Origin of the sequence: Amycolatopsis circi (assembly GCF_003385235.1) — a bacterium.
GTDB lineage: Bacteria > Actinomycetota > Actinomycetes > Mycobacteriales > Pseudonocardiaceae > Amycolatopsis > Amycolatopsis circi.
In genome coordinates this window covers 1-55,623 of the sequence record NZ_PQIA01000027.1, presented here as the reverse complement: position 1 = coordinate 55,623, position 55,623 = coordinate 1, and the positions used below count along the sequence as shown (strand labels likewise).

Sequence of the window (55,623 nt, the reverse complement as noted above, 5' to 3'; positions counted from 1 at the left end):
CTCGGCGAGGTACGCGCCGAAGCCGCTGAAGATCGCCGAAGTCGAGAAGCCGAGGGGGAAACTGATCAGCAGCATCAGCCCGTTCGCGCCGTAGGGCAGCTGCACGAAGAGCACGATCAGCAGCGCGGAAATGACGGAGAACAGCAGGAACGTCTTCTTCCGGCCGAGCAGGTCGGTGAGGTAGCCGCCGCAGATGTAGCCGATGAACGCGCCCGGGATCAGCAGCGCGAAGTAGCCACCGGTGTTGACCACGGACAGGCCGCGACTGCTCTGCAGATACTTCGGCATCCAGGTGAAGAGCGTGTAGTAACCACCCTGGACGCCGGTCGCGAGGAGCGCGGCGAACACCGTGGTACGCAAGAGATTCGGGCGGAAAATCCCCGCGAGCGAGCCTTTGACTTTGGCCGAAACCCGGCGCGCGGCCGCTTCCGGTGCGTCCTCGACACTGCGTCGGACCCACAGCACGAGCAGCGCCGGAATGACGCCGACCCAGAACAGCACGCGCCACGCGATGGCTTGGTCGAGCACGCTGAACAGCACCGTGTAGACGATCACCAGCAGGCCCCAGCCGACCGCCCACGCGCTCTGCACGAACGCCACCGTGCGGCCGCGGTACTTGGCCGAGCAGTACTCGGCGACCAGCGCGGCGCCAACGGCCCACTCGCCGCCGAACCCGAGTCCCTGCAGGCCGCGGAAGATCAGCAGCGTTTCGAAGTTGGGCGCGAATCCGCAGAGCACGGTGAAGATCGTGTACATCGCGATGGTCAGCTGCAGCGTGCGGACACGGCCGATGCGGTCGGCGAGCACGCCGGCTCCGACACCGCCGATCGCGGACACGACCAGCGTGACGGTGCTGAGCAGGCCCGCCTCGCCGGACGTGATGCCGAAGTAGGCGGTGATCGCGGCCAGGCCGAAGGGGAGGGTCTGGTAGTCGAACGAATCGAGGCCGTAGCCGCCGAACGCGCCGAGGAAGGCGCGGCGGCCCTTGTGGCCGAGCGAGCGATACCAGCCGAACGGGCGGGCCGCGTTCGCGGTGCCGTCGGCGACGTTGACGTTCATAGGGCACCTCACAGGGGGACGAACTCATGGTGGCACGAGTCACATGGCCGCTACCGTACGGATCGTTCAACAATTCCACAAGTCCCCCATTTTATTGTTGACCGTCCGCTGGCTACGCTGGGCGACGTGGTCACCGACGGAGAGCCCATGGGCCTGGAAGCGGATCGCGGCCTGCTCGGCCGGACGAGCACCGCGGAGCGGGTCGCCGGCGTGCTGCGCACGCGTGTTTCCGAGGGGTACTTCCTGCCTGGGGTACGGCTTTCGGAGCAGGACATCGGCAGCGCGCTCGGGGTCTCGCGCAATACGCTCCGTGAGGCCTTCCGGTTGCTGACCCACGAACGGCTGCTGGTGCACGAGCTGAACCGCGGGGTGTTCGTGCGGGTGCCGAGCGTCGAAGACGTGCGCGACATCTACCGAGTCCGCAAGATCATCGAATGCGCTGCGGTCCGCGAGGTGACCGAGAAGCCGGCGGCGTACGCGAAGATCGCCAGCACTGTCGCGGACGGCGATCGCGCGGCGAAGCAGGCGCAGTGGCAAGACTTGGGTACTGCGAACATCCGCTTTCATGCGGAACTGGCGGCGCTCACCGGCAGCGAGCGCATCGTCGAACTGATGCAGGCGCTCGCCGCGGAGCTGCGGCTGGTGTTCCACGTGATGGCCGATCCGCGCCGCTTTCACGAGCGGTATCTGCCGCGGAACCACGAAATCCTGGACGTGCTCGTGACCGGCGACGGGATCCGTACGGCGGAGATGCTCGCGGTCTACCTCGACGACGCGGAAGCGCAGCTGGTCGAGGCCTACGCGGAGTTGTCCGGCACTCGCTGAGCGGTCCGGCCGAAACCGGCCGGTTTGCCCGGGAAGGCAGCGAGAATGGCCGTTCGGCCCATCCTGTCACCCGGAGGTCTCCACGGCGCCCGAGGCCTGGCTACCTTCGGCAGTGGGCCGCGTGAGAGCGCCGCCCCGGGCGCCGGGACCCCCAGCCGACGCGCGGAGGACGGCTCCTGGCCGGGCGGTTGACTTCGGTCCCGCCCGGCCCGCGCGGTTTCCGCGGCGGACCGTGGCCACCGGGGGGAGGTCACGGCCCGCCGTCTCTATTCGTCCACAGTGGACGGCTACTGGTTCACCGACCATTTCTGGTTGACGTTGCCGGTGCACCTCCACAGCTGCAGTTTCGTCCCGTTGGCCGAACTGACCCCCGCCGCGTCGAGGCATTTGTTCGCGTGCGGGTTGACGATGTCGTGCGCCGCGGTCACGACCCACTGCTGCGCGTTGCTGTTGTTGCAGTCGTACATCTGGACCGGGGTGCCGTCGTCGGTGCCGGAGTACTTGACGTCCATGCACTTGCCGAGCGCGCGAATGGTCCCGTCGCCGCCGATGGTCCAGTTCTGCGCGGCGTTTCCGTTGCAGTCGGTGATCTGCAGCTGGGTGAAGTTCGCCGGATTGGCCCAGGGCACATCGACGCATTTGCCGCCGATGCCGATGATCCGGCCGCTGGACCCGCCGTCGTTGCTGGTGTTCACGTGCACGTAGTCGACGACCAGCTGCTGCGGGAATTGCGTGTTGCCGTCCGGATCGCCGGGCCAGTCGCCGCCGACCGCGAGGTTCAGGATCAGGTAAAAGGGATGGTCGAAGACCCAGCGGTTGCCGTTCAGATCGGCCGGGGTGCGGGTCTGGTACGCGTTGCCGTCGACCGACCAGACGATCTTGTTCGGCGACCAATCGACCGCGTAGGTGTGGAAATCGTCGGCGAAGACGGGGCCGTTGTACGCCGCGCCGATTCCGCCCGCGCCGGAGTAGCCGGGGCCGTGGATGGTGCCGTGCACGGTGTTCGGCTCCTTGCCGATGTTCTCCATGACGTCGATTTCGCCGTCGTTTGGCCAGTTTCCGCCGCCGAGCATCCAGAACGCGGGCCACATGCCCTGGCCGCGCGGGATCTTCATCCGGGTCTCGACGTGGCCGTAGGCCTGGCTGAATTTGCCGGCGGTGTTGAGCCGGGCGGAGGTGTACTGGCAGGTGCCGTACCAGCAGGTGTGGCCGGAGTTTTCGCGTTTGGCGGTGATGACCAGGTGGCCTTGGCCGTCGAGGGCGCCGTTGGCGGCTCCGGCGGTGTACCACTGGCGTTCGTGGTTGTTGCCGTTGTTGTCGCCGGTTTCGTAGGTCCATTTCGACCCGTCGGCGGCGGCTCCGGCCGGGCCGTTGAAATCGTCGGTAAAGCTCTCGGCGGCGGATGCGGTGGGAGGGGCGAGCACCGCTGGGGCGGTCTGAAGGCCGAGCGCTAAGAGCGCCGCCGCGGCGAGGGCGGTGGGGACGCGTCTGAGGAATCTGGGCATGCTTGGTCACCTCGGTTTCGGGGAGGAACCTTGAACGAGGGAGTGCTTTGTTGTGGCGGGCAACAAAGTAGGAAGAGTATGCCTGGTCTGGACCTCTGCGGCAATGGTCCAGGTCCGTGAGGGGAACCCTGAGGGACTCAGAGTCCGTGAAGGTTCCCTTCACGGACAGTTCGGGGGGTCACCTGGGCGAGGGTAAGGCTGTCCCTACTGAGGTGACGCCAGTCGGCACCATGGTTCGCCGGAAGCGTCCGTCCTACGTTCGGAAGTGCCAGCCGAGACGACGACGGAGAGAGGCCGACATGACGGCGGGGACGGATCTTCGACCACCGCGGGCCACGCCCGCAGGGGAGCGAACGGTGCGGGTCGAGCCGAGAAAGCACTGGTGGCGGCGGCCGTGGGTCGGGCCGCTGGGATTGGTCGTAGTCGCGTTCCTGGCTTATTCGCTGCCGCCGTATCTGGCGTTCGATCCGGCGCAGTCACGGGTCCCGTCGACGTTCCCCGCGCACTACCTGTTCCTGGTGGGGCACGTGGTGTTCGGGTCGATCGCGATGGTGACCGCGTTGCTGCAGATCTGGCCGTGGATCCGGCGGAAGTACCCGGTGCTGCATCGCTACTCCGGCCGCGCGTACGTGTTCGCGGGAGTGCTGCCGTCCGGCCTGCTGGCGTTGACGATCGGCGCGGCGACTCCGTTCGGGCCGGTGACGCGGGCTAGTGACGTGCTGCTCGCGGTGCTCTGGCTCGGTACGACATGGGCGGGCTATCGCGCAGCTCGCGACCGTCGATTCGGCGATCATCGGCGCTGGATGGTCCGCAGTTTCGCGCTGACGATGTCGATCATTCTCAACCGGCTCATCGGCCCGATCGCGGCGATCTTCCTGGAACCGCAAATCGCCACCACGTTCGGCGGCAGCGAGATCGCGTTCGGGCAGTCGATCGCGGCGCTCGGGGCGTGGGTGAGCTGGACGGTCGCGCTGATCGCGGCGCAGCTGTGGCTCGACCGGAAACCGAAGCGCCGCGTCAGTGTTTAGCCCTGGCTGAATAGTTTGGCTTCCGCGCCGCCTGCTTGTTAGAACACCAACAGGCGGCGCGGATGCATTCGGTGCGAGGGGTACACCGAATGGCGGCTCATCCGCGCCGCTGCAGGGAACGCGCGATGATCGTCCGCTGGATCTCCGACGCGCCTTCGTAAATGCGCGGTGCGCGGACTTCTCGATACAGATGCTCCAGAAGGTGCCCGCGCTGCAGTGCTCGGGCACCATGCAATTGCACCGCTTGATCCACGACGTATTGTGCGGTCTCGGTCGCGAACAACTTCGCCATTGCCGCGCGACCGGCCAGGTTCTGCTCGCCCGCGTCGTAAGCCGCTGCGGCGGCGTACACCAGCAGGCGGCCAGCTTCCGTTCGCGTCGCCATCTCGGCCAGCGTGTGGGCCACCGTCTGCTGCTTCACCAACGGGCCACCGAAGGCCTCGCGCGAAGCCGTGTACTCGACGGTCGCGTCGAGGGCTGCTTGCGCCATGCCGACGGCGAAGGCGCCGACGCTCGGGCGGAACAGATCCAAAGTTCGCATGGCTACGGCGAAACCACGGTTTTCCTCGCCGAGCAGTTCGTCGCGATTGACTCGGACGCCGTCGAACACCACGGTGCCAATCGGGTGCGGGCTTACCAAATCCAGGTGTTCGCCGCTGAGTCCGGCGCGGTCGCCGGGGACGACGAAGGCGCTGACGCCGCGTGCGCCGGCGTCGGGAGTAGTGCGGGCGAAGACCGTGTAGAAGTCGGCTTCCGGGGCGTTCGAGATCCACATTTTCGTGCCGGTGAGCCGCCAGCCGTCACCATCGGGCTCGGCGGCTAGTTGCAGGGCGGCGGCGTCGGATCCGGCGTCCGGTTCGGTCAACGCGAAAGCGGCGACGGCGTCACCAGCGGCGACGGCGGGGAGCCAGCGCTGAACCTGTTCGTCCAAACCGGACTGGAGTACTGGGTAGCTGCCTAGGCCCTGCAACGCCAAGGCGGTCTCGGCTTCGGTGCTTTGCGTGGCGAGGGCTTCGCGCAGCAGGCACAGATCGGTCGCGGCGGCTTGCCGAGTCGGCTGTCCACTTTCGACACCGGGGAAGAGCCGCGCGAGTAAGCCGTGTGAGCCCATTGCCTTGAGCAGCGGGCGGTTTACCGCGCCTTCGGCACCGGCGGCGGCCAGTTCGACTAGCTGTTCGGCGGCGATCTTCCGGACGGAAGCGGCGTAGGCGGTCTGTTCCGGAGTGAAAGCGAAAGCGTTCATCGGGCGTCCTCCGGTCGCCAGCGGGCGTGGGCGGTTTGGTGGCCGCCGGTGCGTACCAGGTCGAGTCGCGGTTCTGGACCGTCGGAGCGGCCGGTCTGCGGTGGGCGTTTGCCCGCTGCCCACTGTTTCGGCCACGCCACCGGATACTCCTGCGCGGCGGCGGCGTGCAGAGTCCATTGTGGATTGAAAAGGTGGGTGCGCCCGAGTGCGCACAGATCGGCTCGACCTGCCAGGATGAGCGAGTTCACGTCGTCGTAAGAGGAAATCGCGCCGACGGCGATCACCGCGGTGCCGTATCGGCGGCCGACCTCGTTGCGGATCCGGTCGGCGTACGGCGTTTGGTAGCTGCGGCCGAACTTCGGCTTTTCCTCGCTGACCACCTGGCCGGTCGACACGTCGATCGCGGCCGCGCCGTGTTCGGCGAACGCCTGCGCGATGGCCACGGCTTCGTCGGATTCGTTGCCGCCCTCGAACCAGTCGGTGGCAGAGATCCGGACCGTCAGCGGACGGTCGGCGGGCCACGCGGCGCGGACCGCGTCGAAGACCTCCAGCGGGAAGCGCAGCCGGTTTTCCGGGGAGCCACCGTAGGAATCGGTGCGCTGATTGGTCAGCGGGGAGAGGAAGGACGACAGCAGATAGCCGTGCGCGCAGTGCAGTTCGAGCAGATCGAACCCGGCGCGCGCGGCGGCTTCCGCGGCGGCCACGAACTGATCCCGGATCTCGCCCAGCTCGGCGACACTCAGCTCACGCGGCGTCTGGTTGTTCGGCGAGTACGGCAGCGCGGACGGTGCGCAGACCTCCCAGTTGCCTTCCGGCAGCGGGTCGTCAATGCCTTCCCACATCAGTTTCGTGGAGCCCTTGCGGCCGGAATGTCCCAGCTGCAACCCGATCTTCGCCGGGGTTTCGTGGTGCACGAATTCGACAATCCGCTTCCACGCGGCTTCCTGCTCGGAGTTGTAAAGCCCGGGGCAACCCGGCGTGATCCGGCCTTCGGCGGACACGCAGATCATCTCGGTCATCACCATCCCGGCTCCGCCGAGCGCCTTGCTTCCCAGGTGCACCAGGTGGAATTCGCCGGGCACGCCGTCGACCGCGGAGTACATGTCCATCGGCGACACGATGATCCGGTTCGGCAATTCCAGCGAACCGATCCGCACGGGCTGGAACATCGGCGGCGCCACGGAAGTGCCGAGCGAATCGGCGAACCACTGATCCAGCGACGCGGCGAATTCCTTGTCCCGCAGCTTCAAGTTGTCGTAGGTGACGCGACGGCTGCGGGTAAGCAGGTTGAACGCGAACTGCTCCGGTTCCTGGTGCGTGTACTGCGCCAGATTCTCGAACCACTCCAAGCTCGCCTGCGCCGCACGCTGCGTCGACGCGACGACTGGACGGCGCTCTTCTTCATACGCGGCAAGGGCTTCCGGGACACTCGGCTGTTCGTGCAGGCAAGCGGCGAGCGCGAGCGCGTCCTCCATGGCGAGCTTCGTGCCGGAACCGATCGAGAAATGCGCAGTGTGCGCGGCGTCGCCGAGCAGTACGACATTGTCGTGGACCCAGCTGTCGCAGCGGACGGTGCCGAAGGTGGCCCACTTGGAGTTGTTGGCCAGCAACTGATGTCCGTCGAAAATGTCGCCGCACAGTTCGCGGATCAGCTCGATCGACTTCTCGTCGCTTTCGCCCGGGCCGAGTCCGGTGGCGGCGATCGGGCCGAATGCCCGCTGCCACACGTCTTCGTGCATCTCCAGGATGAATGTGCTGCCGTCGCGGCCGTACGGATAGCCGTGGACCTGCATGATGCCGTGCGGCGTTTCGAGCACGTAGAACTTGAACGCGTCGAAGACGAGGTCGGTGCCGAGCCAGATGTAGCGGCACTGCCGGGTCTCGACGCTCGGCCGGAACGAATCGGCGAACGCCGTGCGCACCGCGGAGTTCACGCCGTCCGCCGCGACCACGAGGTCGGAAGAAGCGGCCAGCTCAGCCGGATCCGGCGCGACACTGCGGAAACGGACATCAATACCCATTTCGCAGCACCGCTGCTGCAGGATCGCGAGCAGCCGTTTCCGGCTCATCGCGGCGAATCCGTGCCCGCCGGAGGTCGAGACGGTGTCGCGGTAGTGCACGTCAATGTCGTCCCAGCGCGCGAACTCCCGGCTCATCGCCTCGTGCACGGCCGAATCGGCGTGCTCGATGCCGCCGAGCGTCTCGTCGGAGAAGACGACGCCGAAGCCGAACGTGTCATCCGGCGCGTTGCGCTCCCAGACCGTGATCTCGTGGTCCGGGCCGAGTTGTTTCGCGAGCACGGCGAAATAGAGGCCCGCTGGCCCGCCGCCGACTACTGAAATCCGCACGCGACCCAGGATATGTCGTGTGTCCTACGGTCGTCAAGAATACGATAGATGGGTTACGCTCCCGGCATGGAGCGGATCAATCCCCCCGAACTGGGCAAGCCGTCGGGGTTCTCGCACGCGGTGGCGGCGCAGGGCCGGTTGGTGTTCCTCGCCGGGCAGACCGCGCTGGACGCGGACAACCGGATCGTCGGCGACGGCGTCGTGGAGCAGTTCGAGCGCGCGCTCGGCAACCTGCTCACCGCGTTGCGCGCGGCCGGCGGCGAACCCGCGGACCTGTGCAGCCTGACTGTCTACATCGTCGACATGGACGATTACAAGGCGCACGCGCGCGAGATCGGCCGCGTGTGGAAGCGGCTGGCGGGCGCGGATTACCCGGCGATGGCGGGCATCGGCGTGAACCGGCTGTGGGATGTCGAGGCGCTGGTGGAAGTGCAGGGCTACGCGGTGGTCAACCGCTGAGCACCTGCTGCAGGTGGGTACGCGCGGCTTCTTCGAGCCGGTCGTGCAGCGTGAAGAACACCTCTGCGGCGCGGATGCCGGACCAGCCCTCGGGAAGCAATTCCGCGGGCAGGCACGGGTCGAGGTACGGCATCCGCCGCCAGCCGGTGAGCACGCGCAGGTAATCGGCGAACGCTTCGTCCGCGGGTGTCGTGCGGCGGCGCTGCCACCGGCGCAGCGCCGGTTCGTGCTCTTCGAGGAACGCCGTGTACAGCTCGTCCAGCTGGTCCAGGTCCCACCATTCGCGCACCTTCTCGCGCGGATCGCCGAACGCGAGGTGCTCGGCGCGGAACACGTCGGCGTACTCGGCGAGACCGAGCCGCTCCAGCGTGCCGACGGTGGCCTCGTACAGGTGCGCCGGCGCGATCCAGACGCCGGAAGACGCGGTGCCGAAGCCCAGCCGCGACAGTTGAGTGCGCAGCACGTGCCGCTTGTGCCGTTCGGCTTCCGGCACCGAGAACACCGCGAGCAGCCAGCCGTCGGCGAGTTTCGCGCGATCGCGGCGGAAGATTCGCTCGTCGCCTTCGCGGAGCAAATCCAAGGCAGTAACGGACAATTCGTACCCGGCGGCTCCGTCGCGGCGCACCGCTTCGAGCACCCCGCGCCGTTTGAGCCTCGAAATCGATGACCGGACGGCGGGTTCGTCGACCCCGACCGCGGCGAGCAGATCGATCAGCGAGGCGACCGAAAGCCACTCGCCTCCCGCCTGGTGGTGCACGCCGTAGACCGACACAATGAGGTGCCGGGGCTGGGCCGCGCGCCCGCTGTCGGCATCGGCTGCTTCCGGTACGGCCGTCACCCGATCACCATACAGTGCTGTTTGTTGCCAATCCGACTACCGCTAGAGGCGGAGACGGGTTTCTCCGAGCACCTCGGCCGCGGACCGGATCCGCCTACTTCTGGTCGGATTGGCAACAGGCTAGGGGTAGCATTTCCGGCGCGATGGCGTTTGTGAGCAATGCACCTTTGGCGAGCCGGCTGACCCGCCGCGGACGGCTGATGGCGAAACGCACCTGCGACCGGCGGGGACACGCCTTCGCGTTCGGCCGGTTCCTTTTCCGCACCCCCACCGCGTGGGAGTACGCGTCGGCGGTCGCGGGCGGCAGCGATCCGGCGGCGCAACGCTGGCTCGGCTGGCTGGCCGACTCCGTGGTCGCCGAACCGATGCGCGGCGAGGCGCTGCGCGTCATCCCCGGCACCGGACCGGACTGGACCACGCCGGACCCGCATTCGGTGGACGTCGTCGCGATCGATCTCGTGGCGGGCCGCTGCGCCGGTCTCGTGAGCGTGCACGCGGGCGAGGACGGCGGTCCGGAAACCGGCGGCTACCTCGCGCCGGAGTATCGCGGACAGGGATTCGGCCGGGACCTGTTCGCCGCCGGTCTCGTACTGGCGCACGAGCATCTCGGGCTTTCGCGGGTGCGCGCGGGCGCAGAGGTCGGCAACGTCGCGAGCGGCCGTTCGCTGGAAGCGGCGGGATTGCGCCGGGCGCCGGGGCCGCCGCGGTACACGCTGCCGGACGGGCGCGCCTGCGAGGCGTGGTGGTTCCAGCACGACGCGGCTTGGCCTCGGACGTGCGCTGGACCGCAGGCGCAGTGGCTAGTCGCCTCGTGAGTGGCGATCACGGTTAGAACCGTGATCGCCACTCACGAGTACTCCTCGTAGACCTTCAGCGTCTTGACCACCAATGCCCGCTCGCTGGGACTCAACGGCCGCAACGCCGCCTCCCACGCCTTCGCCCCGCGAGCGAGCCACGCGTCCACGGCCGGCCGCTTGTCCGCGTGGATGCTCACGATGGTGCGCCGCCGATCGTCCGGGTCCTCGGCACGTTCCAGCACGCCTTGCCGGGACAGGTCGCCGATCATCAGACTCGCTGTGGTGGGCGCGATTTCGAGCCGTCCGGCGAGTTCGTTGACCGTCATCGGGCCGTCGAACAACAGATAGGCCAGGAGCGACAGATGCCGCGGCGCGAGCGTGACGTCGTCGAGTTCCGGAGGCGGCGGCGTCCGCTTCGCGCGTCCGACGAGGCGGGGCATGAGGAGCAGCAGTTCGCGGACCCCGTCCTCGACGGTCGGGCCGGATTCGGTGGCCATGCCGCGACAGTACCTGCGCGTGTGTTGACAGCCCGATTCGCGCGATCCTAGGTTTGTTGTTACATCAGCAACAGGGAGTTTTCCGATGTCGGACTGGAATCAGCAGATTATCGACGAGTTTCACGCGAACGGCGGCAAGGTCGGCGGCATGTTCGAGGGCAAGAACATGGTGCTGCTCACGCACACCGGCGCGAAGAGCGGCAAACAGCGGGTGACTCCGCTGGTGTACACCACCGACGGCGACCGGATCGTCGTCGCCGCGTCCAAGGCAGGCGCGGACACCAATCCGGACTGGTACCACAATCTCGTCGCCAACCCGTCCGTCACGGTCGAGGTCGGCACGGAGAAGTTCCCGGCGACGGCGAAGCTCGTGGAAGACCGCGCCGAGCGCGACCGGCTGTACGCCGGGATGGTCGCGCACTCGGAGGGCTTCGCGGACTACGAGAAGAAGACCGACCGCGTGATCCCGATCTTCGTTCTCGAACGCTGAATCAGCCCAGCGGCTGTCCGTAGACGAAGCTCCGCAGCCGTCCAGTCGACATCGGGTCAAGCGGAGCGAACAGCTTGGCGTGCGCGGCCTGCACGGTCGCCGCGTCCGGTTCGATCATCGACAGCGCACGCACGGTGTAGCGCGAATCGGCGGTGAAATCCGGTGCCGTCGAGTGCTGGTACGCGCCGCCGAGCAGGTCGATGATCAGCACAGTCGGCACGGGTGCGTCCGGGCCGGCGTGGTCGAGCACGGTGCTCAACACGTCGTCCCGGAGCGTCGGCAGCACGCGGTTGTCGCCGAGGTAGGAGTGCGGGTTCGGCGGTTCGGCGGCGATCTTGCCGGAGTCGGTGAACGGCATCGTGGTGAGCGTTTCCTGCAGCGGGTCCAGCGCGCGCAGCGGCGCGACGAGCTGGTCGCCGTCGCTGCCGAGGTAGGCCACCCGGATGTGCGCGATGTGCTTGCCCTGCAACGGTTCCGGCACCATCGGCAGATCCGGGTAAGGCACCAGTGCGACCGAGGTGCCGACGGTGTCCGGCAGGTCGGCGGTCCAGTCGCGCCAGGTGCGCAGGACGTCCGGGATCTTGGCGGTGTCGAAGTACAGTCCGCCGCCGTACAGCGTGGTCACCGGGACCAGTTCGAACTCCAGCGCGGTCACGATCCCGGCGTCGATCGGGCCGGTCGTGCGCGTGCCGTCGGGCCGGACGATCTCGGCGGAGCGGACGCGGTCCGAAGCCAGGCCGAAGTGCCGGCCGAGGAGACCGAAACCGCCGCCGAGGGTGTAGCCGACCACGCCGACGCCCGGAGCCGAGCCGCTCAACGGCGCGAGCCCGTGTTCGGCGGCGGCGGTGATGACGCTGCCCCAGGTGGTTCCGGCTTCGACGCGCGCCACGGCGCGATCCGGGTCGATGGTCACGCCGGTCATCCGGCGCGTCGAGATCAGCACGCCCTCCGCCGGCGCGCGCAGCCCGTGTCCGGTCGCCTGCACGGACACCGGCAGGTCGCGTTCGGCCGCGAGCCGGACCGCGGCGGCGACGTCGTCCGCGCTGGTGGCGGCGACGACCAGCTGCGGAGTTGAGGTGATGCCGGTCTGGAACCCGGCGATCTCTTCGCGGTAACCGGCCTGGTCAGGGGTGAACGTCTGCATGCCTTCAGCCTGCTGGCTGTTTGCCGATAAGTCCAAGAGATACTAGTTCCAGTAGCTAGAATGACTGGTTATGGAACTGCATCAGCTCGAGTACTTCGTCGCGGTCGCGGAGGAAGCCAACTTCACCCGCGCGGCGGCCCGGATGCACGTCGCGCAGCCCGGGGTCAGCGCGCAGATCCGGCGGTTGGAACGCGAGCTGGGGCAGCCGTTGTTCGACCGGTCCGGACGCACCGTACGGCTCACCGGAGTCGGCGAGGCCGCCCTGCCGCACGCTCGGGCCGCGCTGGCGGCGGTCGCGGCGGTGCGCGAGACGGTCGCGGAGCACGAGGGGCTGGTGCGCGGCCAGGTGGCGATGGGGATGGTGACTTCCCTCGGGCCGGTGGAGCTGCCGGAGTTCCTGGCCGAGTTCGCCGAGCGCTACCCCGGCGTGGAAATCACGCTCAGCGAAGCGAATTCCGACCTGATGGTCGACGCACTGCGCGAAGGACGCCTGGACGCCGCGGTGATCGGCCTGGCCGACGGCGTGCCCGCAGGGCTGACCACGCAGATCGTGCTCGACGAGGAACTTGTCGCGGTCGCCTCGCTGCGGGACGAGTTCGCCGACCGCGCCTCGGTCACCTTGGCTGAGCTGGCCGAGCGTTCGTTGATCTGCCTGCCGAAGGGCACCGGGATGCGCGGGGTGCTGGATCGCGGATTCGCGGCGGCCGGGCTGCATTCGCGGGTAACGATCGAGGCGAGCGATCCGAACGTGCTGGCCAAGCTCGCGATGCGCGGTCTCGGGGTGGCGCTGGTTCCGTCTTCGCTGGCGCGCTACTACGCCGAGGAACTGCACACCTTGCGGCTGCGGCCGGAGCTGCGCGGACAGCTGGCGTTGGCGTGGCGGTCGGACGGCCCGGCCGGACCCGCGGCCCGGGCGCTTATCGAGTTCGCCCAGTCGGTGCTTTAACTCGTCCGCGGGCGGCGAAGGATACCCACGCCGTCTCGGATTCGCCAAGGAATTCGGACCGGAATTCCCGAACCGACGACCCGGCGCTCCCGAACAGAACCGGCCGAGTGGGCCGTTCAGGTTGTCTTGCCGCGAATTCCCGGGAATTCGCCGTACTGTCGGCATCGGCCGCGAGTGCGGTCGAAGTTTCCGAGAAGACGGAGGCATTTCCGTGAAGCTTGTTCGTCTCGTGCGCAAGGCCCTCCCGAGCAAGAGCCTGAAGTCTTACGCCTGGTACGGCTGGATCTGACGGTCCATCAGGTCAGTGCTGGCCGGTTCCGGAATTCCCGGAACCGGCCGGCGCTGCCGCTCGCGAGGAGTTTCTTCGGTGACTATTCCCGCTGAACGGAACAAAGTGCGGCAGGTCGTATTCGCGCCGCGGATTCAAGAACTGTTCGACCGTTATCGGGGGAAATCCTTCTTTCGGCTGGAACCGGACACGGTCGGCGTTGCCGGAGCTGAGTTGATGGACGCGTTGCTGCGCAGCCGTCCGCCGAACGCCGAGGAACGGCCGACGTTCAAGCCCGTGCGCGGCCGGGTCGTCACGCGGCCGGAATCGTCCGCGCTGATGCGGTCGGTCGGCGCGGACGTGCGGGCCGCGCTCAAGAAACCGCTCGGCGAAGCCGACCTCGCCGGAACCTGGCCCGCCGCGCCGCACAACTACCTGCGTGACCTGGTCTTCGGCCGCGAACAGCGCCGGTTCCGGGTCCTGGTCGACCGTCGGCTGGAGCTGACGCCGAAGATCACCTGGGCCGCGGTCGCCACCGGCGCCGCGCTCTGGGGACGGCCCGCGCCCGAGGTCGCGCTGTCCGCGTTGGCGCGGATGGTGCTGGAAGCGGACACCTTCGAGGAACGCCGCTTCGCGATGTACCTCTACCGGCGCGTGGCCGGGCCGATCTGCTTCACCGTCGCCGCGCTGGTCACGAACGCCTTGTGGCTCAGCTCGCCGCTGGACGACGACGTGCCGGCCGAGTACGTGCTCAACGAGGCACTGCGCCTGCTGCCGCCGTCGTGGAACATCCTGCGCGTGCGTTCGCCGGAGTTCGCCGAGGTGGACGCCCGGATCGGCCCGGGCGACGACGTCCTGCTGCTGCCGCTGCTCAGCCACCGCGACCCCGAACTGTGGGACGCACCCGACGAGTTCCGGCCGAGCCGCTGGGCCTCGCTGGACCCGGACACACACCCCGGCTACCTCCCGTTCGGGCACAGCAACGAACGCTGCTGGGGACGGCACATGGTGCTGCCGCTGGCGGAACGCGTCCTCGACCTCGCCCGGCGCGACGGACTCGTCGTCGATCCGGCGCAGACGCGGGCGCGGGTGCACCTGGACGGGCTGATGGAGGTGTCGGACGTGCGGGTCGTACGTGCCTGACGGCTCTTGACAAGGTGTCAACGGAGGCGTTCCCCTAGACGGATGCTCCAGGACGGCATGCTAGGCGTCAGCCTGCTCGCGGGCGGCGCGAACGTGATCATGCAACTGGGCCGGCCCGAAGTCGGGTACGGCGTGCTGGAAAGCCGCGTCGATTCGGGGAATCTCTTCAATCATCCCTTGAAACGCACGCGCACGACCGTCACCTACCTCGCGGTCGCCGTGCTGGGCACGGACGCTGACCGGGCGGCGTACCGGCGAGCGGTGAATGCCGTGCACTCGCAGGTGGTTTCGACTGAGGCGAGTCCGGTGCAGTATCGGGCGTTCGACCGGGAGCTGCAGCTGTGGGTCGCTGCCTGCCTGTGCCATGGCATCGAGGACGCGCACCGCGCGTTTCTCGGTCGGCCCGCGCCGGAATCGTGGTACGCAGAGGCCGCGGTGCTGGGCACGACGCTGCAAGTGCGTCCCGAAGACTGGCCGGACGACTTCGCCGCGTATTGGGCGGACGGACTGGCCCGAGTGGACATCGACGACCGGCTCCGCGAATACCTCACCGCCATCGCGAATCTGGAATTCCTGCCGCTGCCGTTGTCGTTCCTCTTCGGACGGTTCCATCGGTTCGTCACGACCGGGTTCCTGCCGGAGGTGTTCCGCGAGCAGATGCGGCTGCCGTGGTCGGCCGCGGACCAGCGCCGGTTCGATCGGCTGATGCGCGGGATCGGCCGAACGGTCGAACGGCTTCCGTCGCGCGTCCGGCGTTTCCCCTACGACGCGTGCCTCACGGACTTCCGGCGGCGGTTGCGGAAGGGAAAACCGCTCGTCTAAGCGGTTGACCGGGCTCCGGTGGTGGGCAAGGGTTGGCGGTATGGCCACTGCCGACGTAATCCCTGCCGCGGAGGCAGCATGAGCAAAGCGGATGAGGTGCGCGAAGGGGTCTCCCTGACGAACCTTGACCAGGAGCTGTTCGTCGACGCCGGGGTGACGAAGCGCGACCTCGTCGACTACTTCGACGCCGTTTCGGACCGGTTGCTGCCGGTGCTGCGCGACCGTCCGCTGTCGGTGATGCGGGTGCTGCGCGGGCAGGACGCGTTCATGCAGAAGAACCTGCCGAAGTACACGCCGGAGTGGGTGCCGCGGGCGAAACTGTGGGCGGAGAGTTCACAACGGACAGTCACCTACGGCCTGTGCAACGACCGCCGGACGCTGCTGTGGTTCGGCAATCAGCGCGCGGTCGAACTGCATCCCGCGCTGACCCGGGTGGAGCCGGTCGGCCAGACCGATCTGATCATGGACCTCGATCCGCCGGAGGGCGCGGACTTCAGCGTCGCGGTGGCAGCGGCTCGGTTGGTGCGGCAGGCACTGGCGGACGTCGGGCTCGCCGGTGCGTTGAAGACCAGCGGGTCCAAGGGCGTGCACGTCTTCGTGCCGCTGGTTCCCGGTCTGTCCTTTGAGGACGTCGCGGCGGCGACCCGGGCGGTCGGCGCGCGGGCGGAGCGGATCGATCCGCAGCTGGCGACCACGGCGTTCATCCGGGAAGACCGGCACGGCAAGGTGTTTCTCGATTCGACCCGCGCGGGCGGGGCCACGGTTGCGGCCGTTTACAGCCCGCGGATCCGGCCGGGCGCGCCGGTGTCGTTCCCGGTGCGCTGGGCGGACGCGGACAAAGTCAAAACGGCGGATTTCACGGTGAAGACCGCGGTGGAGCTGCTGGGCAGCGCTGATCCGTGGGCGGAGGAATTGCCGGAGCCGCAGGAACTTCCGGCGGATCTGGTGGCCGAGGGGCATACGATCCCGGTCGCCCGGGTCGCGGCGATGCACGAGGGCAAACGCCGGGCCCGGGCGCGACGGGAGTCAGGGGAGAGCGAGTAAATCCTGGTGGTGCACGGTGACTTCGGTGATCTTCCGGTCCTGAGGCACTGCCAAGGACGGGTCTTGTTCTCGTGCTGCGGCAACGAATCCGCGATACCAGGTGTCGATGAGTTCGCGATGTTCTGGGCCGAGCCGCCACGGTGACGGTCTGGTGTGGACTGTCCAGCCGTGCCGCTGGAACTCTGCCGCGGTGAACGCGACGGCTTCCGGACCTAGCTTTCCGTCTCGCCGCTGGTGGTCGTTGAAGGCGGCGTTGAGGGCTTCATCTCCCGCGTCCGCAGGGCCGATCTGAGCTGATCCGGTCACGGACAAGGTGAGCAAAGCCGGACATCGGGCGTCTACACAGGACTTCACTAGTCGCTGGATCTCCTCCTGGGTAAGAAGATCCAGCAACGCCGAAGCCGTGACCAAAGAAGTGCCGTTGATATCCAGCCGGGTCACATCGGCTTGTTCCGTCTCGACGCTGATCCCCGGCGGAAGGCTGCGCGCGGCGATCTCCAGCAATCGCGGGTCCTGGTCGTGCAGGATCCACCGCTGCGGCTTCGGGAGGCGACCGCCCAGCCAGCGTCCCATCGCGCCGGTGCCGCAGCCGAGATCCCGGATGACCGCCGGACTGGGCGGCAGCAAGGCAACCAGATCGGCCGCCCGGGCCGCGGTATCGGCTGGCTCTCTGAGTTGCAGCCATTCCGGCGCGTAACCGGAAGAGTCCACTGTGGTCACAAGGAACGCTCGTATCCGGCCGAAGCGGCGTGGGATTCGTGCAGGGTAACCGAAATCTGCGCCAGCCCTCGAGCGTTCTCGCCGAGTTCCCCGGCGTGAATGCGGCCCGCGAGCCGGTCGGCGATCACCTTGGCGAGGTACTCCGTCGACGTGTTGATCCCGGCGAAATCGGCTTCGTCGTCGAGGTTCCGGTAGTTCAGGTCGGCGAGCACCGCGCCGAGCTGCTGGGTGGCGAGCCCGATGTCGACGACGATGTTGTCCGAGTCCAATTCGGACCGCCGGAACGTCGCGTCGACCACGAAGGTCGCGCCGTGCAAGCGTTGCGCCGGGCCGAAAACCTCGCCGCGGAAACTGTGGGCGACCATGATGTGATCGCGCACGGTGACACTGAACAACGCGTTCTCCTTACGGGTAGGTGATCCGGTGAGCCAGTCCGCGCAAAGTTCCGTCCGCCAGTCGCGCCGCGACGTCCGGCAGCTCGGCGAAGGCGGATTCGCTGGTGACCAGGACGTCGAACGCCGGGTCCGCGAGCAGCCGCAACGCCAGCGCCATCCGGTCGCCGTAACCGCGCCGCGCCGCGCGAGCCGGTGACACGGTACCGACCTGGCTGCCGCGCACGGTGAGCCGCCGCGAATGGAAGTTCTCGCCGAGCGGCACCGACACCTGACGGTCGCCGTACCAGCTCAGCTCGACGACCGTGCCCTCGTGGCCGAGCAGTTCCAGCGAGCGCGCGAGCCCGGCGTCGGTCGCGCTGGCGTGCACCACGAGGTCGAGGTCGCCGGTCGCGGTTTCCGGGGTGGCGTAACGGATGCTGAACGCGTCCGCGACCTCCGCGCGGTCCGGGTCGGGGTCGACGAGCTGGACGTCCACGCCGGGAAACCGGGACAGCAGCCGCGCGACACTGCAGCCGACCATGCCCGCTCCGACCACCGCGATCCGGTCGCCGACCAGCGGTGCCGCGTCCCAGAGCGCGTTCACCGCGGTCTCGACGGTCCCGGCGAGGACTGCCCGCGCCGCAGGAACGTCGTCCGGCACCACCGTGACCGCCGACGCGGGCACGACGTACTCAGTCTGATGCGGATACAGGCAGAACACCTGGCGACCGGTCAGCTCCGGCGGTCCAGATAGGACTTCGCCGACGTTCAGGTAGCCGTACTTGACCGGCCACGGAAAGTCGCCCTCCTGATACGGCGCGCGCATGATGTCCTGCTGGCTCTCGGGCACGCCGCCGCGCAGCACGAGACTTTCCGTGCCGCGGCTCAACGCCGAAAATCGCGTTCGGACCAGCACTTCGTCGGCTCGCGGAGCAGCCAGTTCGGCCGATCGGATCTCCCCGCCCGCGGCCGAAGTGAACCAGAAGGCCTGCGCCGCCCGTGTCAAGGTTGTCCTCCGTTGCTGCCGGATCGAGGAGAAATGGCTGTCTCCACCTGTACACGAACCCCGGCCGAGCTGGGTTCAACCGTCGTCCAGCAGGCCCCCGCGCTGCTGGCGCAGCTCGCGTTGCTGACCCTGCTGACGGTGACGACCGGCCTCGGCCTGGCCGGATGGGCAGTCGGCGTGGCCTACCTGCTCGGCCTGCTGGTGCTGCTCACCCAGGGCGCCTGGCGGATCCGGGTCTACCGGCTGGGCCCCGCCGACCAGGTGACCCTCGCCCGAGCGGCCCTGATCGGCACCGTGACCGCCTTGGTGGCCGACCGCCTGGACGGGCACCCGCCGCTGGCCTTGATCGTCCCGATCGCAGCGGTCGCCCTGGCCCTGGACGCACTCGACGGCTACGTCGCGCGCCGCACCGGCACCGTGTCGGCGCTGGGGGCCCGTTTCGACATGGAAGCGGACGCGTTCCTGATCCTGGTGCTGAGCGTCCTGGTCGCCACGACGGCCGGCCCGTGGGTGCTGGCAATCGGCCTGATGCGCTACGCCTTCGTGGGCGCGGCCCGGCTGTGGCTGTGGCTCCGGGCACCGCTGCGCCCCAGCCGGGCCCGGAAGGCGGTGGCGGCTTTGCAGGGAATCGCCCTGACCGCCGCAGCGGCAGGACTCGCCCCGGTGGTTCTGGCCGGGGTTGCGGTGGCGGCGCTGAGCTGGTCTTTCGGTCGGGATGTGTGGTGGCTGTACCGGAACCGCGCCGCCTAAGGCGCGAATTCCGCTACCGCGATTCTCCACAGCCGGGGTTTTCGTATCGGAAACCGTGCTTCCCGGACCGGAGCGGCTCTTGATTCCGCACTGCGGCAAAGGGCCAGCCGTTCGCCCTGAACAGCGCCGCCTCGGCGGACTACTGCAGGTAGAACGGGCTGGCCCCGGGATGCGGTATCGGCCCCCCTCAGGCTGATTGCCAACCTCCCAATGCCCACCATAGCGGTGCCCGAATAGCCGCGCTTAACCCGTCCGTGGCTAACCGGTCGGTATTCCTTTTCGCGGTATCTGTCGGTGAGTCAATAGTGCCGGGAATTGCTCTCGAGCTGCGGATCCGCGGTGATTAGCGATCGCAAAAAGAAACCGTACGGGGATCTTGCTGGCTCGCTCCGCGCCTAGCTTGCCGTCGGGACCGCCGCCGACGACCACGACCCGCGCGTCCGCGAACAAGCGACGAACGAGTTCACTGGCGACGGTGCCTGGCTCACTTCTCCATCGCGCAGTCCCCTTCCGGCGACGTGAATATGCCCGCATACCCGCGAAAGGCGGATACGCGAGCCCTCCATCAGCGCCTCAGCCCTTGGCGCTCAACTGCCACGACACGCCCCACCGGTCATTCACCCACGCGAACGGGCCGAAGCCGTAGTCGTCGAGCGGCATCAGCGTTCCGCCGCCCTCGCCGAGGGCTTCGTAGATCCGCTTGAGTTCGCCGGCCGAGTCGACGGTGACGAACAGCGAGGTCGACGGCGTGAAGTCGAAGGCGTGCTGGACGAAGCTGTCGCTGCACCGCACCCGCTGCCCGGCGACGGTGAACTCGGCCATCACGATCGTTCCCTCCGGGCCGGGGCCGTCGGCGCCGTAGCGCTCTTCGGACAGCACGGAGTCGCCGGGGAACAGCGAGGTGTAGAAGGCCATCGCCTCGGCGGCGTCGCGCTTCTGGAACATCAGGAACGGCACGAGGTCGGTCATCGGGCTGCCTTTCGCGGGTTGGGGTCAGGTCCGAACGTCGCATTGACAAGAAGTTTTGTCAAGCGCGCAGCACGACGCAGGCGAAGCCGAACGAATGCCGGTAATCCCGGAGCCACTCGTCACGGTGGGTGGCCGCGGCGGCGAGGGCTTCGGTCTGGTCGGGGTCTTCCGGGTGGTCCAGGGCCCATTCGGTGACGCTGCCGGTCCACGACCATTCGTAGGCGTCCAGTTCGCCGCGGGTGCTGGTGTGGCCGTGAGTCGGCGTCCAGCCGGCGGAAGCCACCTGGTCGAGGAGTTCGGGCAGGTCTGGCAGGTCGCCGAAGATCTCGACGGCGGCGGGGGTCGGCTCGGATTCCCAGTAGGCGTCGCCGATCAGGGCGCGGCCGCCGGGGCGGACGTGGGCTCGGGCGGTGTCGAGGGTCGCGGGGAGGCCGCCGAAGGCGTGGGTCGAGCCGATGCACAGGACGGTGTCGAATTCGGCTGCGGCGGGGAATTCGGCGGCGGGCTGCTGGTGCAGCGTCAGGCGGTCGGCGACGCCTCGCTCGGTTGCGGCGGCGCGGGCGCGGGAGAGGGCGAATTCCGAGGTGTCGACGCCGACGGCGCGGAGTTTCGGGTACGCGGCGAGGGCTCGGATGAGCCATTCGGCGCCGCCGCAGCCGAGGTCCAGCACAACGGCGTCCTCGCGCGGGATGCTGCGGTCTAGCAGGCGCTGGACCTCGTCGTCGCTGATCGGGGACGCGATGGGGTGCCGGGCGTGGGCGAGTGCGGAAAGTCGTTCACGGTTCACGCGCGGCAGGCTGACACGCGCGCCCCGGAACGCGCACCTCGATTACGAGCGGGTGCGCATCGACGCCGACGGGGCGGTGCCGAGCACGCGGGTGGCGACCCAGGCCAGGCCGTCGGCGGTTTCGGCGGGTGTGCCGGACGGCTGCATCACGTGGCTCAGCACGGTGCGGACGACGAGGTCCATGACGACGGTGAGCTGACCGTCGTCGAGCGGCGGCGCGTAGCTGCGGACCCGGTCGAGCAGGACTGCTTTCGCTTCGGTGAGCAGGGTGCCGGCGCGGGTGGTCAGCAGCGGCAGGAATTCGTTGTCGGTGCCGTGCGTCGCGGAGGCGATGGCGCGCAAGAGGATGTTGTCGTCGGCCAGTTCGAGCACCGCGCGGACGGCGTCGTAGATCGCCTCGACCAGGTCGTCCGGATGTCGGTCGAACGCGGTGCTCACGACGGCGAGAAACCGGCGCAACTCGTGCGAGATCATCGCCTCGGCGAGCGCGGTTTTCGAGCCGATCTCGTTGTAGACGGTCTGCCGGCTTACCCCGACCAGGTCGGCCAACCGCGCCATGGTGACCGCTGACCAGCCGGATTTCGCGGTGAGTTCGATGGCGGCGGTGATGATGGGCTGCCGGTACTGGCCGCCCGCGGGCACCGGAAGCACGCTCATGGCCGTCATTCTAGGCGGCCATTTCGTTGGCGAAGGAGACTGCCTCGGACCACGGGGCGCGGGCGGCGATCCGCTTGCGGTACTTCATGATGTCGCGCGGCCGGTCGACGGTGAACGCGCCGACGAGCCGGTCGCCGCGCCGGTACAGCGCGGTGCAGCCGTGTTCGGCCGGGACCATGCTGACCTGGTCCGCCCGCGGCGTCCCGACGAACTGGATGCGGTGCGAGTACCAATCGGACCAGAAATACGGCACGGCGCTGAACACCCGCGCGCTCGCGGGGTCCAGCGCGTGCCGAGCCGCGGCCGCACCCTGCTCGGCCGCGTTCGTCCAGTGCTCCAGGCGCATCAGCTCGTCGTCGAACAGTGCGTTCGCCACGTGCGCGACGTCGCCAGCTGCGTAGACGCCGTGTGCGGCGGCGAGGGTGCCGTCGCAGACGATGCCGCCGTCGCGTTCGTGCAGCAGGAGTCCGCTGTCGCGCAGCCAGCCGGTGGCCGGGACCGCGCCGATTCCAGCGACGACGAGGTCGGCTGGCAGGACTTCGCCGCTGGACAGCTGGACTCCGGTCACCGCGCCGTCTGTCGTGGTAAAGCCGGTGACCCGGGTACCCAGGCGAAGGTCGGTGCCTGCCGCTCGATGCAGCTCCGCGCAAGCCTCGCCGACTTCGGGGCCGACCGCGCGTACCAAAGGCGTGTCGAGAGCTTCCACAATGGACACTGGCAAGCCGCGTTTACGCGCGGCGGAAGCGACTTCCGAGCCGATGAAGCCAGCGCCGATCACGACTGTCCTAGAGCCACTGTCCAATGCGGACCGAATAGCAACGGCGTCGTCCGCAGTGCGCAGGGAGTGGATGCCGGAGATCTCCTCGGTGCCGGGGAGAACTCGGGCGGTGGCTCCGGTGGCGATGACTGCGGCGTCGTAGCGGACCGTCGTTTCGCCGGTGTGGATCTCCCGGGCGATCGGGTCGAGTCCAGTCGCGGGAGTGCCCAGCTGGAGTTCGACGCCAAGGTCGTGCAGGTCGTCCGCGCTGAGAAACGGTTCCACCGCAACGGGTCCGTCCGCCGCGAGGAAAGCCTTCGACAGCGGCGGCCGGTCATAGGGCAGGCGATCCTCCGCGCCGATCAGCACGATCCGGCCGTCGTATCCAGTTCGTCGCGCCGATTCGACCGCTCGCAGTCCCGCCAGCGACGCACCGACCACCGCGAGCGTCATGACACCAGCTTCAACGCGAGCACCGGGCAGGCGTCGACCGCCGCGGCGAGGTCGGTCCGGTGCTCCTCGCCGGGGTTCCCGTCGAGCACGACGACCGTGCCCTCGTCGCCCACCTCGAAGAAGTCCGGAGCCATCGCCTCGCACATGCCCAGGCCGTCACACTTGTTCAAATCCGCTTCGATCCGCATCACACACTCATCCTTCCGGGAGCGACGAAGTCGACCTTTTCCCTTACCCCGCAGTCAGGACAGCACCAACTGTCCGGAATGGACGACCACGGCGTACCGGCAGGGAAGCCTTCGCGCGGGTCGCCGCGCTGCTCGTCGTACACATATCCGCAGCCGGGGCACATCCCGCCTTCGCTGGCGTCGCCGCGCACGTCGTCCGGCACGGCAGCCGTCTCGGGAGCGGAAGACCCATACCGGGCAAGGACTTTCTCCCGCTTCGACGGCTGGATGTTCGCCCGGCTGAGGTCGCCTTCGAAGTGGTTGAGCACCCGCTGGTCCATCACACGCCGCCACAGCGGCGGAAACAGCGCGAGCACGATCATCCCGGCGTACCCGGTCGGCAGCACCGGCGATTCGGCGAAGTCGCGCAGGGTCTGGTAGCGACGCGTCGGGTTGGCGTGGTGATCGCTGTGCCGCTGCAGGTGGTACAGCAGGACGTTGGTCGCGATGTTGTTGGAATTCCAGCTGTGGCTCGGATCCACGCGCTCGTACCGGCGCCGCTCCGGCGGCCCGACCTTCTGCCGCAGCATCCCGTAGTGCTCCATGTAGTTCACGACTTCCAGCAGTGAGAACCCGATCACCGCCTGGATCACCAGGTACGGCAGGATCCCGACGCTGAGCCACGCCACCATCGCGACCCACAGCACCGCGGACATCAGCCACGCGTTGAGCACGTCGTTGCCGATCCGGAACGGATGCTTGTCGCGGCGCGCGTAACGCTTGCGCTCCAGCCCCCACGCGGATTTCAGCGAACCGAACACCGTGCGCGGCCAGAACCGGTAGAAGCTTTCGCCGACGCGGCTCGACGCCGGGTCCTCCGGGGTCGCGACGCGTACGTGGTGGCCGCGGTTGTGCTCGATGTAGAAATGCCCGTAAAAGCTTTGCGCCAGCGCGATTTTCGACAGCCAGCGCTCGTGGCTTTCCTTCTTGTGGCCCAGCTCGTGCGCGGTGTTGATGCCGATCCCGCCGATGCAGCCGATCGAGATCGAGAGGCCGATCCTGTCCACAACGGACAGTTCGCCGCGGGCGATCAGCCAGAAAGCGAAGACGAACCCGACGTACTGGATCGGCAGGAACAGGTAGGTGATCCACCGGTAGTACCGGTCCTGTTCGAGCCGCTCGATCACGTCGTCCGGCGGATTGCTCCGGTCGAGGCCGGCGACCAGGTCGATCGCGGGCACGATCGCCAGGATCACGATCGGCCCGATCCAGAGCCAGACGCCCCAGCCGGTCGCGGCGTGCAGGCCGATCGCGAGAAACGCGAGCGACGGCACGACCAGCCCGATCAGCCACAGGTACCGCTTCTTGTCGGTCCAGCGTTCGGTCGACCCCAGCGGCACCGTGCCGGTCATCTCGCTCATCGCGCCCTCCTCCATTGGCTGGCTTTACATGACGGTAAGACATGTACACCCCGATTGACAAGAGCCGAAGAAATGTAAACCAGCCACGACCGGGTGAGTCCGCAGGTGGAGCTGTCCGTGAGGGGAACCCTGAGGGACTCTGAGTCCCTCAGGGTTCCCCTCACGGACGTCGGCCGAGCGGTGAGCGAGCGGCGGTTACTCCGCGTCTACTGAGAGAAGCTGGTGTCCGTCCCAGGTGAAGCGGGCGGTGGTGACCGCGTCGTCACCGTCGGCGCCGGTGATGAGCTGGTGGATCCCGATCCCGCTGAGTTCGGCGTAGACGCACCATTCGTGGTCGGACGTGAGCATGAGATCCAGGTCCAAGGCGGACAGGAGGGCGAACACCTGGCCGCGGTTCGTCGTGTCGACGCCGACGAAGACCTCGTCGAGCAGGATGATCCGGGGCGCCTCCGGCACGGCCTGGTAATGCGCGGCGACGGCGGCGAAGAGCGGCAGGTGCAGCGCGATGGCCTTCTCCCCGCCGGACAGCGCGCCGTGCAGTTTCCGGGTCAGCGGCTGCCAGCCCTCGCCGTTGGCCCGGTCGACCTTCACCACGAACCGGTGCCACGCGGTGTAGTCGAAGACCTTGGCCAGCTGCTGTTCCCAGCCGGTGGCGGTGTCGTCGGCCTTGGCCTCTTCGATCCGGTCGCGGAAGAACTGGTGCAGGGATTCCCGATCGGCGGCGGTCAGCCGGACCGGGTCCTTCAGCAGGAGGTCGCGGGCCGCCTTCGTGCCGGGCGGGAGGTCGGCGGCGACCTGCCAGACCAGCCGGACCGCGACCTTCGACGCGGTGCGCACCTGCTCCAGCCGGTTGTTCATGTTCTCGACCAGCTCGTTGGCCTGGCGGATCCGCGCGGCGAGGTGCCGTCGCGTGTCGCCGGTGAGGGTCTGGTCGAAGAGTTCTCGCTCCCGCTCGGTGATCTCGCGGCGGCTTTCCTCGGCCTCGGTGTGCAGGATCTTCAGCAGTTCGGCCGCTCCGACCCGGATCCCGTCCACCACGGCGGTGAAGATCTGCACGTCCTCGTCTGTTTCGAGGTCGAGGTCGGCGCGAGTGTGGAGAACGTCCCGGCACGTGTGCATGGACTCGGACAGCCGGTGCAGCGCGTCGCCGATGTTGCTCGGGGAGTGCGGGACACTCGGCCAGGCCGCGGCTACCAGCCGTGCGGCATCCAAAGCGGCGCGCACGCCGTCGCTTGAGCCGAGGACGGTTTCGAAGCGCTCAAGGTCGCTCAGGCCGCTGTCGGCGGGGAACACCCCGGACGCCAGCCTGCGGAAGCGGAGCGCTGCCGCATCGCGGTCGGCCACCGCTTTCTCGTGTTCGGCCGCGTCCGTTTCCCGGCGGTTGCGCCATTCCCCGACCTCGATCGCCAACTCGGTATGCCGGCTTTGCGTGGACTTCCGCGCGGCTTCGAGTTCGTCAAGGTGCACGCGAATCTTTTCGATCTTGGCCGCGACCTCGCGATACTCGGCCCCGGCAGTGCTGTCTACGGCTTCGAGAGTCGCCGCTAGCTCCAGGTACTGTTCCTCGTCTTCCGCCGCTTCTTCTGCCCGCTGACGGGCATCGTCAGCAGACCGGTCCGCCTGCGTGGCCAAGGAGTCGAGCACTTGCCGCGCCGAGCGCAGCCCCTCGTGGCTTTCCAGCCAGTTCTCGCACGCGGTGCGGAACGCGCGGGTGGCCGAGGCCAGATTCGCCAGCGCGGCCCGTTCGCCGGGCATCCCGTATTCGGCGGCGCAGGCGGTCAGCGTCCGCAGGGCATCCGCGACCTCGTGTTCTCGCCTGCCTACCCGATCGATGCGCTCGCGCACTAGCCGATCGGCCGCGGCGAGTCCGATTTCCGCTCGGTCGAGGTGCCTGGCGGCGGTGTTGAGGACTGTGTGCGGAGGCAGGCTCGCTCGCTCGTCGCGCACTGTTCCCCGGCGTAGGGACAGTGCGGACAGCTCCGTCTCGACCTCGGCTATTTCCGTGCTCAGTAAGAGGGTTTCGTTTTGCAGTTCCTCGATTCGCAGCTCGCGAGCACGTCGGCGGGCGGCCGCGCCGATGTAGGCCGGGCGCTCCTTGCGCCAGCTGCCGGTGAGGTTTCCGAGCCGCCACGATCCGTCCGCTCCGATCGCGGCGGGGCCTTCTGCGGGCAGCACGTCGCCGAAACTCACCGAAGCGAGCAGCTTGCGCATCACGGGTGCCGGGACCTCGCCGTCGGGCTCCGGGGAAAGGACGTCCGCGAGCGAACGTCCGGCCGCCGCGGGCAAAGCGTCCGGGTCGGCGAAGACGTCGTGCCCCTGAACCTCTCCGCGCGAACCGACCCAAGCGTCCAGCAGTCCCGCGCCTTCGAGCGCGGCTTCGATTCCGGCACGGTCGTTCTCCGGACTGGCGGCGGAGAAGTCGACAAGCCGCCACAACGGCGCACCGGTCATCCGCGTCCGGTCAGCGGTGCGGGTCGGCGGCGCGGGCGGGGGAAGGTCTTTCTCGGACTGGAGCCGGGCGATCTCCGCGCCGCAGTCGTCCCGTCGCCGCCGCAGTTCGGCCACCTGCGCTTCGCGGGAAGCTTCCTGCCGGGTGATGTCCTCCAACGCCGTGTTGACCGCGTTCTCCGCCTCGGCGTTCAACGCCCGCTCTGATTCGAGGAGGTCCAGCAGCAGGTCAGGATCGGGAAACGACAGTTCTCGACAGGCACCTGCCCACGCGAGCACATCGGTTCGCAGCTGTTCCAACGCGGCTGTCTGCTGCTCCGCCGCAAGATCCAGTTCGTCCTTCGCCGCGGAGAACGCCGACCGCGCTTGCTCCAGTTCCTCCTCTGCCTGGCCTCGTCGCTCGACTGCGCGCTCGTGGCCGTCCAGCGCTTCGTCGACTACCCGCAGCTGCTCCTCCCGGCTTTGCGCGGCGGCGCGCAGCAACGGCCGGGCTGCGGCCGGGTTGTCACCGTCCAGCTGCGCCGCGATTTCGCCGTGCACGCTGGGCATCCCGGCGCGTGCAGCGGCCTGCCGGGTTTCGTCGGCCAGGTTCCGTACGTGCTCCGTCCGGCGGCGGACGTCTTGCTCCGCATTGCTCCTGGCGCGCTCGTCGTCCTCCGCTGCTTCCTTCTTTCGGCCGGACTCGGCCCGCGACCGCTCCGCCCGGGACTTGGCGTCGCTGGTCCGCCTGCGGAGAAGGTCCAGTTCGGAACCGCGCTGGTATGCCTCGCTCTCGAGCAACCCGGTCTTGCGAGCCGACGAGGTGCGGATCTGCTTGGCCAGTTCTTCGATCTGCTGCTCGGCGGCTTCCTTTTCCCGCGTCGCGGTTTCGTATCGGGCCGCTGACTCGTGCGCTGTCGAGGCTCGCTTCTCCATCTCGGTGGTGGCTGAGATGAGCGTGCCCGCGCCGGCGCGCAGCACTCGCTGGGCGTACGTCCGTTGCCTGGCAGCCAGCGCGCGGGTCGATTCGACCAGCTCCTCCAGCTCTTTCAGCCGCTCGTGATGCTTGTCCAGCCTTTCGAAGCCCTCGGCGAGGTCGGCGATTTCCTGCTGGCCCAGCGGCGGGAGTGCTTTGGAAAGCAGATCGGACAGCATGCCCGGGTCCAGCCGCTGCGACAGCTTCGGCATGCGCAACTGGAGCAGCGCGAGGATCAACGCGTCGAACCGCTGTTCGCTCAGCCCGGGGAAAAGCGTGGTGCGGACTTCGGCCCGGTAGTCGGTCGCGTTCCCGTAGAGCGTGCCGTCGGCGCCGAGCCGTTGTTCGAGCACCTGCCGGGTCAGCGGCTGACCGGAGTCGTTGACCAGGCTGAGGCCGCCGGGAACCCCGATCCGCTGGGACGTCGTGAAATAGTCCGGGTGCACGGCCGAGGTGCGGGAACTGGCCTGAAGCCGTGCGCCGCAGGTGAACCACCTCTCGGGGGCGCCCGGGAAACGGAACTCCAGCCAGACGTATCCGACCCGGGTCACGCCGGTCGCGCCTTCGCCCATGAGGTTCCAGTGCATCGTGCGCTCACCGGTGCCGAACGTGGACAACCTGTTCGCGCGGAGGCTCGCGTCGAAGAGGAACGGCAGCAGCAACTCGAGCGCTTTCGACTTGCCGCTGCCGTTCGGGCCGCGGAGCAGGAGCCGGCCGTGGTGGAATTCGAAGACCTCGTCGTAATACCGCCAGATGTTCAGTATTCCGGCGCGAGCCGGTTGCCAGCGGTCCGCCTGGCGGGAGAACGTGTCCTCGGCATGCCGGGGGAGTTCGGTGACCGTCATCCTGACGCTCCTTCGGAATCGGCGGTCCGGGCCTCGCGGACGGTGTAGCGCGCCGCCGCGGGAAGCGGCCGGACGATTCCGGAAGACAGCTGGGCCAAACCGAATGCCATCAGCACCTCGATCGCGTCGGCGGCCAGCCGCGCGGCACCGTCCGGACCGCGATATCCCTCGGCCCAGCGAGGGAAACGGCTGAGAAGTCCGGCCGCTTGGACGCGCAGTTGCTCGACCGTGACCGGGCCGGCGAGCGTTTCGAGCAAGAGGAGCGCAGCCACTTTCGCGTTGCCCGCGTCGTCGGGGAACCGAGAATCCGTCGCGACACTCTCGACGTCCACCAGCAGCACGCCCTCCGCGCGCTCTTCCAGGACGAAGCCGCCTTGTTCGGCGGCCCGGCGGAGCAGCTGCCGTCCGGTGGGCGAGGCGAGGTACGCGCGTTCGGCATCGCTGAGGTCGTCGAAGTAGAGCACGGGGTCGTCGACCAGCCGACGGAAAACCGAGTGCCGGAGCCACAGATTGCGCTGCACCTCGGATTGCCCGGGGCGATCGCTGTGCGCGCTGGAGACGCCGTAACGACGTTCGCGGGAAACCGCGGCGAGGAGTTCCTCGAAACGAAGCGCGACTTCGTCAAGCGGCACCTCGAGACGAGAAGGCCCGATCGGCGCGGACAACAATCGCAGCACTAGCGTGCCGTCGATCTGGTACAGCACCTTGGCTTCGGCCGATTCGACGAACGCTTCGGTCGAGCCGTCGACTGCGTCGAGAACGCCGTAGTGCTCCAGCAGCCGGAGGACGTCGACCAATGCCCTCCGTTCTTCGCGGCTGGCGGTGTCCAGCGTCGTGATCGCTTCGTCGGCGGCGGTGGCTTGAACCACTCGCTTCGCGAGCAGCCCGATGGTGGTCACCGGCGTCGCGAGCAGCTCCGCCGCGGTCACGCACAGCAGCACGTAACGCCGCCGGTCGAACGGAGCTTTGCCGGAGCGGAGCCGGCGCAGCGGCCGGCGTGGGTCGTCGGCTATCCGCACTTTGGCCAGTCGCGCGTAACCGAGTCGCGACTCGATCGTCAAGGCCCAGCCGCAGTAGTAGTCGAACCATTGCCGGATCGGCTCGCCGCGTCGCCGGATCAGGTCGAACGCGTCCGGCTTGCCGCGTTCGGTGATCAGCGGGGCGGCGAGGAGCTGGCGGATTCCCAGCGCGACCTCCTCGCGCTCGGCCGCGGCCAGTTGATTCGCCAGCTGGCTCATGCCGTCGCCTCCTTGAGGAGTTCCACCGGGGTTGCCCGGGAGCCGACGGCATGAATAGCGATGATTCGCTGGCAAGCTGCGCTCATGAGCCGCCTCCGCTCGCCCGCCGGGCCTGGCTGCTGCCCGCAGTGCGGATCTCGATCTCGTAGTCGGGGCCGTGGAAGAGCCCGCGTGGAGTGGTGAGCCTTGCGACGGCTCCGTCGGCTGGCGGACGGAGCAGAATCTCGATCCGGCCGTCGGAAGTCGTGCTCTGCCGGACACCGCCTCGGCCCGGGGCGGTTCCGAGGGCGCGGCCGAGCAAGTCGAGCAGCCTTTCGAACACGGCGTGGTCGAGCCTGCCGAAGGCGGAGAGCCGGATCGGCCCGCCGGTGTCGAGCAAGTCCCACGCGGCTTCCAGCTCGGCTCGCTCCGCACGGGCCTGTTCCGCCCGCGCTGCCTTGATCGCGGCGACGTCGCGGACCTTGCCGGTGCGACTGAACCGTTCGGTTTTCCCCGACGTGCGCAGCAATGGGGAGACCTCGACCGGCGGAGCTTCTTCCCAGGACGTGCTCGAGCTGATCAGCTCGGGATCGGGATGGGCGAGATGCGCGTGCCGAGCCGGGCTGAGCCCGAAGACCGTCGACCACAACCGGTGCAGGTCGCCCTGTGCGGGGACGACGGCGAACCACCTGGCCAGCTCGCGGAAATCGGCCGCCGCGCTGCTGGCCCGCCGTCGCGACTCGGTGATCCGGTCGAGGACTTGCAGCAGCGTGATGATCGCGCGCCGGGCGACGGCATGCAGCTGCTCGGCCCGGGGCGTCGACCCGTCCGACGGCAGGAACCAGGCGCGGAGTCCGTCCCATCGAGCCCGGCGATGCGCCAGCCATTCGGGACCGGGATCGGCACCCGACAACCGCGGGAGATCCGCCCCGACCAGTGCGCGCTGGTGCATCAGCCCGACCCCGCGGTCTTCGACCCGCTGGATCCGGACGCCGATCGTGTGCCTCCGCTGCTCCAGATCGGTCAGGAATTCCTCGAGGTAGGCCACGGTGGACGCCTTGACCTCGTGGAAGGTGGCGAGGGTGGCTCCTTCCGAACGCAGCAACCGCTGCAGTTCGCCGTTGAACTGCTTGGTGTTCGCGCGCAATGCTTCGAGATGGCTTTCCAGTTCGGTCAGCGCGGTGAACACCCGGCGATCCGACCCCGCGTCCAGTTCGCGCGCCAGGTCGGCGAGCCGGTCGGCGATCGCGTCGAGAACCGCTGTCTGCAGCGCTCCGGCCGACGCGAGCATGCTCATCGCGTGCACGACGCCGGCGAACGCGGCTTCGCCTTGCCGCGTCAGGGAATACTGCAGGTTGCGCCGTTCGTACTCGGCGGCCGACCGGTAGTTCTCCGAGTGGTTTTGGACGATGTCGACGAGATGCCACGCGTGGAGCTGTTCCAGGGCGCGCCGGAGTTCCTCGTCTTCGAGCGCGTCGAGCCAGCCGACCGAACGCAGGCGGGCCCGGACGTCGTCCAGTCCGAGGGAAGTCTCCAGCCGCTCGTTCGCCTCGCCGAAAGCGTGCAGCACCGACACGTACAGCCCGGCCAGGTCTCCGCTGGTGAAGCGGAACATCTCAGGCGGGACACGGATCGGGTCCATGCGTCCTCCTGCCATCGTCACCGGCAACGGTACGGGAGGGCGCCGACAGTTCAGCCGGGCTGCTCCCGACCGCTAGCTCGGTTGGCTGACGATCTCGTCGAAAAGACTGTCGGCGACGCGTTCCTCCGGCACCGTTTTTCCTTGCTCAGCCAGGTGGATCGCCAGTTCCGGGTCCCAGGGGACCGGGGTCACCCTTCCGGCCGCGGGACCGTCGGCGACCGCGGCGAGGTAATCGGCGCTCGTCATCCGCCAGGGCTTCGCACCGGTACGGGCTACGACATTCGCGGCGATTCGCAGTCCGTCGCCATCGAAATCGCCGTGGTAGTACAGAGTTGTTCCGATCTGCGCTAATTGCTTCAGCAAGGCGACCCCGGCGCTGCTCGGCCAGCCAGAGGTGCAGACCAGCGGCGGACAGGAGCTGCCGAAGCGCGCCAGTGCGAGGGTCAGCACGCTGGGGTTCTCGAACACCCAGACCGCGCTCGGCGCGGCTGTCAGCCTGCTGCCGCGGAGGTGCTGCAACGTCACGACCGCTGCGGTTCCCGCGTCGTGGCACGCATCGAGGATCCGGCCGACGACGTGGTCTCCGGGGACCTGGAGCCCGGCCACGAGCACGGTTGACGACAGCTCGTCGTCCGCGACGCCTGCTCGCTCCCACAGCGCTCGGCGTTCCGGCGCGTCCGCTGGAGGCGGCACGTCGTAGATCGCGGTCAGCGCTTTGAGGACGAGATTCGCGGTGCGGGTGCCGTCGTCCAGCGCATGGGTCGCGTCGAGCACGGAATCGGCGAATACCGGCAGCGGCATCCCGGCGGCCGGCAGTTCGGAAAGCACGCGCAGCGCCCGTTCGAGTTCGAGCCGGGTGCGTTCGATCGAACCCTCGATCAAGCCGGCCCGGCGAATACCTGACGTCCAGGACCGCAAGGCTGGTTGTGCGGTGATCACGGGATGGCCGTCCAGCCAGGCCCACAGACTTTCGCGGGCTTCAGCGGCCGTCCGGCGATCCTCGGCGCGGTTGCCGATCGGGCCGACCAGCCTCGCGACGACTTCGCGCGCCCCGGCTCCGATGGCTTCGTGAAGGGTCTCGTCCAGCCGGGTCAGGGAGATGTTCGTGTACTCGCCGGGAAACTGTGCCAAGCCGAGCAGGTCGGCGACGGCCGTTTGCTGCTCGGAATCGAGCGGGCCGACCCGGACGCGGCTGACCGGAAGCCCGGACGAGAGCCGGGCGTGCACCGCTTGCCACACCGGAGCCAGCGCCGCGGGAAGCTCGCCGACGGAATCCACTGTGGCGAGTGTAGGGGTCGTGAGTGGCAATCCCGGTTAGAACCGGGATTGCCACTCACGAGACACGAGCGTGCCGCAGCACCTCGACCACCGGGTCCAGCCGCGTGTCGGCAGTCCGCCGGATCAGGAACGTGGTGAGCGTGGCGACCAGATCGTCGATCGGCAGGACCGCGCATTCGTTCGGGTCCAAGGCCAGTGCCGTCGCGGATTCGACCGGCGCGAGGGTGAAGCTTTTGGTGCTGCGCAAGAAGATCAACAGCCCGCTGACGTCGGAGAACTGCGCTTCCGGATCGACCAGCACGCCCCGGGCGGAGAGCTGTTCGGCGCGCCGGGAGCCGAGATCCCAGTGTCGCGGGCCCTGCAGGTACTGGAATCCGCGCAGGTCGGCGAGGGTAAGCGAGGTCCGGCCGGGGAACCGCGACGCGTCCACCACGGCACCGAGCGGCTCACGGTAAAGGACGATGGTGGACAGCCGGTCGTCGGAAGTGCCCAGATGGGACACGGCGAGGTCGAGCGAGTTGCTGAGCAGGGCCGATTCCATCCCGAGCGACGGCATCTGCCGCAGCGTGAACCGGTACGAGCCGTCCAGCGCGCGGATCGATTCGCTGAGCTGGCGGCGGTGCGCGGGGTTGAGCACGTCGGGGATGGCGAGGCGGACGTCAGCGCGCTGGTCGCGGGCGCGCATCCGGGCCGGGATGGCGTCGAAGCCCGAAACGACCGATTCGGCGAGCGGCAGCAGCGCTTCGCCCGCCTCGGACAGTCGCGTGTGGTGGGTGGAGCGGTCGAACAACGGTTCCCCCAGCTCGCGTTCGAGGTCGCGAATGCGCTGGCTGAGCGGCGGCACGGACATGTTCAACGCCCGCGCCGCACGGGTGAAGTTCAGCTCGCGCGCGACCGCGAGGAAGTACCGCAGGTGGTGGATCTCCACGCTGAGCAGCGTACCCACGGTGTTATCACCGTGGTCATACCGATCTGATGCACTCGGTCATTCCCTTCCGGTGAGCAAGCGCTTAGCGTCAGTGGTGAACCAAAGATCGTCAACGGGAGGACCGCGAAGATGGATGCCACCGGACCGCTTTCCGGGGTTAAGGTGCTCGACCTGTCGTCCGCGGTGATGGGCCCGTACGCCACGCAGATCCTCGGCGACTTCGGCGCCGACGTGATCCGGGTCGAACCGCTGCGCGACGTCGCCCGGCACTCGCCGGCCAACACCGGCCGCACGCCCGGGATGGCCCCGCTGTACATGCAGGTCAACCAGAACAAACGCAGCATCGAACTCGACCTCAAGGACCCCGCCGGCCGCGAAGACCTCTTCGCCCTGCTCGCCGACGCCGACGTCCTCGTCACCAACATGCGCGCCGCCGCGCTCGACCGGCTCGGCCTCGGCTACGAGCAGCTGCGCGAACGCTTCCCCCGCCTCGTCTACGCCCACGCGCAGGGTTTCGCGCCCGGCTCGTCGCGCGCCAACCGGCCCGCCTACGACGAGGTCATCCAGGCCACGTCCGGCCTGGTCAGCCTGCAGGACCGGGCGGGCGGCACGCTGCAGTTCGTCCCGACCTTCATCGCCGACAAGACCGCCGCGCTGTACCTGCTGAACGGCGTGCTCGCCGCGCTCTTCGACCAGCAGCGCACCGGCAAGGGCCAGCAGGTCGAACTGGCGATGGCCGACGCGATGATCGCGGTCAACCTGGTCGAACACCTGGCAGGCGACGTCTTCGTCCCGGCCGCCGGCGACGTCGGCAACCCGCTTTCGCTCAGCGACACGCACGCGGCGATGCGCACGGCCGACGGCGGCGCGATCGCCGCGGTGCCCTACACCAACGACGCGGTGCGGACGCTGCTGATCGGCGCCGGTCTCGACGACGTCGCGGCCGATCCGGCCTGGGACTCCCCGGTGATCGACCGGGAGATTTTCACCGCGGGAGTGGAGAAGGTCCTGGCCAACTCCGCCAGCCGCACCACCGCGGAGTGGGAGGAGTACCTGACCGCCCACGACGTTCCGTACGCGGTCGTCGTCGACATCGCCGACCTGCCGACCGACCCGTACGTTCGGGAAGTCGGGCTGATCACCGAGCGGGAACACCCGACCGAGGGCACGATCCGCGTCGTGGAGAGCCCGCTGCATTTCTCGCGGACCCCGGCCGGGTTCCGCAGGCACGCCGAACGCGCCGGAGCGAGCACCGCCGAAGTCGTCGGAGCCGTACGCACCACTGAAGGGGTTTGATCGATGGATCTCGAACTGTCTAAAGAGGACCTCGCGTTCCGGGACGGCCTGCGGGAGGTGTTCCTGGGTGCGATTCCCGAGGAAATCCGCAAGCGCAGCGCACTCGGCCTGATCACGCGCGACGACATCGTTACCAGCCAGCGGATCCTGAACGAGCACGGTCTGGCGGTGCCGCACTGGCCGACCCAATGGGGCGGCCAGGACTGGACCCCGACGCAATCCCACATCTACGCCTCTGAACTGCAGCGCAACGCGGTACCGCAGCCGCTCGCCTTCAACGCGAGCATGGTCGGCCCGATCATCGCCGAGTTCGGCAGCGAGGAGCAGAAGCAGAAGTTCCTCCCGGCCACCGCGAATCTCGACATCTGGTGGTCGCAGGGCTTCTCCGAGCCGGAGGCCGGTTCGGACCTCGCCGGGCTGCGCACCACGGCGAAGCTCGAAGGCGACCACTACGTCCTCAATGGACAGAAGACCTGGACCACGCTCGGCCAGTACGGCGACTGGATGTTCGTGCTCGCGCGGACCAACCCGGACGCGCCGCGCAAGCAGCAGGGCCTGTCCTTCCTGCTGCTGGACCTGAACACGCCGGGCATCGAGCGGCGTCCGATCAAGCTGGTCGACGGGTCCGCCGAGGTCAACGAGTTCTTCTTCGACAATGTGGTGATCCCGGCGGAGAACCTGGTCGGCGAGGAGAACAAGGGCTGGACGTACGCGAAGTTCCTGCTCGGCAACGAGCGCAACGGCATCGCCCAGGTCGGCACCGGACAGCGGATCTTCGCCGACCTCGCCGCCGCGGCCGCCGAACTGCCCACTGAGGACGGTCCGCTCGCCGGCGACGCGGAGTTCCGCGCGGCCATGCACACCGCGAAGACCACGCTGCTCGCGCTCGAGGCGACCCAGATGCGGGTCACCGCCGCTTCGGAGAACGGCCAGCCGAGCCCGGTGTCGTCGCTGCTCAAGATGGAGGGCACGCAGGCCCTGCAGGCGCTCACGAAGCTGCGCATGCGCGCGGCCGGTTCCGACGGCATGCTGCTGGACACCGAATCGCCGGTGAAGGCCGACGAGGCCGCCGTGGTGGCCGCGGCGCAGTACCTGAACCAGCGGAAGCTGTCGATTTTTGGCGGCTCCAACGAAATCCAGCGCGGCGTCATCGCGAAGACGATCCTCGGTCTGTAAGGGACGGCGACTCATGAACCTCGAATTCAACGAAGACCAGAAGCTGCTGTTCGAGACCGTCGACACGGCAGTCGGCCGCGGCTACCCGGCGGGCGGCCGCGCGGCCGCGACGAGCAGCGAACTCGGCTGGAACGACCAGGTCTGGAACACCCTCGGCGAGCTGGGTCTCGCCGGTCTCCCGATCTCCGGCGACCACGACGGCGCCGACGCCGGTCCGGTCGAGGTCTACGCGACGCTGGAGGCGATGGGCAAGCACGCGGCGGCCGAACCGCTGCTCGACGGCGTGTTCCTGCCGTCGTGGATCATCGCCGAGCTGGGCACCGACGACCAGGTCAAGGCGCTGCTGCCGGTGCTCGCCGCCGGTGGCACCACGATCGCGGTCGCGCACGCCGAGCCGGGACGTCCGTGGGGCGTCGCGCCGTCCGTGTCGGCGGCCGGTTCCGCGCTGACTGGCGTGAAGTCGCCGGTGCGCAACGCGGACCAGGCCGACAAGTTCCTGGTCACCGCGGTGGACGAGAACGGCCGCACCGGGGTGTACCTGGTCGAGGCGACCGCGGAGGGCATCACTCGCGTTGACGGCCGGGCCGCGGACTGGGGCCACACGTCGCAGGTCGAATTCGCTGGTACGCCAGCGGTTCTGCTCGGCACCTCGGACTCCGACGCGCCGGCCGCGCTGCGTCGCGCGTTCTCGCGGGCGCGGGTCGCGGTGACCGGCGAGGCGATCGGCCTGATGGAGACCGGACTCGCCATGACCGTCGAATACCTCAAGACCCGCAAGCAGTTCGGTGTTCCGCTGGCGGCGTTCCAGGCGCTTGTGCACCGCGCCGCCGACCTGTACGCGAAGGTCGAGTTGGCTCGTTCGCTGGCGCTGTGGGCCACCGCGACGGTCGAGGCTTACGACAACGGTGCGTCCACAGTGGACCTCGAGACGACGGCGGACGACGCGTTCGTGTTCGTGTCCGACGCGGCGACCGCGGCGGCCGAGGAGATCGTCCAGCTGCACGGCGGCATCGGAATGACTTACGAATCAGAGGTCGCGCACCACGCGGCGCGCCTCATCGCCATTACGGAGAGTTACGGCGGAGTGAGCGCGGCCCGGCGCCGCGCGCTAGCGTCGGACGCGTTGCTGACGCCGCCGAGCGCGCTGCTCAACAACGCGGACGCGGTCACCGCCTGAGAAAGGAGTGCGCCATGCCGGTCGTCGCGATCGTCGGCGCTGGGGTCATCGGAGTGTCGTGGGCTCGGCTGTTCGCCGAGGCGGGCTGGACGGTGCGGGTCACCGATCCGCGTCCGGACCTGCGGGAAATCGTCTCCCGGGACCTCGCCGGGCTGCCCGCCACGGCAGTCGCGGACCTCGCGGAAGCCGCTGACGGGGCCGACTTCGTCCAGGAGTCGGGCCCGGAGCGGATCGAGCTGAAGCGGGAAATGTTCGCGACGCTCGCCGCCGCCACGCGCGACGACGCAGTACTGGCTTCCTCCTCGTCGTCGCTGTTGCCCTCGGTGATCGCCGAGGGCAACGCGGCGGCCTCGCGGATCGTCATCGGGCACCCGTTCAACCCGCCTGAGCTGATGCCGCTGGTCGAGGTGGTGCCCGGAGTTTCGACCTCCGAGGAGACCGTGGAGAAGGCCGTCGAGGTCTACCGCGGGCTGGGCAAGAAGCCGATCACGCTGAAGAAGGAAGTGCCCGGCTTCGTCGGGAACCGGCTGCAGAAGGTCTTCAACGACCAGGCGATGTACCTCGTGCAGCAGGGCGTGATTTCCGCGGCGGACCTGGACGAGCTGGTCAAGGCGTCGCTCGGGCCGCGGTGGGCGACCATCGGGCCGTTCGAGAGCATGCATCTCGGCGGCGGCCCGGACGGGATCCGGCACCTGGTGGGGCACGTCGGCTCGCAGATGAAGTTCGAGATCGGCCGCCCGGACCGGGAGCACCTCGACGCGGTGATCGAGGAGGTCGAGCAGACCTACGGCGCCGCGGACACTTACTCCGCGCGCGTCGAAGCGCGAGACAACCGGACTCGCGCGCTGCTGGACGCGCTGGAGAAGGAATGACTCTCACCGAGCAGCTCGAAGCCGCGCTCGCCAAGCCAGCCACCACCGACGAGTACGACCTGCATCAGCCGCTGGCCGATCTCCTTGGCTCAGTGGGCCTGCAGGAATCCGACGCCGGCGGCCGGATCGAGTTCACCGGAGCCGACCCGGTCCTGCCGGGCGCACTGCGGCTGGCCGGGGCGACGTCCATCGCGCTGGCGGCGAAATCCGTTGCGGTGGCGAAGATCTGGCAGCTGCGCGGCGGACGCGGGCAGGACATTTCGATGGACCTGCGGACCGCGCCGCACCGGCTGTGCCCGTTCTACGACAAGAAGTGGGAACTGCTCGACGGCTACCCGCAAGGCGACCCGGCGCGCGTCGATCCCGCCTTCGGCACGGATCGGTTCTACTCCACTTCGGACGGACGCTGGGTGCACCCGATCAGCCCGTACCCGAAGCTGCGCAACGACGCGGCCGCACTGCTGGGCGTTCCCGAGCGGGATGCCGTGGTGCAGCAAGCGATCTCGCAGTGGAACTCGTTCGAGCTGGAGGAAGCCGCCGAGGCCGCGGGCGTCATCATGCCGGTGGTGCGCACGACCGAAGAGCTGATGGCGACCGAGCAGTACCAGTCGGTGCTGTCGGCGATGCCGCCGGTGATCGTCGAGCGGATCGGCGACAGCCCGCCGGAACCATTGCACCCCAACCCTTCGACGCCGCTCGAAGGAGTCCGCGCACTCGGCCGGGCACACATCATCGCGGGCGCTGGCTGTGGTCGGGCGTTGGCGCTGCACGGCGCGGACGTGCTGAATGTGTGGGATCCCGGCGAATACGAACTGCCGGTGCTGTATGCGACGTCCAATGTGGGCGTTCGCTCCACCCGGCTCGCCTTCCGCCGCGCCGCGGACCAGGAACGAATGCACTGGCTGCTGACCGGTGCCGACATCTTCTACGCCAACCGTCGCCCGGGATACCTTGCGCGCCATGGGCTTGACGCGGAGACCGCCGCCGAGATCCGCCCCGGCATCATCCACGCCGAGGTGACGCTCAACGGCGCCACCGGCCCGTGGTCCGGCCGCGTCGGCTTCGACCAGACGGCTGGGTGCCTGTCCGGCGTCATGCTGCTGGAAGGCGAGGGAGGCGTCCCCTCGCTGCCCGCGGTGCCGGTGGTCAACGACTACATCACGTCTTGGTTCCTGCAGTTGGGAATCCTGCGCGCACTCATGCTCCGCGCGGAATGGGGCGGTTCTTACCGAGTGCAGGTTTCGCTGACTCGAGTCGCCTTGTGGTTGCTGAGCCTGGGAATCTTCGACAAGGGCTACGCCGCCGAGGTCGCCGGTGCCGCGCCCGGACACGAGTACTTCGATCCCGAGACGTTCACCGCGGACACCCCGCTCGGCCGCTATCGCGGGGTCACCGAGCAGATCCGGATGTCGGAAACGCCGGGCTATTACACGAATCCTTTGATCCCCAGGGGATCGCACCGTCCAGAGTGGAGGTGACATGTTCAGCGAACTTGTGGTGCTGGGCATTCGCACCGGGACGATTTACCGCGTCGGGCTTCCCGACGGGCAGGTTACCCCGCTGTACAAAGACGCCGGTGTCTCGCCGGATGGCGTAGTTGTCGCCGACGGCACCGTTTATTGGACCACCATGGGCATGCCGACGCGTGATCCGTCGGTGCCGGGTGAAGCCGGTCTCGACTACTCCGCGCGCAACGGTGGCCTGCACGCGGTTTCCTTCGACGGCACCGGTGCGCGCGACGTTGTCCCGAATGGAACTCTGACTACCGGGAAACAGTTGGCGTACAACGGTTCCCTGTACTGGGGAGACCGGGAGGGGTGCCGGATCACTCGGGTGCGTCCGGATGGCACGGGACTCACGGACCTGATCGTGAACGAGCCGGACGACAGCGGGATGCAGGAATGCGTCGGCGTTACCGTGGACGCTACGCATCTGTACTGGACGCAGAAAGGCCCGGCTAAGGGCGGCGTCGGGCGGATTTTCCGTGCCGGGCTGGAGATTCCGCCGGGCGAGACTGCTGGTGATCGGTCTGACGTCGAGACTCTGTGGGATCACCTGCCGGAACCGATCGACCTGGAAATCCATGGTGGGTACCTGTATTGGACCGACCGCGGTGCGGCTCCGAAGGGCAACACGCTGAACCGTGCGCCTCTTCCCGGACCGGGGAGGAAGGGCGTCGAACCGGAGATCCTGGCGAGCGGGTTCACCGAGGCGATCGGCCTGGCGGTGGACGACGAAGTCGCTTACGTCTCCGATCTTGGCGGGCGGATTACCGCGGTGCCATTGAGCGGCGGCGAGTCGCGGGTGGTGGTGGACATGGGCGAGTTGCTGTCCGGGATCGCGGGCATCCGGGCCTCGTGAGTGTTTATCCCGGTTAGAACCGCGATAAACGCTCACGACACCTACTCCACCGCGATCCCGCGCAAAATCATCTCCACCAGGTTCAGCAAATGCTCCTGCAGATCGAACGGCGCGGCCTCGCTCTCGATCCACGAACTAAGCGTCCCGAAGTATGATGTAGCAAGCAGTAACCCAGCCTGCGCCGGATCGATGTCCGCGCGGATCTCCCCGGTCTCCTGCGCCCGCGCGACGAACGCGGCGAACTGGCGGGCCAGTTCCGGGTTGCCGAACACGTTGGTGGAGTGGATCGCCGCGCCCATGCAGGCGATGGTTTCCGTCCGGGAGTCGAGGCTGTTGCGCGCCAGTTCGATCAGGTAGCGGCTGAGCACCTCGCGCAGCGGCCGGTCCTCCAGGTTTTCGGCGCGCACCGCGGTCATCGCGCGTTCCCGCCGGCGCAGGCTCCACTCGTCCAGGAACGCCGTCTTGCGCTGGAAGTGGTTGAACACGGTGGCGCGCGCGGTGTCGGCGCGCTCGGCGATGTCCTCCATCGTGGTGTTGTCGTAGCCGCGTTCCACGAACAGCTCCACGGCCGCCTGGAACAGCCGGTCCCGGCGTTCGTGCCGCTGCCTCGTCCGCCGATCGCTCGTCGCCTGTGCCGTCATGTCTCGCAGTCAACCATCATTTCCTCGCGGCGCCTGCTGAACGGGCGCCCCTTGACGCTGCTTCCGCCGCGGCCTAGCTTGATTGGACGCAAGTCCAAATTTGAACTCCAGTTCAAGGAGGCGGCGATGCGGCTGGTCACCTACGAATCCGCGGGCACGGCCCGGCTCGGTGTGCTGCACGGCGACTCCGTCGTGGATCCCGCGCGGGTCTTGCGGGCGGCGAAAACCGGAACCGAAGTCCCGACCGAGATGGTCGCCTTTTTCGAGGGCGGCGCGGAGGCGCGTGGCCGGGCTGAGCAGGCGCTTTTGCTGGCAGATACCGCAGCTGACCGGGGCAATCCCCTGCTCGACGAGGGGCATCCGGCAGTGCTCCCGCAAGAAGAAGTCCGGCTGCTCGCCCCGGTGCCGAGGCCGCGCCGGATCCGCGACTACCTGACCTACACGCAGCACGCCTCGGGTTCCGGACTCGCTGTTCCGCCCGCCTTCGAGGCAATGCCGATCTGCTACCAGGGCAACGTCGAGACGGTGATCGGGCCGGAGGAGCCGTTGCTGTGGCCGTCCTACACCGAGCAGCTCGACTTCGAACTCGAACTTGGCTTCTTCACCTCTGGCGGCGGCAAGAACTTGACCCCGGCCGAGGCTGCCGGACGCATCGCCGGTGTCACGATTTTCAACGACGTCAGCGCCCGCGACATTCAGATGTTCGAGATGAGCCTGACTATCGGTCCGTCCAAGGGGAAAGCCTTCTGCACCGCGATGGGCCCGTGTGTGCTCACCATGGACGAGGTCGACGAATGGGCAGTGCAGATGTCGGCGACCGTCAACGGCGAGGTGTGGGCAGCCGGGTCCACAAAGGACCGGCAGTTCTCGTTCGCTGAGGTGCTCGCGTGGGCATCGCTGGACGAAGACGTTTACCCAGGCGAGTTTTTCGGGCTCGGCACCGTCGGCGGCGGATGCGGGCTGGAATTGGACCGCTGGATCCAGCCGGGCGACGTGGTGGAACTCGCCGCGTCTGGGGTCGGTGTGCTGCGAAACCCGGTGGGGCAACGGCAGGTCGCGCCGGAAGGTGCGGGATTGGCTTCGTATCAAGGTGCACCCGAGGTGCACATTCCTAGGAGGTAGGCATGCCCGAGGCTATTCCCTACGCCAAAGGACATCACCGGCTCACCGAACACTGCTCGGCCTGGCTGGTCCCGGACGGAACCTGGGGCTGGAGCAACGCCGGACTGATCGCCGGGGCAGGAGAATCCCTTCTCGTCGACACCCTCTTCGACGTGCCGATGACCCGGGAAATGCTGACCGGGCTGCAAGACACCACAATGGACAGTCCAATCAAGACAGTCGTGAACACGCACGCGAACGGAGACCATTGGTTCGGCAACGAACTGGTCGCCGACGCCTCGATCATCGCTTCCGAAGCCACGGCAGAAGAAATGCGCACCAACGGCCCCGACCTCATGCGCGGCTTGGTGGGACTGGACGGCCCGACAGGGCGCTTCGCCCAGCACATCCTCCACCCGTTCGACTTCGACTCCATCACCGCCACTCCCGCCACCCGGACGTTCGCCGAACAGTTGAAGCTCGACATCGGTGGCGTGGCAGTGGAAATCCGCTGTCTCGGTCCCGCGCACACCGAGGGCGACAGCGTCGTGCTGGTCCCCGACGAGGGCGTGCTGTACGCCGGGGACCTGCTGTTCATCGGCGGCACCCCGATCACCTGGGCGGGGCCGGTGTCGAACTGGATCGCCGCCTGCGACGCGATGTTGGCGATGGACGCCGAATTCATCGTCCCCGGCCACGGCCCGGTCACCGACGCCGACGGCATCCGCTCGGTCCGCGACTACCTGCAGTGGGTGCAAGCCGAGGCCGCCGACCGCCACCGCCGGGGGATGACCTCGGAGGAGGCGATGCGGGACATCTCGCTCGGCCGGTTCGCGGACCTGGACGAGCGGGGCCGCCTCGCGCAGAACGTGCTCGCCGTGTACTACGAACTCGACCCGGAGATGGAGCGCGTGGACACCCGGGAAGTGTTCCGCCGCATCGCCGAACTGGAAGGGTTCGCGTGAGCCGCTAACCCGCCACGGTCAGTATCCCGAGCGCCAGCAACACCAGCACCTTCACGGCTTCCGTTGCGAGGTAAACGAAATGCGCCGGGGATCGCGGCAACTCCGTACCTTCCGGAGCAGCGAGGACGCGGTCCGTCCGCCGGTTCAACGCCGGACGGACCGCCCCCAACTGCACGATCAGCACCACTGCCGCCACCGCCGCCAGCACCGTCACCGCGGTGCTCGGCTGCCCGGCTACCACGGTGATCGCCATCCCCGCCGCGAGCACAATCTCGGCGATGTTCAAGGCCCGGAACACGATCCGGCCGATGCCGAGACCGATCGGGATCGTCACCCCGGGCGCCCGGAACTTGAGCGGGGCCTCCAGGAACGAGATGGCGAGCACCATCCCGAACCAGACGAACGTGAAGGCGCCAATCAGCGCAACAGCATGCACAGCGCGGAAAACCTCGATTCCCGTGTTCGATCCGCCGCTGTCAGGCTACCTCCGTTGCCAGGTGACCGGCAGCCGCACCGGGCCGTAGATCGACGCGTCGTGCGGCAGTTCCACCTCGGCGAACGGCACCGCGAGCCGCAGGTCCGGGAACCGCGCGAACAGCCGGAACAGCGCGGTCCGCATCTCGACCCTGGCCAGCTGCTGCCCGAGGCACTGGTGCACTCCGTGCCCGAAGGCGAGCTGCCCGGCCGCCCGGCGCGTGACGTCCAGCTCGTCCGGGTCCGGGAACTTCTCCGGGTTCCGGTTGGCGACCGGCAGCGACATGACGACAGGGTCGCCCGCCTTGATCGTCACGCCGCCGAGTTCGACGTCCTCCAGCGCGGTGCGGATCGGGCCGATGTGGATCACGCTGAGGTAGCGCAGCAGCTCCTCGACCGTGCCCGCGGTGAGGTCCGGATCGGCCGTGAACTTCGCCAGCTGCTCCGGATTCTCCAGCAGCGCCAGCGTGCCGAGCGCGATCATGTTGCGGGTCGTCTCGAATCCGGCGACCAGCAGCATCATGCCGATGTTGGCGAGTTCCTCGTCGGTCAGCTCGCCGCCGAGGACGAGGTCGGACAGCAGATCGTCGCCCGGTTCCGCCCGCTTCTCCGCGATCTGTCCGGTGATGAACGCGACGACGCCCTGGGTCGCGTCGATCCGCTCGGCGATCGGAACGTCCTTGGAGAACATGATGGCGGTGTAGCGGCCGAACTCGTCGCGCCGTTCGTACGGAGCGCCGAGCAGCTCGCAGATCACCAGCGACGGCACCGGCCGCGCAAACGCTTCCACCAGGTCGACCGGACCGTCCGCGGCGGCCATCGCGTCGAGGTGGTCGTCCACGATCTCGGCGACGCGGTCCTCCAGCTTCCGCATCCGGTGCACGGTGAACGCCCCGGTCAGCAGCTTGCGGTAGCGGTGGTGGTCCGGGTCGTCCATCCCGCTGAAGACCCCCGGATCCGCCGGTTTCGGTTCCGGCAACGGGCCGAAGTCGAGCGGGATCTTCAACAGCTCCACCCGCGCGGACATCCGCCTGTCCGAGAGGACTGCCCGCACCTCCTGGTATCCGGTGACCAGCCAGCCCTCAGTGCCGTCCGGATACGTCAGCGGCTCGACCGGAGCCTGCGTGCGCTGGGCCGGCGCCGGATCGAACGGACACGCGCCCCTTTCGAGCGGGAGTCCTGCCTGACGGGTCATCGTCGCTCCTTCCCCTCTGAATAGTTCAGAAGGTACACAGCTTTCACAAACTTGTGAAGAGAATGGCGAGGCTGAAAGTGCGGCGAGTGGGGGATTCACTGACCTAGCCCAGCTTGCGCGAGGTGGCGGAGCCCAGGTCGGTCGTGCACTCCGGCTGGAGCCAGGAAGCACTAGCGTCGCCTATGCCGGATAGCAACGCTAGATCTCAAAGGGGTGCGGAAAATGCTCAACCTGCAGAGTCTCGACCCGGCCACGTCGATGTTCGCCCAGTTCGAAGAGAAGGCCGGACCGATCGTCCTGGCCAACACCTTCTTCGTCCCGGAGGGGCGGCTGGAATCGTTCCTGGACCTCTTCCGGAGGCAGGTCGCGTTCATGAAGGCCCAGCCGGGATTCGTCTCCGTGCGGATGCACCGGGGCATCGCGGGCAGTCAGCTTCTGATGAACGTCGCGGTATGGGAATCGACCGAGGCGCTCGCCACGGCGTTCGGCAGCCCGGAGTTCCAGCGCCTGGTGGCTGAGGCTTCCGACGACATCGTGTCGTACCCGCACATCTTCGAGCAGATTGACCTCTGAGCCCTAGTCCGCCTCCGCGGCGTCGAAAGCGGGAACGAGCGGTTCGAGCATCCGCCGCAACAGATCCGGCAGCGAGCCGGACACCACGACCAGACCGTTGCCCGCGGGTCGTGTCCACTGCTCCAGCGCGACCCGCACCGCCGCCGCGACTGAAGCGGCCAGTACGCGCGCGGTCTGCGGGTCGCCGATCCGGGCCGCGATCGCTTCCTGCAGCGGGTTTTCCAGCGCGGCCGGAGCGTCGAGGAAAGCCGTGCGCAGGCCGGGGTTCGTGGTGATCAGCAGCAATGCGTCGCGGCTCTGCTCGCTGGGATCGGTGTACTGCTCCGTGATCGCGTCGACGATCGCCTTGGCCAGTGGGGTGTCCGGCAAGCGTTCGGCGACGGCGGCGGCGATCCGGCTTTCGCGGTCCGCGGTGACCGCGGCGACGATCGCCTCTTCGCGGCTGGAGAAGTAGTTGTTGTAGGTCCGCGGGGAAACCCCGGCGGCCTCGGCGATGTCGTCGACGCGCACGTTCGCCGCCCCGTGTTCGAGCGCCAGCCGCAGCGCGGCCTCGCGCAGTGCGACGCGGGTGGCCTGCTTCTTCCGTTCGCGCAATCCGGTCACGTGCTCAGTCTCGCAGGGTTCGTGCGCCTACGCAAACTTGCGTGCACGCAAGTTTGATGCGTATGGTGGGCGGCGTCCCCGAACGAGAGGAAACCGCCATGCGCGGCAAGGGAATGACGTACGACACCGGGTTCGTCCGCAATGGACGGTCGTCGCGGGAGAGCTTCGAACCGGAGGTGGTGAAGCGCGAGCTGGCGATCATCCGCGACGACCTGCACTGCACCGCGGTACAGGTCGTCGGCGGCGATCCGGACCGGCTCGAGCAGGCCGCGCGGTGGGCGGCCGACCTGGGGCTGGAGGTCTGGTTCTCGCCGTATCCGCTGGAGCAGTCCCACGACGAGATGCTCGCCCTCTTCGCCGACTGCGCGACCCGAGCGGAACGCCTGCGCGCCACCGGGGCGAACGTCGTGTTCGTGACCGGCGTCGAGCTGAGCATCATGAATCACGGCTTCCTGCCCGGTGAAGACCTCGCCGAGCGGCTCGGGCTGCTGTTCGCCGAACCGGACGGCCGCGCTGAGCGGCTCGCCGAGGTGAGCAAACGGCTCGACGCGTTTCTCGACACCGCCGTCAAGGTCGTGCGGCACCGGTTCCGCGGCGCGGTCACCTATGCGTGCATCCAGTACGAGCGGCTGGACTGGAGCCGGTTCGACTTCGTCACGATGGAACTCATTCGCTCCGCCGAGGTCGCCGACATCTTCCAGGACGGCGTGCGAACCCTGGTGGCGCAAGGGAAACCGGTCGCGATCACCGGATTCGGCACGGCGACCTGGCGCGGAGCGGGCGACGTCGCGCCGCAGAGCATGGAGATCACCGAGTACGACAAGGAAACCGGCGATCCGCTCCGCATCGACGGCGAGTACGAACGCGACGAAGCCGGACAGGCCACGTATCTGCGCGAGCTGCTGGAGATCTTCGACGAGGAGGGAGTGGACAGTGCGTTCGTGTTCCTGTTCGCGCTTTACAACTATCCGCACCGGCCGGGCGGCAACGATCTTGATCTAGCCAGCTTCGGCCTGGTGAAGGTCCTGGAGGACCGCTCGGGCACGACATACCCGGGGCTGAACTGGGAACCGAAGGAAGCGTTCACGGCGGTCGCGAAGCATTACGCAAAGCCTTGACTCGGCAGGGTCCGGACAGGTGAGATCCGGACATGCCGACGAAGACGAGCGCACTGGGCAACCGGGTCATGGCCAAGGCGGCGGTGCGGGTCATGCCGCTGCTGATGCTGCTGTACTTCGTCAACTACCTGGACCGGGTCAACATCGGGTTCGCCGGTCCGAACGGGATGAACAAGGAACTCGGCCTGACCGCGACGGCGTTCGGGCTCGCGTCGGGGATCTTCTTCATCGGCTATCTGATTCTTGAGGTGCCGAGCAATCTCGCACTGCACCGGTTCGGCGCGCGCCGCTGGATCGCGCGGATCATGATCACCTGGGGCGCGGTGGCTGTCGCGATGGCGTTCGTGCCGAACACCACGACGCTGGTGGTGCTGCGGTTCGTGCTCGGTGTCGCCGAGGCGGGGTTCTTCCCCGGCATCATTTTGTATCTGACGTACTGGTTCCCGGCGGCGCAGCGGGCGAAGGCAGTCGCGCTGTTCATGTGCGCGGTGCCGGTGTCGAGCGCGATCGGCTCGACTGTCTCCAGTCTCCTGATCAGCGGCGGGCACGGCATCTTCGGCCTGTCCGGCTGGCGGTTCATGTTCCTGGTGGAAGGCGTTCCGGCGATCCTGCTGGCCGTCGTCACGTGGTTCTGCCTGAGCGACCGGCCGGAAACCGCGAAGTGGCTGTCCGCCGAGGAACGCGACTGGCTCACCAGCGAACTCGACGCCGAACGCCGCGCCACCGAAGCCGAACACCACTGGCCGCTGCGGAAAGCGCTTACGCACCCGCGGATCCTCGGGCTGGCGTTCGTGTACTTCGCGGTCGTCTACGGCCTGTACGCGCTGGGTTTCTTCCTGCCGACGATCATCGCCGGGTTCGGGGAGGAGTTCGGCACCAAACTGACCGTGCTGCAGGCGGGTTTGGTGAACGCGATCCCGTACGTCGCGGGTGCGCTGGTGATGGTCCCGTGGGCGCGCCACGGCGACCGGACCGGGGAACGGACGTGGCACGTCGCGCTGCCGATGCTCGTCGGCGGCGCGGCGATCCCGGTGGCGCTGTATCTCGGAAACCCTTACGCCACCATGACCGCGGTGACCATCTGCGCGATGGGCGTGTGCGCGGCACTGCCGACGTTCTGGGCGCTGCCGTCGAACTTCCTGTCCGGCGCGGCGGCCGCCGGCGGGATCGCGTTGATCAACGCATTGGGCAACTTGAGCGGGTTCGTCGCGCCGTATATGACGGGCTGGCTGCGCGATCTGACGGGTACGCAGCGGACCGGGTTGTGGGTGGTCGGCGCGTGCATGGTGGCTGGAGCCGTACTGGCGGTGGCGTTGGGGGCGAAGCCGCGCGCGTCTCGCCGGTGATCAGGAGGCGCGGCAGACCCGGTCCGTCAGCACTTGTACTTCGGTCTCGAACAACGCGTCGGCGTCGAGGCCCATCGCGGTGAAGCCGCCGCCGATTTCGAGGCTGACAAAGCCATGCAGCCGCGACCACAACGCGACTGCCAGCTGATGGTTCTCGGTGTTCGCGCGCCGGGCGTCGAGCACTTCCTCGTTCTCATACGCAGTCGGCTTCTCCGCGGCGGTGGAATCGAGGTGGTGCAACGCCCCGAGCACCACGCCCATCAGCGACCGAGCCGCTTCGGCGAGCGGCTTGGCGTGCGCGTCGTATCCGGGAAACGGTGCCTTGAACAGCAACTCGTACCGATGCGGCTCTTCCCGCGCCCAAGCCCGGTAGGCGGCGGCCAGCAGCCGGATCCGCGCTTCCGCGTCGGGCGCGTCGGTGTCGAGCGCGTTCGCCATCGCCTCGCGGAGGTCGTGGTACGCGTCGATGACCAGGACGGTCAGCAGCTCGTCGCGGCTGGAGAAATAGCGGTACAGCGCGGGTCCGGAAACGCCGAGCTGCTTGGCGATGGCGTTGATGGAGATCGCCTGGGCGCCCCCGGCCGCGAGCTGGTTGAGCGCGACGAATTTGACCTCCTCGCGCACCTGCTCGCGGAACCGTTCGCGCATCGGCTTGCGGGTGCCTGCTGCGGGCATCCCCACCTCCTTGACGACGCCCGACGGTAACATGGCCGATCGTTCGGAAGACCTTCTAACTGTTCAACCGAGCCTCGAAAGCCTGCTCGACGTCGTCGCGCCCGAGGGCGGGACCGGGTACTTCGATCGGTCCTTCGGTCGCGATGCCGTTGAGGAAGTGCGCGATCTGCCGTCTCGCCAGGTGGGTCCAGTCGAGGACCGAGGCTTTCGGCTGCGTGAGCAGGGTGCTGAACGCGACGAGGTCGGTGGCGTTGATCGCGCCGCGGATGCTGCCGTCCTCGCGGCCGGTGGCGAGGAAGAAGTCGAGCCGTCGGTAAATCGACTTTCGGGCGGCTACCGCTTCTGGGGTGACGAGCGGGGGCCCGCCGTGCAGTGGAAGGACGAGCTGGTCGGCGAGGTCCACGGTGCCTTCGAGATAGCAACGGACCTGGTCGAGGCCGGTGCTGTCCTCGTCGATCTGGTCGAGCAGGCTGTTGAGCAGGCCGTAGGCGCGGTGCTCCAAGGCGTGCAGGAGCGCGTCGCGGTCGGAGTAGCTGCGGTAGAGCGTGCCGATCCCGAGACCGGCCTCGGCGGCGATGGCGGCCAGCGGGACATGGCGGCCTTCGCGAAGCATCGCCGCGGCGGCCGCGACGAGCAGCCGTTCGCGGTTGGCCTCCGCGTCCTTGCGGACCTTGCGCGGGCGGGACATTGAGACTCCTTGCGGTGCCTGGACACTGCCCGCCAGCTTAGGGCAATCGGTATAAGCGGACGGAATGTTCCGGATTTTGTGTCGTGTTGTCCGGCTGCGGATTCCGTTGTCTCGCAGGGAAAAGTCGGTTGACCAGGCTGGCAAGGTGGAGTCACGTGAGTGATGACGCGAACCACCTTCTCCGTGCCGCCAGTCTGGCGACTCCGATGGCGTTGCGAGTCGCGGTAACGCTGGGCCTGCCCGACCGGCTGCGCGCTCCCGGCACTGTCGACGACGTCGCCGCGGAACTGGACCTCTCGCCGATCGCGCTCGACGTCCTGCTCGGCCACCTGGTCACGCTCGGCGTGGTCGAACGCACCGACGACGGCTACCTGACCACTGCGTACGGCGCGAATCTCTGTCAGGACAAGGAAAACGGCGTGGCCAACCTCCTGCACCTGGACCGCGCCGCCGGTCGAGCCGAACTCGCTTTTGTCGAGCTGGCGCACAGCATCCGTACCGGCGAAGCGGCTTACTCCCGCCGGTACGGCAAGGATTTCTGGTCTGATCTCTCCGAGCAACCGCACCTGCGGCAATCCTTCGACCAGCAGATGACCAACCGATTCCGCACTGAAATCCCGCAAGTGGTCAGCGGAATCGACTGGTCTTCCTTCGAGTCGATAGTCGACGTCGGCGGCGGCCGAGGAGATTTGCTCGCCGCGATCCTCGAAGACAATCCAAAACTGCGCGCCCACCTGATCGACCTCGAACCCACCGCAAGCGAGGCCCGTGCCGCCTTCGCCGCCCGCGGGCTCGCCGACCGGGTCGAGGTGCGCGGCGGCAGCTTCTTCGATCCACTCCCGTCCGGAGCGGATGTCTATGTGCTGGTGGACATCCTGCACAACTGGGACGACGAGAACGCTCGCCGCATCCTCCAAAGGTGCGCGGAAGCGGCGGGCCCGTCCGGCCGGATTCTCGCCATCGAAGCGGTCAGCGGAATTCACGCGCGTACCGAAATGGACCTGGTCATGCTGGTCCATTTCGGCGGCCGCGAACGACGCATTGAGGAATTCCGCGCACTCGCCGCTTCCGCTGGCTTAGTAGTGGAATCAGCCGCGCCGTTGACTGACCAGCGAGGTCTGCTGGAATTCCGCGTCGGCTAATTCGGCGATCGCCCGAGCAGCGCGGCCAGCCGATCCAGCGGCGACGCGTCCTCAGCGACCGGAACCGGCGGCGCGAACGGGCTCCGCTCCGGCGGAAGCTTGGCCAGTTGAGCCGCGCTGCACGCGATTTCCCGCTCCACTAAGGCGTCCTCGAACTTCGGCTCCTGACCGGTGGCGCGAGCGAGGTCCCAGCCGTGCACGAGTTCCTCGACGATCCGCAGATGTGCCGCGGCGATCCCCGGAACCGTCCCGGCGGGGACCTCGAAGACCTGCTCCAGCACCCCCGGCTGCCGGAACGCGGCGAGCAGGCCGGCGGTCGCGTCCCGATAGGCAGCGACCGGATCGTCCCCGAGCGCGTCCGAAGAACGAGGATCCAGCGAGCCGCTGGCCTCGCCGCGCAGGACGGCGGTGAAGAGCCGGTGCCCGAGGACCAGATGGTTCACCAGTTCGCGGACAGTCCACTCCGGGCACGGCGTCGGCGCGTCCCAGCGAGACACGCCAGCGACCAGCTCGCCGGCAGAATCGAGGACGGCGGCCAGATCGTCGACAGGGTTCATCGTTTCACCTTTCACAGGGGTCGCCAGTAAAGACACCGCCCGCCCCGGAAACGGAACGGTGGCAGGATGCGAAGGGTGGGCCAGGACATCCTCGATCGCGCACGCGCCGGAGACGCGCACGCCTTCCGCGAGCTGGTCGAGCCCTACCGGCACGAGCTGCAAGTGCACTGTTACCGCCTCCTCGGGTCCCTCACCGACGCCGAAGACCTGCTGCAGGAGACGCTCCTCGCCGCCTGGCGCGGGCTGGACGGCTACGCCGGTCGAGCCTCGGTGCGCGCCTGGCTGTACCGCATCGCGACCAACCGATGCCTCAACGCCCTCCGCGACGCCGGCCGTCGCGTCCCGGCCGAACCGTCGCCGCCGTTCACCCCGACCGAGCCCACCCGCCGCACCGAGGTGACGTGGCTGCAGCCCGCGCCGGACGATCCCGCCGCGCACTACAGCGCCAAGGAAACCTTCGAGCTGGCGTTCGTCGCGGCCCTGCAGAAACTCCCGCCGCGCCAGGCCGCCGTCCTCGTGCTGCGCGACGTGCTCGACTACTCCACCGCCGAGGTCGCGGAGATGCTGGACACCAGCTCCACCGCGGTCAAAGGCGCTCTGCAACGCGCGCGGGCCCAGCTGCGCCAAACTGTCGAACCTGCTCCACCAGCACCACGCGAGCGGGAGATCGCACAACGATTCGCGGACGCGTTCAGCGAGGGAGACGTCGAAGGCGTTGTCGCGCTCCTGACCGACGACGGCTGGCTCGCCATGCCGCCCGCGCCGCACGAATACGTCGGCCGGGAAGCCGTCACCGCGTTCCTCGCCAGGTTCGGCGAATGGCGTGGCACCCGGCAGTTCCGCCTGCTCCCGACGCGCGCCAACACCCATCCAGCCTTCGCCTGCTACCTCACGGAACCCGACGGAACTGTGGCGCATCCCGCGGGAATCCTCGTCCTCGAGCCGTGGGGCGACCGAATCCGCACTGCCACCTGGTTTCTCGAAACCGCGTTGTTCCCCCGCTTCGGCCTGCCCGCGGAGGTGCCGGCGTGCTGACCACCCTGGCGATCCAGAACTACCGCTCGCTGCGCGATCTGGTGCTGCCGCTGTCGCAGCTCACCGTGATCGTCGGAGCGAACGGCACCGGCAAGTCCAGCCTGTACCGCGCGCTGCGCCTGCTCGCCGACGCCGGACGCAACGGCGCGGTCGCCGCTCTCGCCGGGGAAGGCGGCCTGCCGTCGACGCTCTGGGCCGGTCCGGAGACGATCAGCCGAGCCGTCCGCGAGGGCCGGTCGCCGGTGCAACCCTTGCAGCGGACCAAAGCGGTCGGTCTGCGCCTCGGCTACTCCGGCGACGAATTCGGCTACGCCCTCGACTTCGGCCTGCCCGTGCCCACCGATACGGCCTTCAACCTGGACCCCGAATACAAACGCGAATGCGTCTGGCACGGCCCAGTATTACGCCCGTCCGCGCTGCTGGCCGACCGCTCCGGCACGAGAGTCCGCATCCGCGACGAGTCCGGATCGTGGGTCGAAAGCGGCCACTCGATCGCGCTCACCGACAGCATGCTGAGCGAATTCGCCGACCCGCGGCAGTGCCCGGAACTGCTGATCGTCCGCGACCGAGTCCGCGCGTGGCGCTTCTACGACCACTTCCGCACTGATGCCGGCGCCCCCGCTCGGCAAAGCCGAATCGGCACCCGCACTTGGGCCTTGGACCACGACGGCGGCGACCTGGCCGCAGCCCTGCGCACCATCCAAGAATCCACTGACGCTGACGCCCTCTCCACCGCGATCGACGACGCCTTCCCCGGCTCATCCGTCGAAGTGGTCACCGCCGACGGCAGATTCGACCTCCGCTTCCACCAACACGGCTTGCTGCGCCCGCTGAGCGCCGCCGAACTCTCCGACGGGACCCTGCGCTACCTGCTGTGGGCGGCGGCACTGCTCAGCCCACGCCCGCCGGAGCTGCTGGTGCTGAACGAACCGGAAACCAGCCTGCATCCGGACCTGCTGCCAGCGTTGGCCGCATTGATCACTGCCGCGGCGAAGAAGACGCAGCTGCTGGTGGTGTCGCATTCCCAGCTGCTGGTGCGGTTTCTGGAGGATGCCACAGTACTGGAACTGGAAAAGGACTTCGGCGCGACGGTGGTGGCTGGGCAGGGGCGGCTCGATCAGCCGCCTTGGCATTGGCCGAAACGGTGAACCCCGGCGATACGGCCGATCCGTAAGCATGCGCGTTCTGACCGTTGTTTAACGTCCGTGAGGGGAACCCTGAGGGAATCAGAGTCCCTCAGGGTTCCCCTCACGGACCGTAAACCGCCCGCGCGACGTCCTAGGCGGTGCTCTCCACTGCCGCAGGGTAAGAGTCAGCGAGGCCGCACCGGTCGTCGTGCGCGAGTCGTCTTCCCCGAAGCCCGGACCGGCCGATACGGCTCCGGCACCGGCAACCGCAGAACCCGCCCGATCTTGCCCGGCCCGAGATGATTCAGGTCCGCCACCGCGGCGGGCTCATGCCGGGCGCAGCTGGCGAGCACGCCGAACAGGAACATCGTCACGATCAGCGACGTCCCGCCGTACGACACCAACGGAAGCGTCACCCCGGTAACCGGCAGTGCGTTCACGACGTACCCGATGTTGACCGCCGCCTGCGCGACCAGCAGCACGGTGATCGTCGCGGCGACGATGCGGATCCACGGGTCCAGGTTGCGCGTCGCGATCCGCAGGCCGACCAGTGCGAGCCCGCCGAACAGCAGCAGCACCACCGCACAGCCGAGGAAGCCGAGTTCTTCGCCGATCAGCGCGAAAATGAAGTCGTTCTGCACGTTCGGCAGGTACTTCCACTTCGACGCGCCCTGTCCGAGCCCGACGCCGAACAGCCCGCCCTCGGCGAGTGCGTACTGCGCCTGCACCGCCTGGTATCCGGCGCCGGAGGTGTCCGCGTCGGGGGAGAGGAACGACAGCACGCGCGCGAGCCGGTAGTCCGCGACCAGCGCGAGCACCACGAACCCGCCGACGCCGCCGGCCAGCAGCGCGGCGAACAACCGTCCCGGCGCGCCGGAGAACCACAGCAGCGACAGCAGCACGATGCCGAGCGAGATCGTCCCGCTGAGGTTCGGCTGCGCCATCACCAGGGCGAACATCAGCAGCGCGACCGGCACCAGCGGCACCAGCAAGTGCCGCCAGTGGTGCAGCAGCCGGGCTTTCACCACGAGAATGTGCGCGCCCCACAAGGTCAACGCGACCTTCGCGACCTCGACCGGTTGCAGCGTCAGCGGACCGAGCGCGAACCACCGCTGCGCGCCGTTCACCTTCGCACCGAACGGGGTGAGCACCAGAGCGAGCAGCACCAGCGTGACGAGCATCAGCATCGGCGAGAGGGACCTGATCCGCCGCAACGGAATCCGCAGCCCGGCCCACAGCGCGACCAGGCCGATGAGCACGAAGATGACGTGCTTCTGGAACGTGCTGTACACGCCGCCCGGCTGCGCCGAGGACGCCGACAGCACCATGATGACGCCGAGCAGCGTGAGCAGGCCGCACAGCGCGAGCACGAGGTGGAACGACGCCAGCGGCCGGGACAGCCAGCCGACGATCGCGACCGGAACCCGGCTTCGTCTGTTCCGTGTCGTAGCCACCCGAGCACCGCCGTCCGCCGATTTTCGGCGCGGGAAAGAACGCGCCGGACCGATTATGCCTGCGTTGTCCTGATAGGACATTGAGGCGCGCGGAGTGTCCGTGCTCTCATTCGCGGTGCTGAAGTTATTTCACGCAAGGGATTCCGCCTCTGCTCAACGCCGGCGGGGGAGCCGGGGCGGGGGCTGTCCCTTAAACACATCTTACGCGGCCGGCGAA

54 protein-coding genes (1 of these 54 only partly in view) are annotated in these 55,623 nt (G+C 68.2%); 25 read left to right on the top strand and 29 right to left on the bottom strand.

Annotated features, from left to right (window positions below; genetic code table 11):
* Window positions 1-1,059, bottom strand: the 5' portion of a protein-coding gene (locus tag D0D37_RS14845) for an MFS transporter (protein ID WP_116201111.1). 201 nt of this gene lie to the left of the window's left edge; only the first 1,059 of its 1,260 coding nucleotides appear in the window; it begins with the start codon at window positions 1,057-1,059; the stop codon falls past the left edge of the window.
* A gap of 147 nt (window positions 1,060-1,206) precedes the next feature.
* Here D0D37_RS14845 and D0D37_RS14840 point away from each other — a divergent pair, with 147 nt between their 5' ends.
* Window positions 1,207-1,884 (top strand): GntR family transcriptional regulator, encoded by a 678-nt coding sequence (locus tag D0D37_RS14840; RefSeq protein WP_116201110.1) that lies wholly within the window; start codon window positions 1,207-1,209, stop codon window positions 1,882-1,884.
* 287 nt (window positions 1,885-2,171) lie between these two features.
* On the opposite strand, the gene D0D37_RS14835 is transcribed toward D0D37_RS14840, so the two are convergent.
* Window positions 2,172-3,389, bottom strand: a complete 1,218-nt coding sequence (locus D0D37_RS14835; RefSeq protein WP_116201109.1) for a glycoside hydrolase family 16 protein — start codon at window positions 3,387-3,389, stop codon at window positions 2,172-2,174.
* A 356-nt stretch (window positions 3,390-3,745) separates the two neighbouring features.
* On the opposite strand from D0D37_RS14835, the gene D0D37_RS14830 reads away from it, so the two are divergent.
* Window positions 3,746-4,417, top strand: a complete 672-nt coding sequence (locus D0D37_RS14830; RefSeq protein WP_244223517.1) for a DUF2306 domain-containing protein — start codon at window positions 3,746-3,748, stop codon at window positions 4,415-4,417.
* A gap of 97 nt (window positions 4,418-4,514) precedes the next feature.
* Here D0D37_RS14830 and D0D37_RS14825 read toward each other — a convergent pair whose 3' ends face one another.
* Both D0D37_RS14825 and D0D37_RS14820 read right to left on the bottom strand, forming a co-directional pair.
* Entirely contained in the window at window positions 4,515-5,660 is a 1,146-nt protein-coding gene (locus tag D0D37_RS14825) for an acyl-CoA dehydrogenase family protein (RefSeq protein WP_116201107.1), read from the bottom strand.
* Window positions 5,657-8,008 (bottom strand): bifunctional salicylyl-CoA 5-hydroxylase/oxidoreductase, encoded by a 2,352-nt coding sequence (locus tag D0D37_RS14820; protein WP_116201106.1) that lies wholly within the window; start codon window positions 8,006-8,008, stop codon window positions 5,657-5,659. The genes D0D37_RS14825 and D0D37_RS14820 overlap by 4 nt, the downstream gene beginning before the upstream one ends.
* A 66-nt stretch (window positions 8,009-8,074) precedes the next feature.
* On the opposite strand from D0D37_RS14820, the gene D0D37_RS14815 reads away from it, so the two are divergent.
* Window positions 8,075-8,467, top strand: coding sequence for a RidA family protein (locus D0D37_RS14815; protein WP_116201139.1), 393 nt, complete (start codon window positions 8,075-8,077; stop codon window positions 8,465-8,467).
* Here D0D37_RS14815 and D0D37_RS14810 read toward each other — a convergent pair.
* Window positions 8,457-9,305, bottom strand: coding sequence for a PaaX family transcriptional regulator (locus D0D37_RS14810; protein ID WP_116201105.1), 849 nt, complete (start codon window positions 9,303-9,305; stop codon window positions 8,457-8,459). The genes D0D37_RS14815 and D0D37_RS14810 overlap by 11 nt on opposite strands.
* Window positions 9,306-9,448: 143 nt before the next feature.
* Between D0D37_RS14810 and D0D37_RS14805 the strand changes: the two genes are divergently transcribed.
* A complete protein-coding gene (locus D0D37_RS14805) occupies window positions 9,449-10,120 on the top strand; it encodes a GNAT family N-acetyltransferase (RefSeq protein WP_116201104.1) in 672 nt (223 codons plus the stop codon).
* Window positions 10,121-10,152: 32 nt separating this feature from the next.
* Here D0D37_RS14805 and D0D37_RS14800 read toward each other — a convergent pair whose 3' ends face one another.
* Window positions 10,153-10,599: a MarR family winged helix-turn-helix transcriptional regulator gene (locus tag D0D37_RS14800; protein ID WP_116201103.1), complete on the bottom strand. Its 447-nt coding sequence runs from the start codon at window positions 10,597-10,599 to the stop codon at window positions 10,153-10,155.
* 85 nt (window positions 10,600-10,684) lie between these two features.
* Here D0D37_RS14800 and D0D37_RS14795 point away from each other — a divergent pair, with 85 nt between their 5' ends.
* Window positions 10,685-11,089, top strand: coding sequence for a nitroreductase family deazaflavin-dependent oxidoreductase (locus D0D37_RS14795; RefSeq protein WP_116201102.1), 405 nt, complete (start codon window positions 10,685-10,687; stop codon window positions 11,087-11,089).
* Window position 11,090: 1 nt separating this feature from the next.
* Here D0D37_RS14795 and D0D37_RS14790 read toward each other — a convergent pair whose 3' ends face one another.
* Entirely contained in the window at window positions 11,091-12,233 is a 1,143-nt protein-coding gene (locus D0D37_RS14790) for an FAD-binding oxidoreductase (protein ID WP_116201101.1), read from the bottom strand.
* Window positions 12,234-12,303: 70 nt separating this feature from the next.
* On the opposite strand from D0D37_RS14790, the gene D0D37_RS14785 reads away from it, so the two are divergent.
* The 5 genes from D0D37_RS14785 to D0D37_RS14770 all read left to right on the top strand — a co-directional run bounded on the left by D0D37_RS14785 (window position 12,304) and on the right by D0D37_RS14770 (window position 16,456).
* Entirely contained in the window at window positions 12,304-13,179 is an 876-nt protein-coding gene (locus D0D37_RS14785) for a LysR family transcriptional regulator (RefSeq protein ID WP_116201100.1), read from the top strand.
* Between the two features lie 211 nt (window positions 13,180-13,390).
* Window positions 13,391-13,468 carry a tryptorubin family RiPP precursor gene (locus D0D37_RS48810; RefSeq protein ID WP_350539724.1) on the top strand — a complete coding sequence of 26 codons (78 nt, stop codon included), beginning with the start codon at window positions 13,391-13,393 and terminating at the stop codon, window positions 13,466-13,468.
* 78 nt (window positions 13,469-13,546) lie between these two features.
* Complete coding sequence (locus D0D37_RS14780) at window positions 13,547-14,590, top strand: cytochrome P450 (protein ID WP_244223516.1); 1,044 nt, start codon at window positions 13,547-13,549, stop codon at window positions 14,588-14,590.
* 42 nt (window positions 14,591-14,632) lie between these two features.
* Entirely contained in the window at window positions 14,633-15,412 is a 780-nt protein-coding gene (locus D0D37_RS14775) for an oxygenase MpaB family protein (RefSeq protein WP_116201099.1), read from the top strand.
* Between the two features lie 78 nt (window positions 15,413-15,490).
* Entirely contained in the window at window positions 15,491-16,456 is a 966-nt protein-coding gene (locus D0D37_RS14770) for a DNA polymerase domain-containing protein (RefSeq protein ID WP_116201098.1), read from the top strand.
* Here D0D37_RS14770 and D0D37_RS14765 read toward each other — a convergent pair.
* Genes D0D37_RS14765 through D0D37_RS14755 form a run of 3 tightly spaced genes read right to left on the bottom strand, consistent with a single transcriptional unit; the run spans window position 16,439 to window position 18,556 of the window.
* On the bottom strand, window positions 16,439-17,176 hold the full coding sequence (locus D0D37_RS14765; protein ID WP_116201097.1) for a class I SAM-dependent methyltransferase: 738 nt from the start codon (window positions 17,174-17,176) through the stop codon (window positions 16,439-16,441). The genes D0D37_RS14770 and D0D37_RS14765 overlap by 18 nt on opposite strands.
* A complete protein-coding gene (locus D0D37_RS14760) occupies window positions 17,173-17,571 on the bottom strand; it encodes a 6-pyruvoyl trahydropterin synthase family protein (RefSeq protein WP_116201096.1) in 399 nt (132 codons plus the stop codon). Before D0D37_RS14760 ends, D0D37_RS14765 begins: the two co-directional genes overlap by 4 nt.
* A 10-nt stretch (window positions 17,572-17,581) precedes the next feature.
* Window positions 17,582-18,556 carry a zinc-dependent alcohol dehydrogenase gene (locus tag D0D37_RS14755; protein ID WP_116201095.1) on the bottom strand — a complete coding sequence of 325 codons (975 nt, stop codon included), beginning with the start codon at window positions 18,554-18,556 and terminating at the stop codon, window positions 17,582-17,584.
* Between the two features lie 33 nt (window positions 18,557-18,589).
* Between D0D37_RS14755 and D0D37_RS14750 the strand changes: the two genes are divergently transcribed.
* Window positions 18,590-19,306, top strand: coding sequence for a CDP-alcohol phosphatidyltransferase family protein (locus tag D0D37_RS14750; RefSeq protein ID WP_116201094.1), 717 nt, complete (start codon window positions 18,590-18,592; stop codon window positions 19,304-19,306).
* Window positions 19,307-19,879: 573 nt separating this feature from the next.
* Here the strand turns inward: D0D37_RS14750 and D0D37_RS14745 are convergent.
* The 11 genes from D0D37_RS14745 to D0D37_RS14695 all read right to left on the bottom strand — a co-directional run bounded on the left by D0D37_RS14745 (window position 19,880) and on the right by D0D37_RS14695 (window position 33,830).
* Entirely contained in the window at window positions 19,880-20,275 is a 396-nt protein-coding gene (locus D0D37_RS14745) for a VOC family protein (protein WP_116201093.1), read from the bottom strand.
* A 58-nt stretch (window positions 20,276-20,333) separates the two neighbouring features.
* Window positions 20,334-21,062 carry an SAM-dependent methyltransferase gene (locus D0D37_RS14740; protein ID WP_162834248.1) on the bottom strand — a complete coding sequence of 243 codons (729 nt, stop codon included), beginning with the start codon at window positions 21,060-21,062 and terminating at the stop codon, window positions 20,334-20,336.
* A gap of 42 nt (window positions 21,063-21,104) precedes the next feature.
* Window positions 21,105-21,728 carry a TetR/AcrR family transcriptional regulator gene (locus D0D37_RS14735; protein WP_116201091.1) on the bottom strand — a complete coding sequence of 208 codons (624 nt, stop codon included), beginning with the start codon at window positions 21,726-21,728 and terminating at the stop codon, window positions 21,105-21,107.
* A gap of 1 nt (window position 21,729) precedes the next feature.
* Complete coding sequence (locus tag D0D37_RS14730) at window positions 21,730-22,929, bottom strand: NAD(P)/FAD-dependent oxidoreductase (protein ID WP_116201090.1); 1,200 nt, start codon at window positions 22,927-22,929, stop codon at window positions 21,730-21,732.
* Window positions 22,926-23,117, bottom strand: a complete 192-nt coding sequence (locus D0D37_RS14725) for a ferredoxin (RefSeq protein WP_067576490.1) — start codon at window positions 23,115-23,117, stop codon at window positions 22,926-22,928. The genes D0D37_RS14730 and D0D37_RS14725 overlap by 4 nt, the downstream gene beginning before the upstream one ends.
* Window positions 23,117-24,517 (bottom strand): fatty acid desaturase, encoded by a 1,401-nt coding sequence (locus tag D0D37_RS14720; protein WP_116201089.1) that lies wholly within the window; start codon window positions 24,515-24,517, stop codon window positions 23,117-23,119. Before D0D37_RS14720 ends, D0D37_RS14725 begins: the two co-directional genes overlap by 1 nt.
* A gap of 195 nt (window positions 24,518-24,712) precedes the next feature.
* Entirely contained in the window at window positions 24,713-28,765 is a 4,053-nt protein-coding gene (locus tag D0D37_RS14715) for a TIGR02680 family protein (protein WP_116201088.1), read from the bottom strand.
* On the bottom strand, window positions 28,762-30,003 hold the full coding sequence (locus D0D37_RS14710; protein WP_116201087.1) for a TIGR02678 family protein: 1,242 nt from the start codon (window positions 30,001-30,003) through the stop codon (window positions 28,762-28,764). Before D0D37_RS14710 ends, D0D37_RS14715 begins: the two co-directional genes overlap by 4 nt.
* 82 nt (window positions 30,004-30,085) lie before the next feature.
* Window positions 30,086-31,624, bottom strand: a complete 1,539-nt coding sequence (locus D0D37_RS14705; RefSeq protein WP_116201086.1) for a TIGR02677 family protein — start codon at window positions 31,622-31,624, stop codon at window positions 30,086-30,088.
* Between the two features lie 72 nt (window positions 31,625-31,696).
* Window positions 31,697-32,902, bottom strand: coding sequence for a TIGR02679 family protein (locus tag D0D37_RS14700; protein WP_208719955.1), 1,206 nt, complete (start codon window positions 32,900-32,902; stop codon window positions 31,697-31,699).
* Window positions 32,903-32,957: 55 nt separating this feature from the next.
* Window positions 32,958-33,830, bottom strand: coding sequence for a LysR family transcriptional regulator (locus tag D0D37_RS14695; RefSeq protein ID WP_116201136.1), 873 nt, complete (start codon window positions 33,828-33,830; stop codon window positions 32,958-32,960).
* A gap of 129 nt (window positions 33,831-33,959) precedes the next feature.
* On the opposite strand from D0D37_RS14695, the gene D0D37_RS14690 reads away from it, so the two are divergent.
* From D0D37_RS14690 to D0D37_RS14665, 6 genes are read left to right on the top strand one after another with little or no spacing between them, the layout of a single operon-like run.
* Window positions 33,960-35,126, top strand: coding sequence for a CaiB/BaiF CoA transferase family protein (locus tag D0D37_RS14690; RefSeq protein ID WP_116201085.1), 1,167 nt, complete (start codon window positions 33,960-33,962; stop codon window positions 35,124-35,126).
* Window positions 35,127-35,129: 3 nt separating this feature from the next.
* Window positions 35,130-36,302 carry an acyl-CoA dehydrogenase family protein gene (locus tag D0D37_RS14685; protein ID WP_116201084.1) on the top strand — a complete coding sequence of 391 codons (1,173 nt, stop codon included), beginning with the start codon at window positions 35,130-35,132 and terminating at the stop codon, window positions 36,300-36,302.
* Between the two features lie 13 nt (window positions 36,303-36,315).
* The gene (locus D0D37_RS14680; protein WP_116201083.1) at window positions 36,316-37,479 is read left to right on the top strand and encodes an acyl-CoA dehydrogenase family protein; all 1,164 of its coding nucleotides are present in this window, start codon (window positions 36,316-36,318) and stop codon (window positions 37,477-37,479) included.
* Between the two features lie 14 nt (window positions 37,480-37,493).
* A complete protein-coding gene (locus D0D37_RS14675) occupies window positions 37,494-38,351 on the top strand; it encodes a 3-hydroxyacyl-CoA dehydrogenase NAD-binding domain-containing protein (RefSeq protein WP_116201082.1) in 858 nt (285 codons plus the stop codon).
* Window positions 38,348-39,829 carry a CoA transferase gene (locus D0D37_RS14670; protein WP_116201081.1) on the top strand — a complete coding sequence of 494 codons (1,482 nt, stop codon included), beginning with the start codon at window positions 38,348-38,350 and terminating at the stop codon, window positions 39,827-39,829. The genes D0D37_RS14675 and D0D37_RS14670 overlap by 4 nt, the downstream gene beginning before the upstream one ends.
* A 1-nt stretch (window position 39,830) precedes the next feature.
* Window positions 39,831-40,712 carry an SMP-30/gluconolactonase/LRE family protein gene (locus D0D37_RS14665; protein WP_116201080.1) on the top strand — a complete coding sequence of 294 codons (882 nt, stop codon included), beginning with the start codon at window positions 39,831-39,833 and terminating at the stop codon, window positions 40,710-40,712.
* A 41-nt stretch (window positions 40,713-40,753) separates the two neighbouring features.
* Here the strand turns inward: D0D37_RS14665 and D0D37_RS14660 are convergent, their stop codons facing one another.
* Window positions 40,754-41,353 (bottom strand): TetR/AcrR family transcriptional regulator, encoded by a 600-nt coding sequence (locus D0D37_RS14660; protein WP_116201079.1) that lies wholly within the window; start codon window positions 41,351-41,353, stop codon window positions 40,754-40,756.
* A 126-nt stretch (window positions 41,354-41,479) separates the two neighbouring features.
* Here D0D37_RS14660 and D0D37_RS14655 point away from each other — a divergent pair, with 126 nt between their 5' ends.
* Both D0D37_RS14655 and D0D37_RS14650 read left to right on the top strand, forming a co-directional pair.
* Window positions 41,480-42,475 (top strand): fumarylacetoacetate hydrolase family protein, encoded by a 996-nt coding sequence (locus tag D0D37_RS14655; RefSeq protein WP_116201078.1) that lies wholly within the window; start codon window positions 41,480-41,482, stop codon window positions 42,473-42,475.
* A 2-nt stretch (window positions 42,476-42,477) separates the two neighbouring features.
* Window positions 42,478-43,419 carry an MBL fold metallo-hydrolase gene (locus D0D37_RS14650; RefSeq protein ID WP_116201077.1) on the top strand — a complete coding sequence of 314 codons (942 nt, stop codon included), beginning with the start codon at window positions 42,478-42,480 and terminating at the stop codon, window positions 43,417-43,419.
* A 4-nt stretch (window positions 43,420-43,423) separates the two neighbouring features.
* On the opposite strand, the gene D0D37_RS14645 is transcribed toward D0D37_RS14650, so the two are convergent.
* Both D0D37_RS14645 and D0D37_RS14640 read right to left on the bottom strand, forming a co-directional pair.
* Complete coding sequence (locus D0D37_RS14645) at window positions 43,424-43,807, bottom strand: hypothetical protein (protein ID WP_167493530.1); 384 nt, start codon at window positions 43,805-43,807, stop codon at window positions 43,424-43,426.
* A 93-nt stretch (window positions 43,808-43,900) separates the two neighbouring features.
* Window positions 43,901-45,088, bottom strand: a complete 1,188-nt coding sequence (locus D0D37_RS14640) for a cytochrome P450 (RefSeq protein WP_116201075.1) — start codon at window positions 45,086-45,088, stop codon at window positions 43,901-43,903.
* Between the two features lie 222 nt (window positions 45,089-45,310).
* On the opposite strand from D0D37_RS14640, the gene D0D37_RS14635 reads away from it, so the two are divergent.
* A complete protein-coding gene (locus D0D37_RS14635) occupies window positions 45,311-45,661 on the top strand; it encodes an antibiotic biosynthesis monooxygenase family protein (RefSeq protein WP_116201074.1) in 351 nt (116 codons plus the stop codon).
* 3 nt (window positions 45,662-45,664) lie between these two features.
* Here D0D37_RS14635 and D0D37_RS14630 read toward each other — a convergent pair whose 3' ends face one another.
* Complete coding sequence (locus tag D0D37_RS14630; RefSeq protein ID WP_116201073.1) at window positions 45,665-46,264, bottom strand: TetR/AcrR family transcriptional regulator; 600 nt, start codon at window positions 46,262-46,264, stop codon at window positions 45,665-45,667.
* A gap of 98 nt (window positions 46,265-46,362) precedes the next feature.
* On the opposite strand from D0D37_RS14630, the gene D0D37_RS14625 reads away from it, so the two are divergent.
* Complete coding sequence (locus tag D0D37_RS14625; RefSeq protein WP_116201072.1) at window positions 46,363-47,382, top strand: hypothetical protein; 1,020 nt, start codon at window positions 46,363-46,365, stop codon at window positions 47,380-47,382.
* 32 nt (window positions 47,383-47,414) lie between these two features.
* On the top strand, window positions 47,415-48,728 hold the full coding sequence (locus D0D37_RS14620; protein ID WP_116201071.1) for an MFS transporter: 1,314 nt from the start codon (window positions 47,415-47,417) through the stop codon (window positions 48,726-48,728).
* Here D0D37_RS14620 and D0D37_RS14615 read toward each other — a convergent pair whose 3' ends face one another.
* A complete protein-coding gene (locus tag D0D37_RS14615; protein ID WP_162834247.1) occupies window positions 48,729-49,403 on the bottom strand; it encodes a TetR/AcrR family transcriptional regulator in 675 nt (224 codons plus the stop codon).
* Window positions 49,404-49,458: 55 nt separating this feature from the next.
* On the bottom strand, window positions 49,459-50,091 hold the full coding sequence (locus tag D0D37_RS14610; protein WP_116201069.1) for a TetR/AcrR family transcriptional regulator: 633 nt from the start codon (window positions 50,089-50,091) through the stop codon (window positions 49,459-49,461).
* Window positions 50,092-50,246: 155 nt separating this feature from the next.
* Between D0D37_RS14610 and D0D37_RS14605 the strand changes: the two genes are divergently transcribed.
* On the top strand, window positions 50,247-51,233 hold the full coding sequence (locus tag D0D37_RS14605; RefSeq protein WP_341867983.1) for a methyltransferase: 987 nt from the start codon (window positions 50,247-50,249) through the stop codon (window positions 51,231-51,233).
* On the opposite strand, the gene D0D37_RS14600 is transcribed toward D0D37_RS14605, so the two are convergent.
* The gene (locus D0D37_RS14600; protein ID WP_208719954.1) at window positions 51,230-51,790 is read right to left on the bottom strand and encodes a TIGR03086 family metal-binding protein; all 561 of its coding nucleotides are present in this window, start codon (window positions 51,788-51,790) and stop codon (window positions 51,230-51,232) included. The genes D0D37_RS14605 and D0D37_RS14600 overlap by 4 nt on opposite strands.
* 66 nt (window positions 51,791-51,856) lie before the next feature.
* Here D0D37_RS14600 and D0D37_RS14595 point away from each other — a divergent pair, with 66 nt between their 5' ends.
* Both D0D37_RS14595 and D0D37_RS14590 read left to right on the top strand, forming a co-directional pair.
* Window positions 51,857-52,825, top strand: a complete 969-nt coding sequence (locus tag D0D37_RS14595; protein WP_244223515.1) for an RNA polymerase subunit sigma-70 — start codon at window positions 51,857-51,859, stop codon at window positions 52,823-52,825.
* A complete protein-coding gene (locus tag D0D37_RS14590) occupies window positions 52,819-53,973 on the top strand; it encodes an AAA family ATPase (protein ID WP_116201067.1) in 1,155 nt (384 codons plus the stop codon). Before D0D37_RS14595 ends, D0D37_RS14590 begins: the two co-directional genes overlap by 7 nt.
* Window positions 53,974-54,137: 164 nt before the next feature.
* On the opposite strand, the gene ftsW is transcribed toward D0D37_RS14590, so the two are convergent.
* Window positions 54,138-55,487, bottom strand: coding sequence for a putative lipid II flippase FtsW (gene ftsW, locus D0D37_RS14585; protein ID WP_425266940.1), 1,350 nt, complete (start codon window positions 55,485-55,487; stop codon window positions 54,138-54,140).
* Window positions 55,488-55,623 lie beyond the last annotated feature (136 nt).

Bases quoted from the DNA above. Each gene is read 5' to 3' on its own strand.
- D0D37_RS14840 (WP_116201110.1), top strand. From the start codon at position 1,207: ATGGGCCTGGAAGCGGATCGCGGCCTGCTCGGCCGGACGAGCACCGCG.
- D0D37_RS14835 (WP_116201109.1), bottom strand. From the start codon at position 3,389: ATGCCCAGATTCCTCAGACGCGTCCCCACCGCCCTCGCCGCGGCGGCG.
- D0D37_RS14825 (WP_116201107.1), bottom strand. From the start codon at position 5,660: ATGAACGCTTTCGCTTTCACTCCGGAACAGACCGCCTACGCCGCTTCC.
- D0D37_RS14815 (WP_116201139.1), top strand. From the start codon at position 8,075: ATGGAGCGGATCAATCCCCCCGAACTGGGCAAGCCGTCGGGGTTCTCG.
- D0D37_RS14805 (WP_116201104.1), top strand. From the start codon at position 9,449: ATGGCGTTTGTGAGCAATGCACCTTTGGCGAGCCGGCTGACCCGCCGC.
- D0D37_RS14800 (WP_116201103.1), bottom strand. From the start codon at position 10,599: ATGGCCACCGAATCCGGCCCGACCGTCGAGGACGGGGTCCGCGAACTG.
- D0D37_RS14795 (WP_116201102.1), top strand. From the start codon at position 10,685: ATGTCGGACTGGAATCAGCAGATTATCGACGAGTTTCACGCGAACGGC.
- D0D37_RS14790 (WP_116201101.1), bottom strand. From the start codon at position 12,233: ATGCAGACGTTCACCCCTGACCAGGCCGGTTACCGCGAAGAGATCGCC.
- D0D37_RS14785 (WP_116201100.1), top strand. From the start codon at position 12,304: ATGGAACTGCATCAGCTCGAGTACTTCGTCGCGGTCGCGGAGGAAGCC.
- D0D37_RS14775 (WP_116201099.1), top strand. From the start codon at position 14,633: ATGCTCCAGGACGGCATGCTAGGCGTCAGCCTGCTCGCGGGCGGCGCG.
- D0D37_RS14770 (WP_116201098.1), top strand. From the start codon at position 15,491: ATGAGCAAAGCGGATGAGGTGCGCGAAGGGGTCTCCCTGACGAACCTT.
- D0D37_RS14750 (WP_116201094.1), top strand. From the start codon at position 18,590: ATGGCTGTCTCCACCTGTACACGAACCCCGGCCGAGCTGGGTTCAACC.
- D0D37_RS14745 (WP_116201093.1), bottom strand. From the start codon at position 20,275: ATGACCGACCTCGTGCCGTTCCTGATGTTCCAGAAGCGCGACGCCGCC.
- D0D37_RS14735 (WP_116201091.1), bottom strand. From the start codon at position 21,728: ATGACGGCCATGAGCGTGCTTCCGGTGCCCGCGGGCGGCCAGTACCGG.
- D0D37_RS14730 (WP_116201090.1), bottom strand. From the start codon at position 22,929: ATGACGCTCGCGGTGGTCGGTGCGTCGCTGGCGGGACTGCGAGCGGTC.
- D0D37_RS14725 (WP_067576490.1), bottom strand. From the start codon at position 23,117: ATGCGGATCGAAGCGGATTTGAACAAGTGTGACGGCCTGGGCATGTGC.
- D0D37_RS14720 (WP_116201089.1), bottom strand. From the start codon at position 24,517: ATGAGCGAGATGACCGGCACGGTGCCGCTGGGGTCGACCGAACGCTGG.
- D0D37_RS14715 (WP_116201088.1), bottom strand. From the start codon at position 28,765: ATGACGGTCACCGAACTCCCCCGGCATGCCGAGGACACGTTCTCCCGC.
- D0D37_RS14710 (WP_116201087.1), bottom strand. From the start codon at position 30,003: ATGAGCCAGCTGGCGAATCAACTGGCCGCGGCCGAGCGCGAGGAGGTC.
- D0D37_RS14705 (WP_116201086.1), bottom strand. From the start codon at position 31,624: ATGGACCCGATCCGTGTCCCGCCTGAGATGTTCCGCTTCACCAGCGGA.
- D0D37_RS14690 (WP_116201085.1), top strand. From the start codon at position 33,960: ATGGATGCCACCGGACCGCTTTCCGGGGTTAAGGTGCTCGACCTGTCG.
- D0D37_RS14685 (WP_116201084.1), top strand. From the start codon at position 35,130: ATGGATCTCGAACTGTCTAAAGAGGACCTCGCGTTCCGGGACGGCCTG.
- D0D37_RS14680 (WP_116201083.1), top strand. From the start codon at position 36,316: ATGAACCTCGAATTCAACGAAGACCAGAAGCTGCTGTTCGAGACCGTC.
- D0D37_RS14675 (WP_116201082.1), top strand. From the start codon at position 37,494: ATGCCGGTCGTCGCGATCGTCGGCGCTGGGGTCATCGGAGTGTCGTGG.
- D0D37_RS14670 (WP_116201081.1), top strand. From the start codon at position 38,348: ATGACTCTCACCGAGCAGCTCGAAGCCGCGCTCGCCAAGCCAGCCACC.
- D0D37_RS14665 (WP_116201080.1), top strand. From the start codon at position 39,831: ATGTTCAGCGAACTTGTGGTGCTGGGCATTCGCACCGGGACGATTTAC.
- D0D37_RS14660 (WP_116201079.1), bottom strand. From the start codon at position 41,353: ATGACGGCACAGGCGACGAGCGATCGGCGGACGAGGCAGCGGCACGAA.
- D0D37_RS14655 (WP_116201078.1), top strand. From the start codon at position 41,480: ATGCGGCTGGTCACCTACGAATCCGCGGGCACGGCCCGGCTCGGTGTG.
- D0D37_RS14650 (WP_116201077.1), top strand. From the start codon at position 42,478: ATGCCCGAGGCTATTCCCTACGCCAAAGGACATCACCGGCTCACCGAA.
- D0D37_RS14645 (WP_167493530.1), bottom strand. From the start codon at position 43,807: ATGGTGCTCGCCATCTCGTTCCTGGAGGCCCCGCTCAAGTTCCGGGCG.
- D0D37_RS14640 (WP_116201075.1), bottom strand. From the start codon at position 45,088: ATGACCCGTCAGGCAGGACTCCCGCTCGAAAGGGGCGCGTGTCCGTTC.
- D0D37_RS14635 (WP_116201074.1), top strand. From the start codon at position 45,311: ATGCTCAACCTGCAGAGTCTCGACCCGGCCACGTCGATGTTCGCCCAG.
- D0D37_RS14625 (WP_116201072.1), top strand. From the start codon at position 46,363: ATGCGCGGCAAGGGAATGACGTACGACACCGGGTTCGTCCGCAATGGA.
- D0D37_RS14620 (WP_116201071.1), top strand. From the start codon at position 47,415: ATGCCGACGAAGACGAGCGCACTGGGCAACCGGGTCATGGCCAAGGCG.
- D0D37_RS14615 (WP_162834247.1), bottom strand. From the start codon at position 49,403: ATGCCCGCAGCAGGCACCCGCAAGCCGATGCGCGAACGGTTCCGCGAG.
- D0D37_RS14610 (WP_116201069.1), bottom strand. From the start codon at position 50,091: ATGTCCCGCCCGCGCAAGGTCCGCAAGGACGCGGAGGCCAACCGCGAA.
- D0D37_RS14600 (WP_208719954.1), bottom strand. From the start codon at position 51,790: ATGAACCCTGTCGACGATCTGGCCGCCGTCCTCGATTCTGCCGGCGAG.
- D0D37_RS14595 (WP_244223515.1), top strand. From the start codon at position 51,857: ATGCGAAGGGTGGGCCAGGACATCCTCGATCGCGCACGCGCCGGAGAC.
- ftsW (WP_425266940.1), bottom strand. From the start codon at position 55,487: ATGTCCTATCAGGACAACGCAGGCATAATCGGTCCGGCGCGTTCTTTC.